The following is a 57671-nucleotide window of genomic DNA, read 5'->3' on the forward strand; positions in this document are numbered from 1 at the left end:
TCAAGCGGGCGCTGCGGATTCTGCCGGCCTACTGGCTGGTGGTGGCGGTGTCCATGCCGCTGTGGTCCCGCGATCACCTGGGCGACCTCAGGACCTGGCTGCAACTGGTCTTCCTCGCGCAGAACTACGAACCGCACCCGTGGTGGTTCGGGCTCGGCCCGAAGGGGCTCGGGCAGATGTGGAGCCTGTGCGTGGAGGCCGCCTTCTACCTGGTGCTGCCGCTGCTGGCCGGGCTGCTGGCGTGGTTCGCCCGCCGGGGCGGGGCGGACCTGGCGACGCGGGCGCGACGGCTGCTGGCCGGGCTCGTCGTGCTGTCGGCCTGCTCCTACCTGTGGACCGTACTGGGCTACTACCCCGAGTACCGGCCCTACCTGCACACCTGGCTGCCGCGCTCCCTGGCGTTCTTCACACCCGGCATGGCACTGGCCGTGGTGTCGGTGTGGGCGCGGCACGACAAGGACGGTCCGGCCGCGCGCTTCGTCCGCGCCGTCAACGCCTCCCCCGGCTCACTGTGGCTGGTGGCCGCGCTCGCCTACGCGGTCGCCGCCTCGCCGGTCACCGGCATCCGGTTCTACGGCATCGACGGGGTCTGGAGCGGCCTGTTCGAGCTGGCGCTCTACGGCAGCATCGCCGCCTGTCTCGTGGCGCCGTGCGCGCTGCTCGAACGCGGGGACGGCCCGATCGGCCGGCTGCTCGGCAACCGGGTGATGCGGTTCTTCGGGCGCATCTCCTATGGGGTGTTCCTCTGGCAGTTCTTCGCCCTCTTCCTCTGGTACGAATTCACCGGGCAGCAGCCGTTCACGGGCAACTTCCTGGTGAATCTGGTCATGGTCGGGGCGCTGACCGTCGCCCTGGCCACGCTGAGCCACCGGTACGTCGAGGAGCCGGCCCGCGGTCTCCTTCGCTTCCTGCGCCCGGCGGCCACGTCGGAGCCGGCCCGGAAGTCCGCTTGACGCGGGGTGCCGATGGGATGGCCCGTTCGCCGCACATATCGGGCGCGACGTGGTGTTATGCTCCCGGGCACCCGGCCCGACTCGTGTGAGGACACAGCAGACGTGGAGCTCCCGCACCCGCCGTTCCGTGCCACTTCGCGGCGGTCGGTCCGGCTGTTCGCCGCGTTCCGCAAGGAGCAGACCGACCCCGACTTCTTCTACGGGCTGCTCGCCCGGGACACCGCCGCCCAGCTCGCCGGGTACGCCGACCTGCCCGGCGCGCTCGTGGCCGACGTCGGCGGCGGGCCCGGCTACTTCACCGAGGCGCTGCGGGCATACGGCGCGCGGACCTTGTGCGTGGACTGCGACGCCGGGGAGATGATGGCGCGCGACGGCGCGGTCCCCGAGGGGGCGATCCTCGGCAGCGCCCTGGACATTCCGCTGCGCGACGGCTCGGTGGACGTCTGCTTCTCCTCCAACGTGCTGGAGCACGTCCCCGACCCGTGGCGGATGGCCGGCGAGATGCTGCGGGTGACCCGGCCGGGCGGCGTGGTGTACCTGTCCTTCACCAACTGGCTGTCCCCGTGGGGCGGGCACGAGACCTCGCCCTGGCACTACCTGGGCGGGCACCGCGCCGCGCGCCGGTACGAGCGGCGGTACGGGCGGCGGCCGAAGAACGTGTACGGCGAGAGCCTCTATCCGGTCTCGGTGGCAGGCGCGCTGCGCTGGGCGCGCTCGCGTACGGACGCCGCGGTGCTGGCCGCCCGGCCCCGCTACCACCCGGAGTGGGCCACGGGCGTGGTCCGGCTACCCGGCGTCCGCGAGATCGTGACCTGGAACCTGCTGATCGTCCTGCGCCGCCGCTGACCTCTCCGTCGCGGGCGGGCGATCGGCCTGGTCCGTGACCGTGGAAACCTCGTCCGGACGCGGATTCCGGTCTGCGCCAGGAGCCTGACCTGAGCCCGGTTTCTCGTCCGAGCTCAGGTTCTGCCTTGAGCCCGGTTTTTCGACTGAGCTTGGGTTCTGGTCTGGGCGCGGGGTCTGGTCGGAGTGCGGGTCGTGGCCTGTGGGCGGGGTCTTGCGGCGGCGGCCCGCGCCCAGGGCGACCGCCAGGGACACCAGGGCCAGGACGAGGAAGACGGCCGGGAGGACGTCTCTGACCAGGACGGCCCACCGGCGGAACGCGCCTGCCACCGCGGCCTGGTCCTCAACGTCTCCGGCGGCGGTGACCAGGTCGGCCCGGAAAGCGACGGCGCGGTCCACCTGGTCGGGCGTGCGCAGCGTGTCCGCGCGCTGCTCGCGCACCCGGACCGGGAGCCCGCTCTCCGGTTCGACCCAGAACGTACGGGTGATCCGCACGTACCGGGCCACGTCCACCGGACGCGTCCCGGGCAGCCCGAGTACCCTCGCGGGGACCTGGCCGGGCAGGTCCTGCACCTTCGCCGGGCCGATCGAATAGGAGTAGCGGCGGACCGGCAGGCCCGCGACCTCCTCCTCGCCCTCGTACCGCAGGGCGACCTCGCGCTTGAGCACCGGGTCGAACATGGGGTACCCGCGCGGCTCGGCGCGGTGCGGCAACCGGAAGGCCAGTCCGGTCTGCCGGACGGCGCTGTCGTCGTCGATGTACGCGCCGCAGCAGTTCACCGCCAGGCCGGTGCGCCGGTCGAAGGCCGTCCGCCGCTCGTGGTAGTCGATCCGCGGCCCGGAGCCGGCCTCCAGCGAGGAGAACTCCACCCACACCGCCGTACGGTCGTCTCCGGCCGGCGGGTCGCCGTACAGCGAGACGGTCTCGGTGACCGGCACGCCGGTGCGGGTCTGGAACGTCGCGGTGTCCAGGTAGGTGGCGGTGTCGTCGACCAGCCGGTAGACCGTGCGCTGCTCCGAAGGCAGGGTGAGGCCGCCGGGGTAGACGTACCAGCGCCACAGAACGGCCATGGTGACCAGGAACGCCACCAGGACCGCGCAGGCCGTCCGGACGAGCTGAACCCGCGTCGATCCTGGTCCTCTCGCCTGGTGGTTCCCGGGCACGACGGTGGCGGCCTCGGCGCGGCGGATCATCCGGACACCGCCGCCGGGCGGTCCACGACCGGGGCCGTGGTATGCCGGGACGGCGGTGCGCCGGGGCCGGGGCGGTCGCGCGGGCGCTCTGGTACGGCGGCGAGCAGTCGTGCGACGACCAGCAGGCAGCAGAGCTGGGGCACCAGCCGGACGAGGGTGTCGATACCGAGGTTCGTTCCGGCCGCCGCGCTCAGCCCGGCCAGGGCGAGCGCCGCCCCGGCTACCCAGGGGGACAGGAACGCCCGCGCCGCCTGCCGCACCGGCCCGCGTACGGCGTGCTGGGCGAGCAGCACCCGCGGCAGCCAGAGCCAGGCGGCCACCAGCACCGTGACCAGGGCGGCACCGGTGAAGCCGCCGGTCCACAGGCCGACCAGCGGTGCGGCGCCGAGCGCCCAATGCCCTGGCACCCCGCTGGGCCCGGCCGGCGGGTGACGCCGTCCCTGCGGGAAGTGACGCTCACCCTCGACCTGAGGGTGCCGCCTGGCGCTGGTGGGAGGGAGGTGTCGCCCATCATCGGCCAGACGACCGGTTCCGGACGCAGAGCCGCGTCGTCCTGGTCTGCGCCAGGGCCAGGCCAGGAGGAGGACCACGGCGGCGAGGCCGGCCCCGGCCGCCAGCGACCATCGGTAGCCGGCGTCCGGCTCGTACCGGAGCACGACGGTGCCCGCGCCGGGCGGCAGGATCCACGCCTGGCGCCAGCCGTCCAGCCGGACGGGGGTGAGGCGGGATCCGCCCAGGTAGGCATGCCAGCCCGCGTTGTAGTTCTCGTTCACGGTCAGGTACGAGCGCTCGGTGGCCGACACCGCGAGCCGCCGCTCCTCCGGCCCCCACGCCTCGACGCGCGCCGGGACGACGCGGATGCCCGGGTTCGTCCCGTCACGTGACGCCTCGCCACCGGACGCGCCTGCCCCGCTTTCCGTACGCGTGCCGGTGCCGGGCCGGTCGCGCAGGACGACCGACCGGACGCGGAAGGCATCGGTGGCGGCGACGGAGAGATAGGACATGCCGGGGATGAGCCGCACCGGCGCGCAGCCGGCGAACGACAGCGGGCGCCCGTTCAGCACGTCGCCCAGCGTCCCGCCGACGACCCGGGTCGGCACGATGGTGCCGTCGACGGTCAGGGTGGGGCCGTAGCCGCAGGGCAGCCGCAGCGGGAAGCCGTCGAGGCGGCCGAGCGGATCGGCACCCGGGATGGTCAGCTCGGTGACCTCGATGGGCCGGGAGGCGGGGGCGGTGAACTCCACCTGCAGCCGCCGCGTGGTGAGCGCCGGGAACGCGACCCGCCCGTCGCGGCCGACCCACGCCTGCACGGTGCGCGTACCGGTCCTGATGGTCACCCTGACCGGCGGCTCACCGAGATGGGAGTCGGGGAACAGCACCTTGACCTCGGCGAACGTGCGCGGCCGGCCGAGATCGATGGTCAGCGTGGGCCGCCGATCCAACGGCTGGGCGTACCAGACGGTGGACGGGTCGCCGTCCATGGCGGCGCGGCCGAGCACGGCGGGATGGTCGGTGACGGTCGAGGACGCCGTGACCTGCGGGTACACGTCCGGCAGGGTGGTGAGCAGTGTGGCCTGCCTGGGGTCGGTGAGCACCGCGGTGCCGGTGGCCGTGCGCGTCCGCGGGGCGGTCACCTCGAACAGCCGCTGGAAGGCGTAGCCGTCCTCGCCGAGGATCGGCAGCCGGCGCGAGCAGGTCCAGGTGGACGACCCCCGCATGCAGGCGGGGGCGCTGCCCTGGGAGGTCAGCAGCACGGTGCCCGCGTCGGCGCCGCCGGGCGGCGGCGGCACGGCGATGGCGCGGGCGGGGGTGACGCCGGGGATGGCGACCTCGGTGATGCCGACCCGGTCGCCGAAGGGGTCGGCGGACCGGTAGGCCAGCCCGGTGACCCGGATGCGCAGCCAGGTGGTCCGGCCGCGCGGCGGGGCGACGAGCTGCGGGTCGGCGGTCTGCCGGACGGCGACCCGCCGGGCGCCGGTCGCGGTGGACAGCTCGACCTCGCTGACCGGCGGGCCGATGGCGCCCTGCTCGAAGGCGAGGGTGATGTCCCCGATGTCCACCGGCTCGACGAACCGCACCTCCAGCCACTCGCCGAGGGCGCCGCGCCACCCGTCCGACCGCCAGCCGGTGCGCGCGTCGCCGTCGAACGCGGCGTAGGGCAGCCGTCCCGGGTCGCGCCCGCCCGGCGCGGCGGTGACGTCGGCGTCGGAGGACGAGGCGCGTACGTCGGCCACGCCGAGGTAGCGGGCGAAGGAGGTGGCCGAGGTCCAGGCCGGGTCGAGCAGGTCGGTCACCGGCTCCTGCCGCGCGGCTTCGGGCAGGGTCGGGCCGGTGCTCCTGCGCACGTCGCGGAAGGCCGTCTGCCGGTGGCGCAGCGTGTCGGTGACCACCGTACGGCCGGCGGGCACGGCCGACGCGCCGGGCTCGTCGCCGACCAGTACGGGTGTGTCGTCCGCCAGCACGCCCTGCTCGGCCATCGCGAGCACCCCCTCGGGCGCGCCGGCCATGCGCACCGTCCCGGAGGCGGGGACGACGCCGGCGATCGGCGCGGGGTCCGGCACCGCCCACACCTCCAGCGCCGGATACGGCTGGTCGAACCAGCCGGCGGCCGTGCTGATGGAGGCCTGCCCGACCTGCGGGCCGAACTGCGCGACGCGCACCAGGCCGGTGGAGTCCTCCAAGGTCTGGTGCACCCTGGCCGGCCACGCCGAGCCGATGGTCTCGCGAGCCAGGTCGTTACGGACGAGCAGGTACTTCACCCCGATGCGGCGCAGGGTGGCGGTCAGCCCGGCCGAGCCCTCTCCGTTGGAGAACCGCTCGTCGATCGCCTGGAGCAGGCGGGCCAGCCCGGCCGAGCCCCATGGGACGTTGGAGTGGGTGGCCCAGCGCACGGTGAGCAGCGATTGCATGGGTTCGTCCAGCGGACGGCCCCACAGGTACTCGCCGCGCTTGGAGCCGGGGACGGCGAGCACCATGCCGTGGCCGGTGTCGCCGTTCAGCCAGGTGGCGGCGTCCCGCCAGTACGAGGGCAGGTCCGCGAACGCGCCGGCGGGAGTGATGCCGGCCGTGGCGACCGGCACGACCGACAGCCCGACCAGCCCGGCGGCGGCCACCGGCAGCACGGCGAGCCGGGCGACCACCGGCGGCAGTACAAGCCCTCCAGGTCGGGCCGCGACCAGGGATGGGCGCCGCACCGGCAGGGCGGCCAGGCCCAGGGCGAGAGGGAGCCGCAGCAGGGCGTCGAACTTGTGCAGGTTGCGGAACGGCGCGAGCGGGCCGTCCAGCAGGCTCCTGACCTGCCCGGCCCATGGGAAGGCCAGCGCGTCGGCGTGCCCGGCGGTCACGATGACCACCCCGGCGAGCACCGACAGGACCAGGAACGTCCGCTCCGGCGTGCCGCGGCGCAGCAGCCCGGCCAGGCCCGCGGCGGCGACGGCGGCGGTGACCGCGATCAGCCACGGCCGGGTGGCCTGGTCGTAGGAGGCCGGCAGCCACGGCCCGCCGTCCACCGGCAGGAAGGAGATCCAGCTGGAGGTGCCGCGCAGGGTGTTGAACAGGGAGGTGACGCCGGTGGTGGCGTCCGCCGTCTCGATGAACGGCAGGAAGGAGAAGATGTAGCGGCCGAGGACGACCAGCGGCACGAGCCACCACATCGACACCGCGGCCACGCAGGACAGCCACCAGGCCAGCAGCCGCCGCTTGCGGGGGCCGTTACGCCTGGTCAGCAGGTACAGCAGCGGCACCACCAGGACGGCAAGCTCGGCGGCGGCGTTGATGCCGCCCGCGAACAGGAACGCGACGGCGGACGCCGCCGCGGCCGTACGGGGGCGCGAGGCCCCCTGCGCGCCGCGTACCAGCGGCAGCACGATCCAGGGCAGCACGGCGCTCGGCTGGAACTCCGAGGAGTTGACCCCGACGAGGGCGAGCGCGTGCGGCGCGAGCGCGTACGCCAGCCCGGCGAGCAGGCGGGTGTCCGGTGAGCCGGCGCGCAGGGCACGGGCCAGCCGCTCGGCGCCGAGGAACGCCGCGCACAGCACCAGGGTCATCCACAGCCGCTGGATGTTCCACGCGGGCATGTCCAGCCAGCGGAACAGCGCGTAGAACGGCCCCATCGGGAACAGGTAACCGTACGCCTGGTTCTGCAGGTGGCCGAAGAACGCGTCGTCCCACAGATGCGCCGCCCGCTCCAGGAACCCGACCGGGTTCACCGCCATGTCGAGCTTGGTCTCGGAGATCACCTGGCCCGGCGAGGTGTTGAACGTGATCGCCCCGAGCAGCAGGCACCCGGCCAGCAACCGAAGCCCTCGTCGCAACCGCGCGCCGGGCTGGTCGCGGTCAGGGAGTATGGCTCTCACCTGCGGCGAGCCGGAAGGCGAGCGGCCGGACATGCCCCTTTTGCTCCAGTTCGGCGGTGATGAGTCCGGTCATCCTAGCGCCCGTCCTCCCCCAGGAGAATTCCGCCGCCCAGCTCCGGCAGGCCCGCTGGACCTCGGCGCGGCGCACCGGGTCGGACAGCTCCTCAAGTGCGCGGTCCACCACCTCGGCCAGCGACTCGCCCTCCCGGACCAGCCAGCCCGTGACACCCTCCCGCACCGAGTCGCGCAGCCCCGCCACGTCGTAGGCCACGGTGGGTACGCCGAGCGCGGCGGCCTCGATCACCGTCAGCCCCCAGCCCTCGAACTCCGAGGCCGTCACGGCCAGCCGGGCCGCGCTGAGGACGGCGTTCTTCTCCGCCTCGGCCAGGAAACCGTGCAAGGTCACCCGCCCGGCCCCGCCCCGCTCGCGGAACTCGTGGACGCGGCGCGCCAGCGGCTCGTACTCCGGCCCCCGGCCCACCACGTGGACGTGCAGGCCGGGACGGTTGTCCCGCAGCTCAGGGACCAGGTCCACCACGCGTTCCACGCGCTTGTGACCGACGAGCCGGCCGAGGTAGGCCACCACGGGGTCGCCTTCGACCGCGGCTCCGCCGACCGGCGTCGCGACCGGGCGCACGGCCGGGCCGCCGTTCGGGATGACCTCGATCGGAGCGAGCCAGCCGAGCCGTTCCCGCAGTTCCGCGCGGGAGGACTCCGAGACCGTCACCGTCGTGCGGCGGCGGTAGAGCAGCCGGGCGACCGGCCCCTCGATGAAGCAGCCCAGGCGCGCCAGCGCGCGGGGGAAGAAGGCGTGGAACTGCCGGTCGTGCACGTGGTGCACGAGACAGATCACCGTCGTACGCCGCGACACCACGAGGGGCGCGAAGAACGGGATGCCGTTCATGCAGTCGATGACGACGTCGAAGCGGCGCCGGCGCAGCAGCAGCCACAGCGCGACCAGCGGATAGACCAGGTAGCGGTTGCCCATCCGCCGCAACTCGATGCCGTCGCGCCGTTCGCGGCCCGCCTGGCCCGGCTCGCGGCCGGTCAGGAAGTGGACGGACGCGCCCTGGGCGAGCAGGTGGCGGCCGACCTGCCAGGCGTACTCCTCGGCCCCGCCCGCGACCGACTGCGCGGGCTCCCGGAAGTTGCACACGGCGACCCGTACGCCCGTCAACCGCCGGTCGGCCGCCTCCTGCCCACCGGCCACCTGTGGCACCGGCCGGGGCGGGAAGTGGCCCACCTGCTGTGCGACCACGGACACTCCTTCGTGTGCGTTCGAGCCCTCCCTGGCCGGTGCCGCCCGCCGTACGCCCGCCGCCGCGGCGTACCCCTCACGGTCGTCCAATGTGCTCCGCCGCGTCGCATCCGGCTCGGAGCGGTGCTCCGCCTGGTCGCGGGCACGGCGAAAGCACACCCTCGTGCTCATGGATCGGAAGTTCGGAATGCGGCGGCCCGGCTCAGCCGTCGCGCCGTCCACCGGACCCGGGGAAGGTCACCGGTTGCCGTAGTTGTACAGCGGCTTGTTCGGCGGTTCAGGGCTGGGGGCGACCACGTTGACCACGCTGACGGACGCGCCGATCGCCAGAACCACCCCAACGAGGAGAGCGGCGAGCACTCGCAGCATTGGGCTTCTCCTTTTCGAAGTCCGGAGTCGCGGGGGACCCCACCGAGACTAGAACGTGATTCACCCGACAGGCGAGCCAATTGGTCAAAACGTGATAATCAGACTTACCGTCCAGTATGCGGCAGCCCTCCACCGTATCCGCCGCTCACCCCGCCAGCCCCCTGCGCCCCGTCGACCTCGGCCGAGGTCACCCACGCACCAGCGCCACCACGCGTTCTGCCTCACAACCGCAGAAGGACCAGTTCTCCCCCCTGATAGACGAGGACGGCGCCGTCCAACCGCGATCGAAACGTGTTCTCGTTCTCCCCCGCGATGAGCACGTACCGGATCCCCACCCCCCGCAACGCGGCCCGCAACGAGCTTTCCGCATCCAATGCGGCCCCGACTCGGCGGCCCAACGGGTCCTCTCCCGCGATACGGAGGAGCCGGCCGTTCTCGAGCCCCACGGCGAGACCGTCGTTCCACACCACCCGCCGGGCGAAGCCCTTGGTCGCCGGGTCCAGGACCACTCTGCCGCCGTTCCACACGAAGGCCCGCTGCGCGCTCCACGGCAGCGAAAGCAGTGCCCCGGGCCGCGGATCACCGTTGACGATCGCCCGCACTCTCTGCCAGTCCGCCGGGTACCGCACCGCCGCCAGCCGTCCCACCGCCCCCCACGCGAATGACGGCAACACCAGCACCGGCAGGCATACCGCCACCACCCCCGGCAGAAGCACCCCGACCCCCCGCCCCGCCGCGCCCGGCTCCCCCCGCCCCCGGCCTCCCCCCAAACGGCGCCGCGACGGCAAGACGACAGACGGCGAAACCACACGGCGAGACACCACCAAGCCCACCGCCCGCACCACCACCAACACCCGCGCCCCGAACCCCCGCCCCGCCGCGCCTGGCCCTTCCTCCCGCCCCTGGCCTCCCCCAAGAAGGCGCCGCGACGGCGAGACGGTGGTCGGCGAAACCGGCGCCGCCGTACGGCGGGACAGCACCCCGAAACCCACGGCCTGGACCAAGGCCAGGGGGGCGATGTAGAGCTGGCCGTCGCGGAGAGGGCCGAAGCCGGGCCACCAGGTGATGAGCTCCTTGAGTACGCCGGGCACGTACGCGCCGGTCAGGGCGATGACGAGCCCGGCCGTGGCCGCGACCAGCAGGCCGGCCCGGTAGGGGACGGTCTCGCGGAGCCGGGCGAAGGCGATGACGGCGAACACGCCCACGACCAGGCGGGCGGTGGCGAGCCACCAGGCCGACTGGCCGGGAACGTCCGCCTCGGCGTTCCAGATGCCGCCGAGGGCGAGCAGGCTGCCGGCGGTGCCGAACGGTCCGTCGGCCCGGGCCGCGAACGCCTCCACCCCGCGAGGGTCGGTCACCGCGTCGCTGAGCAGCGCGGGCACCGCCCACGGCAGGCTGAGCACGGCCAAGGTGGCCAGGGACCGGACCAGGACGCGCGGCTGCCCTCGCGCGGCAACAGCAGCCACGGGAAGGACGGTCAGCGCGGTCACGAGCATGGCCTGGAAGCCGCCGGCCGCCGCGGGGAGCAGCGCCGGGATCAGTCGTCGCCAACCACCGAGCATGGCCGCGCGGACGGCCCACGGCAGCCCGGCGTAACCGAGCAGGAGCGCCCATTGGCCGAGCAGCAGCCGCTGTGCCAGGTAGGCGTTCCACACGTAGAAGACGGCCGCCGCCACCCGCGCCACCAGCAGAGCGGTGTCCGCCGCCTGACCAGAAGTCTGGAGATCTTCGCCTGCGGAGCCGGTCGGCGCCGCTGGAGCGTTGCTCGGCTCCGAGCCGTGTCCCGGCCGAAGACCATCCCGGGGGATCGGTTCCAGGCGCTCCCGGGAGATCAGGGCGGCGGCGCCGGTGCCGGCCAGCAGGAAGATGCCGAGCAGGATGGCCTTCTGCAGGACGGCGGCCGGGACGACGTGCGCCAGCAGGGCGACGACCTGGTCGCTCGGCACCGCACGGGGGAAGCCCCCCTCGGGCCAGGTGAGCGGAGGGCCGGGGACGAACACCATGTCGTACCGCAGCACGAACCCCGGCCCCAGCGCCGACCCGAGAGCCAGCACTCCGGCCAGCAGCGCGGCCAGCGCCGGCACGACCTCGACCGGGCGCACGGCGCGGTGGAATCGCATGGGTTCGCACCACTCCCGGACGCCGACAGCCAGCAGACCTGGCAAAACTACCCGAAGCCGACGCCACCCCCGAGCCCTGACAGAGAACGCATGGTGTACCTACTGACCTGGCCACGAGGGTTCGCCGGGGCCGCGCCGTAAGGTGGCGCCGGCATTCGCCATACACCGTCCCGCCGACGCGGCGCCGATGAGAGTGTCCAGCGGACGGGCCGGAAGGTCGTCCGGCCGGGCACTACCTGCCGGGTTCGGGGTCGCGGGGGAGGCCGAGCATGCGTTCGGCGACGATGTTGAGCTGGACCTCGGTGGTGCCGCCGTAGATGGTCATGGCACGGGTGGCGAGCACGGCGCGGTTCCAGTAGCCGGGGTCGCCGAGCTTCATGTCGGCGGCCGTCGCCGCCGCCGCGCCGAGCAGGTTCACCGCGCACTCGGACACGTGCTGGGCGTGCGAGGTGGACAGCAGCTTGCGTACCGAGGCGTCGGCGCCCGGCTCGGAGCCGGCGAGTTGCTTCAGCGTGACCCGCAGGCTGAGCGCGTTGATCGAGTGGCCCTCGCAGACCACGTGCGCCAGCTCCTGCCGTTCGGCCTCGGTGAGCTCGCGGCCGAGGCGGGCGGCCAGGCCGAGCAGGTCGGGGACCGAGGCGCCGGTGCCGCCGGACCCGGAGGACAGGGACACACGCTCGTTGGACAGGGTGTTGCGCGCGACCCGCCAGCCCTCGTTGATCTCCCCCACGACCATCTCGTCCGGGACGAAGACGTCGTCCATGAAGACCTCGTTGAACAGGTTCTCGCCGGTCATCTCGGTGAGCGGGCGGACGGTGACCCCGGGGGCCTTCATGTCGACCAGGAAGTAGGTGATGCCGTCGTGCTTGGGCTTGCCCGGGTCGGTGCGGGCGATGCAGATGCCCCATTCGGCGACGTGCGCGATCGAGGTCCAGATCTTCTGCCCGTTGAGCTTCCAGCCGCCCTCGGTCTTCTCGGCCTTCATCTGGAGCGAGGCGAGGTCGGACCCGGCGCCGGGCTCGCTGAAGAGCTGGCACCAGATCGTCTCGCCGGACAGGGTCGCCGGCAGGAACCGCTCCTGCTGCGCGGGGGTGCCGTAGGCGACCAGGGACGGCACGACCCAGGCACCGATGATCATCTGCGGCAGCCGTACCCGGGCGGCCTTCAGCTCCTGGTAGATGAGCACCTGCTCCAGCGGCGAGGCGCCGCGTCCCCAGGGCCCCGGCAGGTGCGGCATCACGAAGCCCGCGGCGGCCAGGGCGCGCTTCTGCTCCTTGCCGTCCTCCAGCCGGGCGATCTCGGCGATCTCCTGCCGGATGGCCGAGCGCAGCGCCTCGGCGTCCTCGGGCAGCTCGATCTCCATCTCGCGGGAGATGCCGGCCAGGGCGAGCGCGGCGACCTCGCCGGCCCACTCGGCCGAGGCGCCGAGCAGCGCGCGGAGGGTCAGCGCGCGGCGATAGTACAGGTGGGCGTCGTGCTCGAAGGTGTAGCCGATGCCGCCGAAGATCTGGATGGCGTCCTTGGCGCACTGCACGGCCGCGTCGGGGGCCATGACCCCGGCGATCGCGGCGGCGTAACGCAGCTCGTCTCCGCTCGCGCGGGTGGCGTCCCAGACGGTGGCACGGGCCTGCTCCAGCGCGACCAGCATGCGGGACGCCTTGTGCTTGACCCCCTGGAACTGGCCGATCGGCCGGCCGAACTGCACCCGCACCTTGGCGTACTCGGCGGCGGCGCGTACGCACCAGGCGGCGACGCCGACGGCCTCGGCGCCGAGCAGGACGGCGGCCAGGTCGCGTACGTGTGCCCGGTTCAGGCCGGGAAGGACGCGCTCGCCCGGCACCGCGACCCCGCCGGCCTCGATCTTGGCCACCGCCCGGGTCAGGTCGAGGCTGGCGATCGAGGTGACGGTGACGTCGGAGGCGGACAGGACGACCCATTCCTCGCCCTGGTCGGTGGCGACCGGCAGGACGAGCACGTCGGCGAGCGCGCCGCCGAGCACGGGCTCGGCCGTGCCGGTGACGGTCAGGACGCCGTGGTCGTCCCGGGTCGCGGTGAGCGTTCCGGTGAGGCCGACCGCGCCGGTCAGCGTGCCGTCGGCCAGCCCGGGCAGCAGTTCGGCGCGCGCCTTGCCGTCGGAGGCGAGGATGACGGCGGAGGCGAGCACGGTCGGCACGTACGGGCCGGGGGCGACGCGCTCGCCGAGCGCCTCGACGGCCACCGCGGTCTCCAGCAGGCCGAAGCCGCTGCCGCCGTACTCCTCGGGCAGGTGCAGGCCGAGCAGTCCCTGGCCGGCGAGGCCGGACCAGAAGGCGGGGCGCGTCTCGTCCGGCGCGCCGACCGCCGCGCGTACGACCTCGGCGGCGATGTTGCGCTCCGCCCAGCCGCTCACGGACTCGCGCAGTGCCTCGTGCTCCTCGCTCAACCCGATCGCCATGACACCCTCCGTGCCGCTCGGCCTCCAGATGCCCCAGAATCATATTCTAGAAGATGCTTCCAAGGCCACGCCGTCCACGAACCCGCTGCGCCCTCGGACCGGCCCGCGGCGAGCGTCAGAGAGCGCGGGCCGTCCAGAAGAGCATGTTGAGATCGTGGTAGAGCGCGGGACGGGCGTCGGTCACGTTCGCGAACAGCATCGCCGGCTTCTTCGCCGAAGGCGCGGCGATCACCATGACGTACGCCTGCGAGGTGTGCCGCTTGCCGCCCTGCAGATAGCTGACCTTGTAGCCGAGCACCCAGCCCAGGTTGTACCTGGCCCGCTGCGAAACCGTCCAGGCGAACTTCGACCCGGCCGGCTGGTAGCGCAGCGTCCACCTGACCGCCTTGGCGGCGAGCGTCCGGTAGCCGCCATAGGTGACCGGCGCCTTGCCCACGGCGACCGGCACCGGCCCGGAGGCGATCAGCGCCTGGGGACGACCGGCCGGGCCGACCTTCTGCGCCGCCGAGAACGGCTGTCTGGCGGTCTTGGCCCACGGCGCCGCGTACTGCGCGTAGCTGATGCCCGCGGTCCGGTCCACCACGTACGCGGCGACCGTGGTGCCCGCGCCGCGGAACACCGTCATCGGTTTGGCCGCGGGGACCTTCGGCACGGCGATCGGGGACGGAACGGGCCGTACGGGCGCACCGGACGCCCCCTGTGCCTGGTCCACGCGGACGGGCTCGGCGGGCCGGTCCTCGGCGAACAGCGTGAAGATCAGGATGACGATGACCACGGTGACGATCAGCGCGCCGACGCCGTAGACCGCCCTGATCGGGATGTCGCCCACCCGCCGCAACACCGCGCCGAGCGGCCCGGACCGCTCGTTCGCCGGACGGGCCGGCGGGTCGGGAAGGGGCGGGGCCGGCGAAGCGGTCTCGGACTCGTCGGGGAACGGTCCAGGCAACCTGCGAACGTAGGCGGTGACCTCCTGCGACACGCCCCCGCCGGAGTCGATCGCGTCCCATCCGGCCACCGCGTCCCACCCGGTGGCCGCGCGGCCCGTCCCGACGCCGAGCACCTCGGCGTACGGGCGCCTGCCCCGGATGCGCACTTCCACGGTGTCCGAGGCCGACCTGCCCTCGGCCGCCTCTGTCTCCACGTCCTCAGCCGCGTCCACCGATCCGTCGTCCGAGGTCGGCGCCACGTCTTCCGAAGCCTCCCCCGAGGTGCGCGCCGCGTTCTCCGGAGCGCGGCTCGATGTCGGTGCCGGGTCCGCCGTCGCCGGAGCCTTCTCGGGCGCGGGCGCGACCTTCACCGGCACGGTGTCCGACGCCCCCACGGGCACGGCGCCTGCCGTGCCGGAGGCGGGCGCGGTCTCCTGCGACGGCGGCGTGACGTCAGAGGACCGCCGGGCCTTGGCCGCCGCCTGCGCCGCCCGCGCCATCGCGCGGGCCTGCTCGGGGCTCACCTTGGGCATCGGGGTGGTCGGCGCCTCATAGGAGGGAACGAAATTCGGAGGCCGCCCAGACCCAGGGCGGCTTGGTGGGGTGCCAGCGCCGTCCGCCATGTCGGCAGACTACGTCACAAATCGTGATCCGCGCTGCAGCACATTCCCGTCCCGGTCGTCCGGCTCCACGTTCCCACAGGTCAGCGCCTTGCAGGCGCGTACCCGGAAATCCGTCCGGAACGAGACATCGATCACGTCCGGCCGACCGTTAGATCAAGACATTGGTGATTAATAGCGAGTATCTTCCGCCCGGTCGGGAATGACGTGTTCCATGGCGACTACACCAGGTAACCGGAAGGCGGGACGCGCCGTGCGGCGGGTCCTGGCCGCCGGGGTCGCCGGTGCTCTGGTGACACTGGGCGGGTGCGCGCTCACCGGCACACCGGCCGCGACGAGCACGGCCTCCCAGCAGGGCGGACCGACCACCTCGCCTCCCGGCACCCCGGCCGTCAACGAGGAGCAGGCCTACGAACGGGTCATCGCCCAGGTGCTGCCGTCCATCGTCCAGATCAACACCTCCGGCGGCCTCGGCTCGGGCGTCGTCTACGACACCCAGGGGCACATCATCACGAACGCCCACGTGGTCGGCAAAGCCAAGACCTTCGACGTCACGCTCCCGACCGGCGGCAAGCCACGCAAGGCCGATCTGGTCTCCTCCTATCCGCTCGGCGACCTCGCCGTCATCCGGGTCGCCGACCGCACCGGCCTGACCCCGGCCACGTTCGGCGACTCCTCCAAGCTCAAAGTGGGCCAGATCGTCCTGGCCATGGGCAACCCGCTCGGCCTGTCCGGCAGCGTGACCAACGGCATCATCTCCGCCCTGGGCCGCACCGTCACCGAGCCCCGGGGCGAGGGATCACCCGGAGCGACGATCACCAACGCCATCCAGACCTCGGCCTCGATCAACCCCGGCAACAGCGGCGGCGCGCTCACCAATCTCCGGGGCGAGGTGATCGGCGTCCCCACGCTGGCCGCCATCAACCCCGACCTGGGCGGCGGCGCGGCTCCGGGCATCGGGTTCGCCATCCCCAGCAGCACCGCCAAGGACGTCGCCGACCAGATCATCAGGTACGGCCGGGTCACCAACACCCGCCGCGCCGCGCTGGGCGTCCGGGTCAACACCGTCGTGGACCCCGAGGGCCGTCCGGTCGGCGTGGGCGTCGCGCTGGTGGACGCGGGCAGCGGCGCCGCCAAGGCCGGTATCAAGGCCGGTGACGTCATCACCAGCGTCAACGGCAAGGAGACCCCGACTGCGGCGGCGCTGTCGGAGGTGCTCGCGGGCCTGCGGCCCGGAATGCGGGCGAGTGTCGGGATCCTGCACCCGAACGGCCGGAGCGAGACGGTCACCGTCACCCTCGGCACCCTCTCCGGCAGCTGACCCTCTCCGGCCTCGGCCGGGAACCCACCGGCTCCCGGCGGACGGCTCCTCGTGCCCACGCCTCGCGCAGTTCGCGCACGTCCCGCCCGTGCCATGCGACCGTCCACGGCCGGCCCGCCAACGCACGATGCGCCCTGATCGCCTCGCACTCCCGGAGTGCCGGTAGCGCCACCGTCCGGTGGTCTCCCTCTCTCATGCTCTCCAGCGGCAGGCCGCACCGGGGTCGGGTTCGGATCGTTTTTGCCGATCCGGCAAAGGCGTTTGGCGAACCGGCGAACATGGCGCGAGCATTTCGTACGTTCCCCGGCGGCCCGCCCGAGCGGGACGGCGCAAGACGACGGAAGGGAGACCGCGATGAGCGGCGACATCCACGTTAAGGACGACGAGGGAGAGGTCGAGCGCTTCTGGGAGGCGCACTACGGCGCGCGCGACCAGGTGTGGAGCGGACGGCCGAACGCCGTCCTGGTCGATGTCGCCGGGCCGCTGCCGCCGGGCAGGGCGCTGGACCTCGGCTGCGGCGAAGGAGGCGACGCGGTCTGGCTGGCCGGGCACGGCTGGCGGGTGACCGCCACCGACATCTCCGCCATCGCCCTGTCGCGGGCCGCGGCCCGCGCGCAAGAGGCCGGCGTGCTGGACCGCATCGACTTCCAGCGGCACGACTTCAACCGCTGGCTCCCCGAAGGGTCCTTCGATCTGGTCTCCGCCCAGTTCATGCAGTCGCCCGTGAAGCTCTCCGACGCAGAGGTGCTGTCGGCGGCGGCGCGCACCGTGGTGCCCGGCGGCCTCCTGCTCATCGTCAACCACGGCTCGGTCCCGCCTTGGGCAGGGGATCACCACGACCACCGCTTCCCTACGCCGGAGGAGACGTTCGCCCCGCTCCGACTCGAGCCCGGGTTGTGGGACGTGGAGATCCTGGAGCGCAGGGAACGGCTCGCCATCGGCCCGGACGGCACCTCGGCCCCGATCCTCGACAACGTCATCGCCGTACGGCGCCGCCCGTCCTGACCGGCTCCCGCCCGGCCGGCCGCCCCGTACCCTGGAGTGGATCATGAGGGACTAGAGTCCTAGAGTCACAGGCGAGACGATGAGGGACTCCAGCCGATGACCACCACCGAGAGCGCCTCCGCCCGCCACCTGATCGAGCGGGCGGCGCGCGGGCACTACCGCACCGTTTACACCCCCTCGGCGCTGGACGCCGCGGCGCAACTGCTGGCCGATCTGCACGCCACCGGCGCGCGGCACGGCATCGCGCCCGGCGACTGGGCCGGTGAGCACGGCGGCGACCAGCGCCTCGCGGAAGCCGTGCTGCTCGCCCAGGTGACGGCGTACCGGAACGCCTCCCTGGCCGACCTGCCCGACCCGTACGCCCTGCTCTCCGAAGCCGCGGCCCGCGCCGGTCTCGCCGTGCTCGACCGGGCGGGCGAGGACGACACCGAGCGCCCGCCGCCGCGCGTCCCGCCCGCCCGGGCCTTCGTCCGCCTCGCACGGCTGCCGCGGACGCCGCACTGGGGGTGGGACGGCACGGCGCCGCTCGTGGTCAGCCTCGAACGCTTCGACAGCCTGACGAGCCCCGCGTGGAAGTGGGAGCTGTTCCCCGACCTCGGCGAGCCGAGCACGCAGATGGTGCAGGTCGTCGCGCCGCCGCCGTCCCCCGCCGTCGCCGACGAGGTCTTCGCGGTCGCCCAGCGGGTGCTCACCGGCGCCCTTCCCCTCTACCGCTGACGCGTGCCCGCGCCCGCTTCCAGGCCGGCACTGGTCGCGTTCAGGAGGCGAGGAAGGCGGAGACCGCGGCCGAATGGGCATCGGCCGGATCGGTCCGGACATGACGAACGGCCCGCAGCGGCGAGGGATGCTCGCCGCCACGGGCCGTTCCAGGGAGTGGAGGTGGCGGGAATCGAACCCGCGTCCTTCAACACCGCGTCAGGGCTTCTCCGGGTGCAGCCTGCAGCGCTTTTCTCGGCCCCGGCGATCTCGCAGGCGAGTCGCCGACGGGCTCAGTCACTGTTAGGTTTCCCTATCGCCCCCGTGACCGGGGCGAGCGGTTGAGCCTCCTAGCGATGCCAGATCCGGGCCGGAGGCGATCCCGGGCTGACAAGGGCCTAGACCTCGCTCAGGCGGCGAGGGCCATGTGGCCCTGAGTGCGCGTGTTATTGGCACTTATTGTTTTGCGGTCACAGGATTAACGAGGTTATGTCCGCAGTCCTCGACCCGCTTCCCCTGGCACGACATGCCGAAGTCGAAACCGGTCACCCCCTGTGGAGTTGTCAACACGACCCCGGGGGGTCGCGCGCCTTCCGACGATACTTTACACAACACCCGTGCTGTCCACATGATTCCGGCCGCCCGACGGCCCCGATGAGCGAGCCTCAGCACGGACAGGGCGGGAGACGCATCGCTCCGTCCGCTGCAGGGGACTGCGCGAGCCGCCGCACTCGGCCCCTCCGCGCCGTGCCCGGGCCGGTGGGGCCGACGCCGCGTGGTCTGTGGCTGCCGGCGTCCTCGGGTCCTGTCGGTGGTCCGGGCGCGACGACATGCCGAAACCCCCGGAGGCATGGCACATGGCGCATACCCCCGGGGGCCGACCGGCAGGGTCGAGCCGGTCCGGACGGCAGGGCTTCCCCCGAGATGAAGCCCTGGTCTCATCACGGCGACCAGGCCCGCAACCCCCAAGCGGTGCCCGGTCACCGAGAAAGACGCCAGACGGCCGCCCGATGGTTGCTCGGCCGGGGAAGTATTTTCCGCAGGTCAGCGACGCTCCTCCGACCCCGCACGCCCTGGCATCCGACAGCGGGCCCATAGGCGGTGCCGCGAGCGCCCCGGGCGCCGCACCGCCGGTCACGCCGGAGCCCGGCGGTGACCGGCAGGGCGGTGTCAGGCGGGGCGGTGTCAGGCGGCCGTACGGGCGTTGCGGAAGAACTGGCCGGCGATCTGCGGGGCGACGGTCGCGTCGCCGGTCTCGGCGAGCACGGCCACGGCCATGTCGCCCTGCCAGCCCACGAACCAGTTGAGGTGCCGCTGGCGCTTCTTCCCGCTGTCGGTTTCGGTGAAGGTGACCGCCGAGGACACCCCGTAGACCTTCTCGCCGGGCGCCGCGGCCGCCGTGGCCGACCCCGAGGTGACGCCCGCGCGCATCAGGGCGCGCAGCTTGGTCAGGCTCTCGGCGGCGAGGGTGACCGGACGCGGGGCAGGGGCGGGGGCGACCTCGGAGTCGGTGTCCGGCGTGGCGGGCGAGGTGACCAGCGTGGGCGGGCGCCAGGTGCCGGAGGCGAGCGCGCCTGCGACCAGGGCCATCGACAGCGGGCTCACCCGGACGCTCTGCCCAGCGATGATCTTCGCCTTGGCGGCGTCGCCGGCCGCGGCGGGCACGCTGCCGCTGAACGTCCGCAGCGGTAGCCGCCAGTCCTGCCCGATGCCGAAGCGGGCGGCCGACTGGGTGAGCGCCGTGGCGTTGACGCGGCGGGCCAGGGACGCCAGCGCGGTGACGCACCCCTGGGCGAAGCCCGCGGTGACGGTCGGCGTGTCACCGGCCGGCGGCTCGGCCTGCGGCTGGCCGGTCGGCTGAGGCTGGCCGGTGGTCTGCGGCTGCGGGGTCGACTGGGCCTGCGCCTGCTGGAATCGGGCGCCGCCGACCGTGCGGTCGGCCGGGCAGGGGAGCTTCTGGCCCGGGTCCAGCCCGGCGGCGAGCAGGCCGTCCGCCGCGACGATCGAGAAGGTCGTGCCCGGCGGGAAACGGCCGTTCAACCCGTCACTGAGCTGGTCGAAGCCCTTGGAGGCCACGGCCCTGATCTGCCCGGTCGGCGCGTCCACGGCCAGCAGCAGGGCGGCGGACTGACCGCTGACGGCCAGGTCGGCCGAGCGCTGCACGCCCTTGTCGATGGTGGTGCGCACCGAGGTGGTGTCGGTGCGGCCCGGCCAGCGCGCCAGCTCGGCCACCTGCTCGCCGGTCTTGAGGTCGTAGGTGATCACCTCGGTGCCGGTGGAGCCGGTGAGCTGCTCCTGGTAGGCCTTCTGCAGACCGCCCTGGCCGATGGTGTCGCCGGCGCGCTGCGGGCCGCCGAGCTGCTGCATGGTCTCGGCGGTGATGGCGCCGACCCGGCCGATGATGTCGGCCGGCTGCGCGGGCGCCACCGGCTGCGCCTGCTTCTCGATCACCAGGTCGGGGCCGATCTCCTCCAGCCGGTCGAGGAGCTGGGCGTACTTCTTGGCGCCGAAGGTCACCAGCGGCACGAAGTCCTGCGGCGGGGCCGAGCGGATGCGGGCGAGCAGGCGGTCCTGCGCGAAGCCGGTGAGCTGGAACAGCCGCTCGCACACGCCCACGGGGTCCTTCACCCGGTCGGGGTAGACGCCCGCGAGGTAGAGGGTGGCGTCCTGCTGCAGCGCGTCGCCGTTGCGGTCCTCGATCGGCTGGCGGATCGGCTGGTCGCCCTCGGGGGACACCTTGACCGCGAAGCGCTGCCCCTCGCCGAGCTGCGGGTGGATGACCTTGGACGACCAGCGGACCTTCCAGCTCCCGTCGACCACGTGCAGGGGCAGGTCGTTGTCGTAACTCCAGATCGGGTTGTTGTCGCCGAGGTCGACCTGGACGCGGAACTTCGCGTCGGCGTTGTCGCCGTCGGAGGTGAGCCCCTTGATCGAGAAGCGGATGGAGGCGGCGTCCAGCTGCAGCGAGGCGTCCTCCAGGGCCTTGCGCACGGCCTTGGGGTCGCCGTCGGTGCGCTCGGCCGCCGCGGCGTAGTCGCCGGACTGCCAGCCCACCAGGAACTGGCTGACGGCCTCGTGCGGCGTCGGCTCGGCGAAACAGGCCGACAGCAGGGGCGCGGCCAGGGCGAGCGCCAGCCCGGCCGGCAGGGCCCTGGCCTTTCTGAGACGTACGGCTAGCACCACGGGTGGTCGGCCCTCATCGGTTGCGGTGGCGGAGCGCGCGGGCCATCTCCCGGGTCGCCTGCTTCTCGGCGAGATCGTGCCGCTTGTCCCAGGTCTTCTTACCGCGGGCGACGCCGATCTCGATCTTGGCCCGGCCGTCCCGGAAGTACAGGGAGAGCGGGACGAGCGTCAGGCCGGACTCCTTGGTCTTGCCGATGATCTTCCCGATCTCCTTGCGGTGGAGCAGGAGCTTACGAGGGCGCCGCGCCGCGTGGTTGGTCCACGTGCCCATGTGGTACTCGGGGATGTGGACGTTCATCAGCCACACCTCGTCGTCCTTCACCTGGGCGTACCCGTCAGAGAGGCTGGCCCGGCCGGCACGGAGGGACTTCACCTCCGTGCCCATCAGGACGAGCCCGGCCTCGTAGGTTTCCTCGATGTGATAGTCGTGCCGGGCACGCTTGTTCTGGGCGATCAGCTTACGCCCGGTCTCACGTGGCATACAGCGAGCCTACCGGGGAGCGTCACACCCGGAGGTACCGGCGGAGCGTCACGAACGAGGCGAGGATACAGATCAGCACGCCCACCACGGTGGTCAGTGTGATCACCTGTGCGACGTCGCTCCAGGTGAGCTGGGTCGCCAGCGCGAAGAACTTCTGCATGCTGTCGAAGATCACGATTTTGGCGAACATCAGCAGGACCGCCGAGATCACTCCGCCGACCAGGCCGGCGATCGTGCCCTCCATGACGAACGGGAGCTGGATGTACAGGTTGGACGCGCCGACCAGCCGCATGATGCCGGTCTCGCGCCTGCGGTTGTACGCCGACAGCCGCACCGTGTTGCCGATCAGCAGGATCGCGGCGAACACCTGGATCAGCGCCACGACCAGCGCCGCGCTGCGCAGGCGGTTCATCAGGCCGAAGAACCGGTCGAGCAACTGCTGGTCGTTGACCACGTTGGCGACCCCGGCGGCCCCGCTGAGCGCGTCGAACACCGCCTTGTAGTCGTCGGGGTTCTTCAGCTTCACCCGGAACGACTCGGGCATGTCCTCGACCTTGACGGCGCTCAGGAACACGCTGTTGCTGCTGTAGGCCGCCTTGAAGTTCTCGTAGGCCTTCTCCTGGTTCTCGAAGGTGACCCGGTCGACCTGGGGCATGGCCTCGATCTGCTTCTGCAGCGCGACCTTCTCCTGCTGGCTCACCCCACCACGGCCCTTGCAGGCGTCGAACGGGCTGTTCTTCGCGCATAGGAAGGCCGACAACTGCACCTTGTCGGACCAGTAGCTGCTCATGCTGCCGACCTGGGCGTTGATCATGAGTCCGATGCCGAGCAGGGCCATGCCGATGGCGACGGTCACGATGACGGCGATGGTCATCGTGAGGTTACGGCGAAGCCCGATCCAGACCTCGGAGAAGATGAAGTTTGCCCGCATGCTTTGGGTGTCCCCTGTCGCTCTCTCGCTTGGTGATCAGTACGCCTGGCCGTAGACGCCGCGCGACTGATCCCGGACGATCTTGCCGTCCTCCAGCTCGACCACGCGTTTGCGCATGGAGTCGACGATGGCGGCGTCATGGGTGGCCATGACGACGGTGGTACCGGTCCGGTTGATCCGGTCGAGCACCTTCATGATCCCGATGCTGGTCGCCGGGTCGATGTTGCCGGTGGGCTCGTCCGCGAGCAGGATCATCGGCCGGTTGACGAACGCGCGGGCCATGGCGACCCGCTGCTGCTCACCGCCGGACAGCTCGTCGGGCATGCGGTGGGCCTTGCCCTCGAGGCCGACCAGCTCGACCACCTCGGGCACCACCTTGCGGATGAACCGCCGGGGCTTGCCGATGACCTCCAGCGCGAACGCCACGTTCTCGTAGACGTTCTTGTTGGGCAGCAGCCGGAAGTCCTGGAACACGCAGCCGATGCGGCGGCGCAGGTGCGGCACCTTGAAGTTCGACAGGCGCGCCAGATCCTTACCGGCGACGTGGATGGCGCCCGAGTTCGGGCGCTCTTCCTTCAGGACCAGCCGGAGAAAGGTCGACTTCCCCGACCCCGAAGGACCGACCAGGAACACGAACTCGCCCTTGTCGACATCCACGCTGACGTGGTCGAGGGCGGGGCGGTTCTGGTTAGCGTAGACCTTGGTGACATTATCGAAATGGATCACAGGCGCATCACGGCATGCCAGTCTAGGGGGTAGGACGGTCGCGGAGGTGGCGAGAGAGCCACATCGCATTGCTCGCCGGCCGGGGGGCGCCGCTCTTTACCGACGATCGACGTTCCGGTTGGCCGAGGCTCAGTCTAGGGGTAACACTGGCATGGAACGTCCATAACGGAAACAAAACGATTCCACACTCGGCATCGGGGTGGTACAGCGATCATCGCGGAGAGGAAGATACCCCGTGAGCTGCGAACATTTGATCTGCGCCAACTGCGCCGGCCCGGTCGTCGAGGGGCGGTGCCCCGCCTGCCGTGCCAGCAGGGCCAGAGTGCACCACCATGGGCTGGGCGGGCTGTCTCCGCTGCTCATCGCGGCGGTGCTGCTCATCGTGCTCGGCTGCACGCTGGCGCTGAGCCACCTGTACGGCGCCTGATCGGCGCCGTCTAGGGGTGGCACGGGCATGTCAGGGGCGACGCCGGGGCCGGCGCCGCCCAGGGCGCCCGTGGCCCGCTAGCTCGCCGTGCCGGCCTCCTGCCGGCGCGTCCAGCGGATCTCGCCCTCGATGAACTCGTCCAGATCACCGTCGAGGACGGCGGCCGGGTTGCCGGCCTCCACCGAGGTGCGCAGGTCCTTCACGATCTGGTACGGGTGCAGGACGTAGTTGCGGATCTGCGTGCCCCACGAGGTGGTGGACTCGCCGCGCAGCTCCGACATCTTCTCGGCCTCCTCCTGCCGCTTGCGCTCGAGCAGCTTGGCCTGCAGCACCGTCATCGCCGAGGCGCGGTTCTGCAGCTGCGAGCGCTCGTTCTGGCAGGAGACCACGATGCCGGTGGGCAGGTGGGTGATGCGCACCGCGGAGTCGGTGGTGTTGACGCCCTGGCCGCCGGGGCCGGAGGAGCGGTACACGTCGATGCGCAGGTCGTCCTCGTTGATGTCGATGTGGTCGGTCTGCTCGACGACCGGCACCACGTCGACACCGGCGAAGGAGGTCTGCCGGCGGCCCTGGTTGTCGAACGGGCTGATGCGGACGAGCCGGTGGGTGCCGTGCTCGCCCCTCAGCGTGCCGTAGGCGTACGGCGCCTTGACCACGAAGGTGGCCGACTTGATGCCGGCCTCCTCGGCGTAGGAGGTGTCGTAGATCTCGGTGGAGTAGCCCTTGCGCTCGGCCCACCGGAGGTACATGCGAAGGAGCATCTGCGCCCAGTCGGCGGCGTCCACGCCTCCGGCCTGGGAGTTGATCGTGACGAGCGCCTCACGGGCGTCGTAGGGCCCCGACAGCAGGGTGCGCACCTCAAGGGCGTTGACGTCGGTGCGCAGGGAGGCGAGCTCGCGGTCGGCCTCCTCGCGGGTGTCCGCGTCGTCCTCGGCCTCGGCCAGCTCGTACAGCACGGAGATGTCGTCCAGGCGGCGGACCAGGCTCTCGACGCGGTTGAGCTCGCCCTGCATGTGCGAGAGCCGGCTGGTGACCTTCTGCGCCTGCTCCGGGTCGTTCCACAGGTCAGGCGCGGCAGCCTGCTCCTCCAACTCGGCGATCTGCTTGCGCATGGCGTCGAGATCCAGCACGTCCTGAATGCCCTTCAGTGTGCCGGTAAGCTCGCTGATCTCTTCTGCGGGGTCGATGGCTGCCACAACTGCCAAGAGTACGCGAAGGCGGAGGCACCTCGCGCGTGGCTAGCATTGCGTCCTGCGGGGGACTCATCGGGAGGCGAGCGTGACCACGACCATGCGGGTGGCCCTCGCGCTGTTCCTGCTGGCCGGCTCCCTGATGGCGTGCTCGTCGCCGCCGGCGCCGCGCTCCGGCGCCTCCTCCGCCACGCCGTCGGCCTCCCCCACCGAGGCGGCGCCCCGGGAGGCGCCCGCGGTCGGCCTGGCCGAGGCGGGCCGGGTGCTGCGCGAGATCCTGGCCGCCGACGACGCCGCCCGCGCCTCGGGCGCCGAGTCCTACGCGCTGGAGCAGACCAGGGACGCCCAGCGTGATCTCACCAGGGTCGCGTTCACCTCGACCGGCCTGCGCCCGCCCCGCTATACCTGGGGGAAGCCCGAGCTGCTGGTGCCGCGCCTGAAGGCCGACCGCTATCCGTACTGGTTCGCCGCCGTGGCCGAGCGGCGCGATGGGCATGGCAGGCGGCGCACCGCGGTGCTGGCCTTCATGAAGCAGTACGAGACCTCGATGTGGCAGCTCAGCTTCGCCTCGCTGCTCTACCCCGGCACGAGCCCGCCCGCCGTCCTGCTCGACGATGAGGGGTACGCCACGGCGCTGGCCACCAGGGACGACTCGATCGCGATCAGCCCGCACCTGATGGCCCCGCTGCACGCGACCATCGCCGAGGAGGGCCCCAGGGGCTTCGCCGCGAGCCTGATCGCCCCGGGGCCGCAGACCACGGGGTACTTCGACGAGGTCGAGAAGATCCAGCCGGACTACCGCACGCGCGGGCTGCTGTACGACTCGCTGTTCGCCGCCACCGCCTTCCCGATCTTCGCGTTGCGCACTACCGACGGCGGGGCCGTCATCCTGTACTCGCTGAGGCGCACGACGCTCCGCCAGGCGAAGATCAAGTCGGCCGAGGGCCTGGTCCCGGTGCCCAAGGCTGTCCGCTGGGCCGTCCCGAGCCAGGTGGTGCCGTCCATGCTGCGCATGATCGAGACCCAGCAGGACGTCAGCCAGGTCGCCCGCAAGGGCGCCGCCGAGCGCGCGCGCATCATCGGCTTCGACGGCGCCGCCACCGAGGTGACCGGCAGGTGACCGGCCGGCCGGCGCGTGCGGCCGGCCGGTCTTGACTCAGCGTTCGTCGTGCGGCAGGTTGCTGGTGGCCACCAGGGTGCGCACGGCGCGCAGCGCCACCGACAGCGTCGCCAGGTCGAAGTGGTCGCTCTCCCAGATCTCCGACAGCGTCTGGCGTGCCCGCCCGACGGCCGCCGAGTTGGCCTCCGACCAGCGGGCCAGCCGCTCCTCTGGAGCAAGGCCCGGCTCGCTGTGCACGAGTACGTCCCGGGTGAGGGTGGCGTGCGCGGCGTACAGGTCGTCGCGCAGCGCGGCCCTGGCCATGGAGTTCCACCGGTTGTCACGCGGCAGCGCGATGACCCGTTCGCGCAGCCGGGCGAGCTGGAGCCGGTCGGCCAGGTCGAAGTAGACCTCCGCCACGTCGTGCACCGGCCTGCCGGTGCGGGAGGCGATCTCCACCAGGTCGAACGTGGAGTACGCCGGCACCATCACCGCCGCCCGCTCGGCCAGGTCGGCGGGGACGCCGCGGGCCAGGAAACCGTCGCGGCGCTCCTCGAAGGCCGCGAGGTCGGGGCCGGCCAGCAGCTTCGGCAGGTGCGGCAGCAGCCCTTCGGCGCCCTCCACGAAGAACCGCGCCGCGCCGGCCAGGTCGAGCGGCGGCCTGCGGTTGCCGAGCAGCCAGCGCGCGCCCCGCTCGGCGAGCTTGCGGCCCTCCAGCAGCATGGCGAGCTGGGTGGCGGTGTCCACCTTGTTGTCCAGCTCCTCGACCGCCCGCCAGAAGCCCGGCAGGCCGAAGACCTCGCGGGAGACCAGGTAGGCGCGGGCGATGTCGGGGGTGGAGGCGCCGGTCTCCTCGCCGAAGCGGAACATGAACGTCGTCCCGCCGGCGTTGACCAGGTCGTTCACCACGCAGGTGGTGATGATCTCGCGGCGCAGCGGGTGGGAGTCCATGGCCTGCCGGAACCGCTCGCGCAGCGCCGAGGGGAAGTAGGACACCAGCCACGAGGTCAGGTACGGGTCGTCGGGCAGGTCGGAGGCGAGCAGCTCGTGGTCGGCGACCAGCTTGGTGTAGGCGAGCAGCACCGAGAACTCCGGCGCGGTGAACCCGAGGTGGGCCTGGCGCCGCTCGGCCAGCGTCTTGTCGGAGGGCAGGGCCTCCAGCTCGCGGTTGACCAGCCCGTCGCGCTCCAGTCTGCGCAGGTAGCGGGCGTGGATGTGCAGCATCTCTGGCGCCTGGGCGCGGGCGGCGGCCAGCACGATGTTCTGCGCCTTGTTGTCCCGCAGGACCAGTCCGGCGACCTCGTCGGTCATGTCGAGGAAGAGCTGGTCGCGCTCGCCCTCGCTCAGCTCGCCGTCCCGCACCAGGCCGTCCAGCAGGATCTTGATGTTCACCTCGTGGTCGGAGGTGTCCACCCCGGCGGAGTTGTCGATGAAGTCGGTGTTGACGTAGCCGCCGCCGAGCGCGAACTCGATGCGGGCGAGCTGGGTGAGGCCGAGGTTGCCGCCCTCACCGATGACCTTGCATCGCAGGTCGGAGGCGTTGACCCGCAGCGCGTCGTTGGCCTTGTCACCGGCGTCGGCGTGGCTCTCGGCCGAGGACTTGACGTAGGTGCCGATGCCGCCGTTCCACAGCAGGTCGACCGGCGCCCGCAGGATGGCGCTGATCAGCTCGTTCGGCGGCAGCGCCGAGACGCCCTCGGGGATGCCGAGTGCGGCGCGCGTCTGCGGGGACACCGGCACCGACTTGGCCGTACGCGGCCAGACGCCGCCACCCGCCGAGATCGCGGCGGGGTCGTAGTCGGCCCAGGAGCTGCGCGGCAGCCGGAACAGGCGGGACCGCTCGGCGAAGCCGCGGGCGGCGTCGGGGGCCGGGTCGACGAAGATGTGCCGGTGGTCGAAGGCCGCGACCAGCCTGATGTGCTCCGACAGGAGCATGCCGTTGCCGAACACGTCGCCGGACATGTCGCCGACGCCGGCCACGGTGAAGTCGGTGGTCTGCACGTCGACGCCCATGGAGCGGAAGTGGTAGGCGACCGACTCCCAGGCGCCGCGCGCGGTGATGCCCATGGCCTTGTGGTCGTAGCCGACCGAGCCGCCGGAGGCGAAGGCGTCGCCGAGCCAGAAGTCGTACTCCTTGGCCACGCCGTTGGCGATGTCGGAGAAGGTCGCGGTGCCCTTGTCCGCCGCCACGACCAGGTAGGTGTCGTCGCCGTCGTGCCGGACGACGGCGTGCGGCGGGACCACCTTGCCGTCGACCAGGTTGTCGGTGATGTCCAGCAGGCCGGAGATGAACTGCCGGTAGCAGGCCACGCCCTCGGCCATCAGCTCGTCGCGGCCACCGCCGGCCGGGGGCCGCTTGACGACGAAGCCGCCCTTGGACCCGGTGGGCACGATGACGGTGTTCTTCACCATCTGCGCCTTGACCAGCCCGAGCACCTCGGTGCGGAAGTCCTCCATGCGGTCCGACCAGCGCAGGCCGCCGCGGGCGACCTTGCCGAAGCGCAGGTGGACGCCCTCGACCCGCGGCGAGTACACGAAGATCTCGTACTTGGGCCGGGGCAGCGGCAGCACGCCGATGGCCTGGGGGTCGAACTTCACCGAGACGTACGGTTTGCGGTGCCCCTTGTCGCGCTGGAAGAAATTGGTACGCAGGGTCGCCGAGATCATCTCCAGGTAGGCCCGCAGGATGCGGTCCTCGTCCAGGGAGGCGACCTCGTCCAGGGCGGCGATGATCTCCTCGTCCAGCGCGTCGGCGATGTCCTCGCGGCTCTCCTGTGACAGCCGCGGGTCCAGCCTGGCCTCGAACAGCCGCACCAGCAGCTTGGCCAGGCGGATGTTGCCGAGCAGCACCTTCTCGATGTAGCGCTGGCTGAAGGCGGTGCCGGCCTGGCGCAGATACTTGGCGTACACGCGCAGGACGAGCGCCTGCTCCCAGGTCAGGCCGGCGGCGACCACCAGCCCGTTGAAGCCGTCGCTCTCGATCTCGCCGCGCCACAGGGCCCCGGCGGCGTCCTGGAACAGCTTGATGAACCGCTCGTCGTCGATGGTGACGCCGGGCGGGCAGCGCAGGCCGAAGTCGTAGATCCACGCGGCCTGCCCGTCCTGCCACCTGATGTGGTACGGCCGCTCGTCCACCACCTCGACGCCCATGCGCGACAGCAGCGGGAGCACGTCCGACAGGGAGACCGGGGCGCCGATCCGGAACAGCTTGAACCGCCACTCGCACTGCGCGCGGTCCTGCGGCCGGTACAGCTCCATGTCGACCTCGCCCGGCCGGCCGGCGAGGCGCTGCAGGCGGTACAGGTCCTCGACCGCGGCGCGGGGGTCGAAGTCCTCCTTGTACGCCTCCGGGAACGCCTCGGCGTACGCGGCGACGAGCGTGCGGTCCTCGCCGGGAAGCTCGGCGCGCCGCTCGTCGGGCAGCTCGGCGATGGCGTCCTGGAGGTCGTCCTCCCAGGTGCGGGTGGTGGCCGCGATGCGGGCCTCCAGCTCGGGCGCGTTCACCCGGCGCGGGCCGAGGGCCTTGCCGCGCTCGCCGCGGACCACGATGTGCAGGCGGGCCAGCGGCGACTCGCCGAGCATGGTGCTGTACTCGAAGGTCGAGCCCTGCAGCGCGTCCATCAGGATCTGCTGCATACGGATGCGGACGTCGGTGTTGTAGCGGTCGCGCGGCAGGTAGATCAGGCAGGAGATGTACCGGTTGTAGTCGTCGCTGCGCAGGAAGAGCTTGACGCGCTTGCGCTCGCGCAGCCGCAGCACCTCCAGGGCCATCGGCGCCAGCTCGTCGGCGGGCACCTGGAACAGCTCGGCGCGGGGGTAGGTCTCCAGGATCTCGATGAGATCGGTGCCGTCGTGGCTGTCGGGGGACAGGCCCGTCCTGTCGAGCACCTCCTCGAGGCGGCGGCGCAGCACCGGGATGTGCGAGATCGACTCGCTGTAGGCGACGTGGGAGAACAGGCCGAGGAAGCGGCGCTCGCCGATGACCTCGCCCTCAGGGGAGAAGACCTTGACGCCGATGTAGTCGAGGTAGGCCGAGCGGTGCACGGTGGCGCGGCTGTTGGCCTTGGTGACGACCAGCAACTGCCGCTCGCGGGCCTTGGCGCGCAGCTCGGGGGACATGGCGGCGAAGCTCGCCGAGCCCGCCTTGTCGGCGCGCAGGATGCCGAGGCCGGTGCCGGGGATGGCGCGCAGGCCGTCGCCGTCGGGCGCCTGCTCCAGGCGGTACTCGCGGTAGCCGAGGAAGGTGAAGTGGCCGTCCGCCAGCCAGCGCAGCAGCTCGACGCTGTCCTCGATGTGCCCGGCCGGCAGGTCGGGCGGGACGTTCTCCAGCTCGGTGGCGATCTGGACGGCGAGCGCCCGCATCTTCGGGGTGTCCTCGTCGGTGACCCGGACGTCCTGCAGCACCCGCTGGAGGTCGCGCTCGATCTCGGTGAGCGTGTCGGGGCCGGGGTTGCGGTCGATCTCGATGTGCATCCAGGACTCGACCAGGAACTGGCCGGTGAGGTCGGCCTGGCCGGCGCCGAGCATCCGGCCGGTCATGTCGCGCCGCACCTTGATCTGGGGGTGGACGACGAGCTGGACGGCCATGCCGTGGCGCTCCAGCTCCATCGTCACCGAGTCGACCAGGTAGGGCATGTCGTCGGTGACCACCTCGACGAGCGCGCCCGGGCCGAAGTGGCCACCGGCGTGCCCGGCGGGCACGTGGGCGCGCACCAGCGCGCGTCCTTGCGGACGGTCGGCGGCGAACCGGCGGTGCTCCAGGGCGGTGGCCGCGACCTGGCGAGGGTCGCGGTCGATCAGGTCTTCGGGGGCGACATGCCGGTAGTACAGCCGGAGGAAGGCCAGGATGTCCTCGCCGCCGAGGTCCTCGGCCTCCTGACTATCGGCACACAGGTCAGCAGCGGACCGGAGCAACCGGTCTTTTGCCTCGTCGAGCGACATGTCGCTTCTCACTCCTTTGTGAGGGTTCGCGGTCTTCGCGAGCATCTCGGCCGGGATCACGTGATGACAGGGGAAATGCCACGTTCCCGGGCACGTGACACCTCCATCGGCGGGCCGGACATCCTGATCGCCGTTGACCAAGTCCCCCCCGCCGTACCCGATACCAGCCCATCACACTCGATACGTCAACTTGTCCGATATCGTGCGCAATTCCGCAGACAGGGCGAGTCTCCCAGCTCAGAGCACAGTCCGTGACCGACTCGTGATAAACCATGGACCTCCACGGGACGTCTCATGAGATGGGCGTTACCTTTCGCCACCGGTGACCGTTCCTGGGGGATCTGTGATCATGCGGCCAGCGCTCGACCGGCGCTCCTTCCTGCGCGTCTCCGCCGCCGCGGCGGCGGCCGCCGCGACCGGCTGCGCCACCGGCGATCCCGGCGGCACCATCACGCGCGCCACGACCAGCACCCCCTCCGGCGGCACCGCCGCAGCGGGGGCGGCGGCGACCGGGGCGCGCACCGGCCCCTCCCCCGCCGACTGGTCCGCGCTCGGCCGGGGCCTTTCCGGACGCCTGATCCGGCCCGGCGACGCCGCCTACGACACCGCCCGCCGGCTGTACAACCCCGGCTTCGACGGCATCCGGCCGAGCGGGGTGGCGTACTGCGCCGAACCGGGCGACGTGGCCGAGTGCCTGACCTTCGCCCGGCGCTTCGGAGTGCCGGTGACCTCCCGGTCCGGCGGCCACAGCTACGCGGGGTGGTCCACCGGCACCGGCCTGGTGCTCGACGTCTCGCCGATGAACACCGTCCAGGCCTCCTCCGGGCGGGCGGTCGTGGGCGCGGGGGCCAAGCTCGTCGACGTGTACGACCGGCTCGCCGCCCGTGGTGTGGGCATCCCGGCCGGCTCGTGCCCCACCGTCGGCATCGCCGGGCTCACCCTGGGCGGCGGCATCGGCGTCCTGTCCCGCAAGTACGGCCTCACCTGCGACGTGCTGGAGTCGCTGCGCGTCGTCACCGCCGACGGGAAGGTGCGCACCTGCGACGCCCACCACGAGCCCGACCTGTACTGGGCGTCGCGCGGCGGCGGGGGCGGCAACTTCGGCGTCGCGGTGTCCTTCACCTTCCGCACCTTCAAGGCCGGGGACCTCGTCCTGTTCTTCCTGCACTGGCCCTGGTCGCGGGCGCGCAAGGCCATCGCCGCCTGGCAGGCGTGGGCGCCGTCCGCGCCGGACGCGCTGTGGAGCAACCTGCACCTGTCCCAGGACCCCGGCCGGGAGCTGCAGATCGGCGGCACCTACACCGGGTCGCGCGCCGAGTGCGAGCGGCTGCTGGAACCGCTGATCGCGAAGATCGGGTCGGCGCCGTCCAGCCGGTACATCACCCGCACCTCCTACCAGCACGCCATGATGGTCGAGGCGGGCTGCTCGGGGCGCACCGTGTCCCAGTGCCACCTGCCGGGAAGCCTGCCAGGGCAGACCCGCGACGGGACCTTCCCGCGCGACTCGTTCTCCGCCAAGTCGCACATGGCCTACCGCCCGCTGTCCGCCTCGGGCATCGCCACCCTGGTCGACCAGGTCGGCCGCCCGGGCCGGCACGCCGTGCTGCTCGACGCCCTCGGCGGCGCGGTGGGCCGGGTCCGGCCGGACGCCACGGCCTTCCCGCACCGGGGGGCGCTGTTCAGTGTGCAGTACTACGCGCACCGGTCGGGGGCGGCGGCCTGGCTGCGCGGGGCGCACGGCGCGATGGCGCCGCACTTCGGCGACCATGCCTACGTCAACTACATCGACCCGGCGCTTTCGGGCTGGCGCCAGGCGTACTACGGCGGCAACGCGGCGCGCCTGGCCAAGGTCAAGGCCGCCTACGACCCCGGCCGCCTCTTCCGCTTCCCGCAGGCGGTCTGACGGGGGCCAAGGCTCGCGGTCTCTCCTGCCGGTGGGCGCGGGGGCGGGACGGTCCCACCGTACGCGCGTGCCAGAAGATGGGGGTGGCCGGTGCCCCGGCGCCGGCGTCAGCGCAAGCCGAGTCACGAGGAGAGAGCGATGTCCGCGCCCGCACCGTCCATCCCCCGATTCCACCTGGCCGTTCCGGTCGACGACCTCGCGGCCGCCCGGGCCTTCTACGGTGGCGTGCTCGGATGCGAGCAGGGCCGCAGCTCCGAGCGCTGGATCGACTGGAACCTGCACGGGCACCAGTTCGTCACCCACCTGGCCCACCGTCCCGCGGCTCCCGCGCACAACCCGGTGGACGGCCACGAGGTCCCGGTGCCGCACTTCGGGCTGATCCTGCCGATCCCCGAGTTCCACCGGCTGGCCGGGCGCCTGCGCGACGCGGGCACCCGGTTCGTGATCGAGCCGTACCTGCGTTTCGCCGGGGAGCCGGGAGAGCAGTGGACGATGTTCCTGCTCGACCCGGCGGGCAACGCCCTGGAGTTCAAGGCGTTCGCCGACGACGCCCAGGTCTTCGCCACCTGAGTGGTTGCGAGGGAGTGTTACGGCTGTGAACGAAATGGTCTTTAAGGAACCTACTATCGGGTAGCCCGCTACGCTTGCCCGACGTGATCAATCAGCAGATTCCGGCGGAAACCACCCCTAACGGGATAAATCTCAATAGCAGCGAGCCGGCCACCGAGGCGGCGGACGAGAAGCCGAGCGCCTTGGCCCTGCTCGAACGCATCGCATCGGTGGTCCTGCCGATCGGCGTCGGGCTGTACGCGGTGCTCTACCTCGGTGTCGAGGCGATCTACGGCATCTTCGGCGTCACCCCCCAGCAGGCGGGCATCGACCAGGCGGTCCTGTTCGGCCGGCTCTCCGGCACGCTGATCCTGCTGCTGCTCATCGCCCTGCCCGTGCTGGGACTCCTGGTCGCCCTGTACTGGGTGCTGGACAAGGTGACCTTCGGCCGGCTGTCCCGGCTGGTGCGATTCTTCCGGGAGCACCCCTGGATGGCCGCGACGCTCGCCGCGCTGTGGAGCGGCGCCACGTACTGGGGCGCCTTCAGCGTCCTCGGGGAGGTCAAGGCCGCGACCATCGTGCCCATCGCGGTGGGCCTCGGGGTGCTGACCTTCCTGGTGCCCTTCCGGCTGATGCGCCGCAGGCCGGTCGGCCGCGCCGGCATGCGGCTGGTCGTCGGCGCCCTGACCGGCATCGGCCTGGGCTGGCTGCTCATCTACGAGATGGTCCTCGGGGCGGCGGACGTGTACACGAAGGGCACGACCTCGGACCTGCCGGGTCTGGAGGGCACGACCCTGCTGGACCTCGTGGGCTTCCAGAGCCAGTGGGCCGTGCTCATGGACGGCGACGACAAGCCGCTGTACGACAGCCGATCGATGCTGCTGCTCGGCGAGTCCAACGGCGTCTACGCCTTCTACGACTGCGACAAGATGGTCACGATCCGCCGGGCCGCCGACCACACGAACCTCGGCGAGATGACCATGTACCCCGAACTGCCCAAGGACCACACCTGCGGCAGCCAGGTGGAGCAGGACGGCCAGCAGGACGCCGCCACCACCCAGTAGCCGCCCCGGGGCCGCCCGGCCGCCCCGGGTGGCCCTGAACGGCTCACACGATCGCCCCGGAGGGGGTCGCCGTCCGCCCCGGCGGCCCCCGACCGGCTTCTCCCAGGCCGCCGTCCCCCCGGCGGCCCCGATCACACCTCAACAGCACCTGTCACAGCCGATCCCCGGCCCGCGCGGATCACGGGACGAAGTGCTTCAGCACCTCCGGGTTCGCCATCGCGCCGGTGTTGGCGGCCTGCTCGACCGGCGTGCCGAGCAGGATCTTGCGGACCGGCACCTCCAGCTTCTTGCCGCTCAGCGTGCGCGGGATGCCCGGCACCTCGATGATCTCGTTGGGCACGTGGCGCGGGGACAGCTCGCCGCGCAGCGCGGCCTTCAGCCCGGCGACCAGCTCGCCGGTCAGCTTCTCGCCCTCGGCCATCGTCACGTACAGCAGCAGCCGGCCCTCCTGCCCGAGCCGGCCGGTGTCGATGACCAGGCTGTCCTCGATGGCGGGGAACCGCTCGACGACCCGGTAGAACTCGCTGGTGCCCATGCGCACCCCGCCCCGGTTGAGCGTCGAGTCCGACCGGCCGTAGATCACGCACCCGCCGTCCGGCAGGATCTTGATCCAGTCGCCGTGCCGCCACACGCCGGGGTACTCGGCGAAATAGCTCTCCTGGTACCGCGAACCGTCCGGGTCGTTCCAGAACATGACCGGCATGGACGGCATCGGGCGGGTCACCACCAGCTCGCCGACCTCCCCGACCAGCGGCCTGCCCTCAGGGTCGTAGGACTCCACCAGCGCGCCCAGGCACCGGCAGGAGATCACCCCGGCCCGGACCGGCAGCAGCGGGACTCCGCCCACGAAGCCGGTGCACACGTCCGTGCCGCCGGAGAACGACCCGAGCTGGACGTCCGGCAGCACCTCATGCAGCCAGCCGAACCCCTCGGGGGGCAGCGGCGAGCCGGTCGAACCGACCCCGCGCAGCCGGTCCAGGCCGGTCGGGGCGAGCCCCGCCCGCATCGAGGCGACGATGTACGGCGCGCCGGTGCCGAAGTAGGTGACCCCCTCCTCGGCGGCCAGCTCCCACAGCACGCCGGTCTCCGGGTGGGTCGCCGCGCCGTCGTACAGCACCACCGTCGCGCCAACCAGCAGGCCGCCGATCAGGAAGTTCCACATCATCCAGCCGGTGGTGGTGTACCAGAGGAACACATCGCCCGCGCCGATGTCCTGGTGGAAGCTCAGCGCCTTCAGGTGCTCCAGCACGATGCCGCCGTGCCCGTGCACGATCGGCTTGGGCAGCCCGGTGGTCCCCGAGGAGTACACCACCCAGAGCGGGTGGTCGAACGGCACCCGCTCGAACTCCAGCGGCCCCGGCTCGGACCGCAGCGCCGCCCAGGAGGGCTCGCCGACGATCACGGTGGCCGCCAGGCTCGGCAGCCGGGCGGCGATGTCGGCGACGACCTGCGAGCGGTCGAAGTCGCGCCCGTTGTAGCGGTAGCCGTCCACCGCGATCAGCACCTTGGGGGTGATCTGTACGAAGCGGTCGACCACGCTGGAGGCCCCGAAGTCGGGCGAGCAGGACGACCAGATCGCTCCCAGGCTCGCCGTGGCCAGGAAGGCGATCAACGCCTCGGGGGTGTTGGGCAGATAGGCCGCCACCCGGTCACCACGGGTCACCCCGTGCCGCACGAGCCCGGCCCTGACCCGGGCGACCTCCTCGGCCAGTTCCCCGTACGTCAGCGTGCGCCGGCCGCCCGTCTCGTCGCGCGCGACGACCGCGACCCGCCCCGGATCGCCGCGCAGGGCGTTCTCCGCGTAGTTCAGCGTGGCCCCGGTGAACCATTTCGCGTCCGGCATCGTCCCACTGACGACGGGCCCGTCACCACGGTCGCCGACGACCGCGAAATAGTCCCATATCGCCGGCCAGAACTCCTCGGGGGAATCGACCGACCACCGCCACAGAGTGTCGTAGTCATGCTCGGAACGCCCCAGCCACGCGGCGAACCGGGTGATGTTTGCGTTCCGGACAACCTCCGGGGACGGCTCCCAGAGCAGCGCACCTTCCTCAACCATGGCCCCCATCCTGCCGCTGCCCCGGCGCGCAGACCATCCCGCCTACCCACACAGCCGCCCGGCCGCCATCCGGGAGCCGGCCACACCGGCCGGCGTGGCCGGGCCCCGCGGCGGGACGGGGTCAGCCCTCGATGCGATAGGGGCGCATCATTTCGTTGTCCTCGTGCTCCAGGATGTGGCAGTGCCAGACGTACAGGCCCGGCCGCTCGAACAGCGCCTTGATCCGGGTGACCTGGTTCGGATAGGCGATCACCGTGTCCTTGTAGCCCGTCTCACCGGGCGCCGGCCCGTGGGAGCCGCCGGAGAAGGGCCGGCGGTCGAGCACGTAGAACGGCACCTCGTGGACATGGATGGGGTGGGCGTCCATGGTGAAGTTGTGGATCTCCCACACCTCGGTGGCGCCGACCACGGGGTTCTCGGTGATCGGATCGCTCCACATCAGCGCCCTGCCCACCTCGCCGCCCTCCGGCGTCACCGCGTGCGGCATCCCGCCATGCGGCCCGCCTTCGCCCGGCCGCTCCGCACCGCCCTTCTCCACGAGCCCGAGCAGGGCCGCGGCCGGACCGCCACCCGGGATCGCCGTCGAGGTGCTTTCGAGCAGCGCGACCCGGCGTGTCAGGGACTCGGTGCCGAGCCGCGGCAGGTCGGGCAGCGTGAGCCGGTCGGGTGGGACCGAGGTGTCCCGCCCGGTCTTCGGCAGCACCATGAACTTCAGGACCTGGCCGGTCGTCGCCGGATCGGCGGGCCTGGCGTGCGGGTCGCCCCGGAACGGCCCGTCGGGCCCCTCGTTCACCAAGTACAGCGCCGTACCGGCCGGGATGCCGGTGAAGTCGACGATCACGTCCGCGCGTTCGGCCGGCGCGAGCAGGAGGTGACCGAGCCGCTGCGGCGCGGGCAGGAAGCCCGCGTCCGCGCCGATCTGCCAGAACGGCAGCGCCGCCGGCACCGGCCGCCGGGCCGTGGGACTGGTCACGATCTTCAGATCCAGGGTGCGGGCGTTGCACCCGTTGAGGAAGCGGAAGCGGAAGCGGCGCGGCCGTACGTCCAGATAGGGCCAGGTGCGGCCGTTCACCATCATCGCGGTGCCGAAGAACTCCGGCTGCCAGATGGGCGGCACGTCGCTGTGCGGGATGTACGGGCCGGGGAACCGGTCGAAGTCCCTACGGCTGAGGGGGTAGTGCAACGACCCGTCCGGCGCGAAGGACCGGTCCTGGACGACGATGGGGATCTCGTACGGCCCTCCCCCGTCCTCGCCGGCCCCCGGCCCGGGGAGCACGCCGGTCGGCAGGTCGCCGGGGCCGCCGCGCAGCAGGTAGAAGCCCGCCAGGCCCGCGTAGACGTTGAGCCGGGTCATGCCGAGCACGTGGTCGTGGTACCAGAGCGTGGCGGCCCGCTGGTCGTTGGGATAGCGGAACACCGCCGCTCCCGGGCCCCAGGGACGCCCGTCCCGGTCCTCGGCCAGTGCCGCGTAGTCGGCGTACTTGGTGCCGTACTTCGCGTACCCGGCCGGGAGGTTCCGTGCGTCGGGGAGGTACCACGCCTCGGGGTACCCGTCGCTGTCGGCCGGATTGCGGCCGCCGTGCAGGTGGGTCACGATCGGCACCGGCCCGTGGTACGGCCCGGGCGTCGTGGTGAAGTGCGGGCGCGAGTCCCGCCCGGCGGTGCCGCCGCCCGGGTTGGCCCAGTGGAGGGTCTGGTCCACCGGCAGCGGATGCGGCAGGAAGCCGCCGTCCCGGCCGACGAGTTCGTTCACCCAGCGGACCTCGACCGGGCGACCGGCCCGGGCCTCGACGGTCCAGCCCGGCGAGGAGAAGGTCTCCGGGTGCCGGGACGAGCCGTACCCGAACACCATGGTCGGCGGGTGGCCGGGCGGCAGGATCTGCTGCCGGAACCGCCGGACGCCGATCTCGTACCGGTCGGCGGGACCGCCCAGCGGCCCGAGGGCCGGCATCACCGGCGGCACCGGCAGCGGCGTGACGTACTTCGGGATCGCCGCCGGGTCCAGCAGTCCGGCGGCCACGGCGTCCCCGCTCCACGGCCTGGCGGCCGTGCGGGCGCGCACGCCGGCGAGCAGGACCGCCCCTCCCATACCGGAGAGGAATTGGCGCCGTGTGACCATCGCGACTCCCCACCCGCGGAGACCCGAAAGGCGCCTGCCAGGCGGCCGGTGGCCGCCGGCGTGACGCCGCACCTTCCATCACACGGCCGGCCGCAGGTGCGAGAAAAGGGCCGTAAGTCCTTGCGGCCCCCTTCCCCACTGGTCCTTTACGTCACTAATTGTCGGCTTTTGCCCAGGTCGAGGCTCTTCCCCGGCTCAGCGCCTGCGGACGATCGTCACCCCGTCGCGCACGGGGAGCATCACCGACTCCACCCGCTCGTCGGCGACGATCGCGTCGTTCAGCGCCCGCATCACCCGGTGGTGCTCCTCGTCGTGGGCGGGGTCCAGGACCCGGCCGCCGAGGAACACGTTGTCCAGCACGACGAGCCCGCCCGGACGCAGCCGCCGGACGATCTCCTCGTAGTAGACCGGGTAGCCGACCTTGTCGGCGTCGATGAAGGCGAAGTCGAGGACCGGCTCGTCGGGCAGCGCGCGCAACGTGTCCGCCGCCGGAGCGATCTTCAGGTCGATGCGGTCGGCGACGCCCGCCCGCTCCCAGTACGACCGGGCGACCGAGGTCCACTCCTCGCTCACGTCGCAGGCCAGCAGCCGGCCGCCCTCGGCCAGGCCGCGCGCGATGCAGATCGAGGAGTACCCGGTGAACACGCCGACCTCGACGGCCCGCCGCGCGCCGGTCATCCGCACCAGCATGGTGAGCAGCGCGCCCTCGTCGGGCGTGATCTGCATGGTCCAGGAGCCACCGGTCGTCTCGCGGGTCTGCACCGCCAGCTCCTGCAGCACCTCGTCGGGCGGGGTGCACTGCGTGAGCAGGTAGTCGTTGACGAGCGGGTCGACGATGCGCATCTGTTCGGCCGTCACCGGGGACGACCAGTCGACGTCCAGCTCCTCCTGGGTGGCGAAGCGCAGCAGGTGGCGGGTCACCACGTCCTGCACCTGCTTGAGCGACTCCTCGTCCGCCGCCGTGGCGAACATCTCGATCGCCCGCCCGGTGGGCGCGAGCACGCACCGTCCCCGGGACAGGGTGATCACTCCACGGCCGTCACCGGAGATCTCCGTGGTCGTCTTGTGCCCCATGTGGGAGATCAGTTGCTTGATGTACCGGCCGGGACGGTCGGTCGTGACGTGTGCCGTCGAGTAGGGCATGGAGTTCCTTCACGCTAGATGGGCGGGCCGGCCGGTGCGGCGCGGGTCACCCGGCCTTGCGGTTCACCGGACTGGTCAGCCGGGCCACCGCCGCGACGACCTCCGATGCGTTGGACAGGTCGGGCAGGACGATGTCGGCGCCGGCCTCGCGCAGCTCACCCGGGGTCGAGCGGCCCGAGGCGACCGCGATGATCGGGACCCCGGCGATGCGGGCCGTCTGGACGTCCCTGGTGGAGTCCCCGATCAGCACCGTGTTGGACCCGTCGCACCGGAAGCCGTACGCCTGCTTGACCCTGCCCTGCGCCACCTGCAGGAGGGTCGCCTTGGGGTACACCTCCTCACCGTAGCCGCCGGCCTCCAGGTCCACGTACTTGTCCAGGCCGAAGGCGTTCAGCTTGAGCGCGGCGTTGCTCTTGATCGTGCCGGTGAGCACGGACTGCACCACGCCGTCGAGCCGGGCCACGGCCTTGAGCGCCTCCTTGGCACCCGCCATGACCCGCCCGTCCTTGTTGAGGCGCTTGCGCCGGGCGGCGAAGGCGTGCGCGAGCGCGTCGATGAACCGCGGCAGATGCTCGTCCCCGGTCACAATGCCGTTGATGGCCAGCGTCTCGAAGATGATCTCGGAGTCGGGACGGCCCATAGCGGGGGCCAGCTTCACGAGCGGACGCCCGGTGACCTGCCGGAACGCCTCGGCGTAGGCGTCACGGGTGACGATCGCCACATCGACCAGGGTCAGGTCGATGTTCCAGAGCACGAGACGATTAATTGGGTGCCTCCGAACGCGCGCGAAACCAACGCGCTCAGAGTACGACGACCACGCCCGAGCAGCGGAACGTAATGCCCAACTCATCACCTCGCTAGCGAGATGTCCGCTTCTCCGAACCAGATCCCACCCCGGCCGGCGAACCCGCCCCTCAGCGGCAGCCTGACGGCCCGCGCGGACGCCCTCGCCCAAGAGGACGCCCTCCCTCGCGCCAGCGCGTCACCACCCGGCACGAACAAAGCGGTCACCGCGGCGGCCGCCCTCCGACACGGACCCCAAGCCCGCCGCTACATCGCCCGGCAGGGAACAGGCGATCTCCTCGGCGGCTGTCGCCCTCCTCCGCGGCGCCCAAGCCCTCGGTACGTCCCCCGGCATCGGCCGGGCTCGCCCCGGTGGCCGCCGGGCCCCGGCCCGGTTTCGCTCGGCCGTGCTCAGGTGGCGAAGGAGAAGGCGTCGGCGAGGTCGTCGACGACGGGGAAGCCCGAGGCGGCCAGATCGGCGCGGCTGGTCATCCCCCCGGTGTACAGCACCGCCATGGCGCCGACATGCTGGGCGGCGTGCGCGTCGTCGATGCTGTCACCGATCACCAGGACCTGCGAGGGCCGCACGTCCAGCGACTCGATGTGCGCCACCATGTGCTCGGCCTTGCTCCCGCCGGGCGCGCCGTTGCTCAGCCCGTCGATGCGGGCGAAGTAGCGGTCGATGCTCAGCTCCGCCGCCTTGCGGACCAGCCGGTCGTGCGCCCACATCGACAGCAGCGACTGGGTCCGCCCGGACTCCCCCCAGGTGCGCAGGCAGTCGAGCGCCCCCTCGGCGAGCGCGCAGGCGTGCATCAGCTCGTGGTAGTGATCGTGGAACGCCTGGTCCAGATCCTCCCACTCCCCTTCGCGCAGCGGCCGGCCGAGCATCCGCTCGTAGGCGACCCAGATGGGGCGGGTGTAGGCGGCACGGAAGCCCTCGTTGTCGAGCGCGGCCAGTCCGTACGGCTTGAAGATGGCGTTGGTCGCCCCCACGACGGCGTCGATGTCGTGGAACAGCGTGCCGTTCCAGTCCCAGATGATGTGCTTCATGGTGCCTCCAGCCTAGTAGCCGCCCTCGGCCGCCTCACCGGATTTTCAGAGCAGGTCGGGGATCTCCTGGGTGGCGTACCACAACAGCTCGTGGTCCTCGACCCCGTCCACCACGAATCGCGCGTCGTCGTCGCCGGCGTCGGCGGCGGACACGGCGGCCACGGCCGCCTCCACGTCCGGCACGGCCTGCAGGTCGTCGACGTGGACGGCCGCGATCTGCTTCATCCGCACCTCGACGGGCAAGCGCACCCGGGCGCGCTCCTCGATGTCCGGGCCGGCGACCACGACGTCGTCCGGGACCTCCGCGGCGATGACCACCCGCCGGGCGGGCACGGCCACCCCGTCGGCGCGGTCGGCCGCGAGCATCCGCAGGGACGCGCGCGCCGCGTCGGTCAGCGCGACGTACTCGAGCTCCTCGGTGTCACCCGAGACGTACCACTCGACCAGCGCGGGCGTCACCGCGTAGCCGGTCAGCGGGGCCGGGCCGACCTCGCCCGCATCCGCCACCCGGGCCAGCGTGGGAAGGGTGCTCGGCAGGTAGACGCGCATGCGTTCGTTCCTCAATCGCGATATCGGTGGGCATCGGGGCCGGCACGGCTCCGATCACCTACACGAGTGTGCCAGCCACGGCGCCCCGCACCGTACACCCGCACACCCCGACCTCCACCACGTCACCAGCACGCCCCCCGGCGATGACCCCCAGAACACCCACTCACCGGACAAGGCACCCCCTGCGCACCGGCCTGCGCCACGTCAACGGACACGCCGTCTCCCGCGGTAACGCCCAGAACATCCACTCACCGGACATGGGACCTCCTGCGCCGGACGGGCCACGAAACGGCGTCGCGGTGCACGCGGGGGTCGGCGCGGCCCGCCGCCCCCCTTCACGCGTCAGGTGAGGGTGGTCAGGCCGGGCGTGGCGGGTGGGACGGGCAGGCGGAGGGGGAGATCGCAGAGGGCTTCGAGAGCGGTGATGGTGGTGTCGGCGTCCAGGTGATGGAGTCCCACCAGGCCGAGACCGCGGGCGGCCACGATGTTGGCCTCGATGTCGTCGATGAAGACGCACTCGCCCGCCTCCAGCCCGACCAGGCCGAGGGCGTGGTGGAAGATGCGCGGCTCGGGCTTGCGCATGCCGACCTCGCCGGAGATGACGACCCCGTCGAAGTACTCCTCCCAGCCGTCCCGGCTGTAGTGGTCGCCCCAGGAGTTGGACAGCAGGCAGGTGGCCAGGCCGGCCGCGCGGGCGGCGCGCAGCATCTCGTACATCGGCGGCACCGGGCGGAACCCGGCGAACATCCGGGTGAGCAGGCCCTCGGCGACCGCCGGACCGCCGTGCAGGGTGACCAGCCGCGCCGCCAGATCACGTTCGAAGGCCACCACGTCGACCTCACCGCGCTCCAGCGCGTGGATCGGATTGACACCGGCGCCGTCGCCGTCCTCGTAGGCGTGCCGGATCAGCTCGCGCATCAGGTCGCGGTAGTGCTCGGCGTCGATGCCGTCCGCGACCAGCCACTCGGTGATGGCCTCGTGCAAGCTGGTGGTGAGCACGCCACCCCAGTCGATAAGAAGACCTTTGACCATGATCGCTCCCTATCTCCCGCCGGGCCTTACAGATTAAGCCGCCCCTGCCCTCTTCCTCACTCCCACCCCCACCCACCACGCCCGGCCTGCCCGCCATCACCTGACGGGTGAAGGGGGTGGGCGGTGGGCGCTCACCGAACCAGCCGCCGGTCGAGATCGCCCGGCCGGCTGAGCACCGTTGGCCGAACCACCGCCTCAAGGCGGGACCACCACGCCGCCGCATCCGCCATGGGGGATGCTGGGCCGCCGGTGGGCTTATCGCTTGAGGTCCACGGGGAGGGTGCCTTTGGGGGTGAGGGTGCCGGTGAGGGCCTTGGCCGCGGCGCGTAACGAGGTGGCGCCGTCGGAGTAGACGGCCAGCGCGGTGTCGTAGCCGCGCAGGCGCTCCAGCTCGTAGGGGGCGCCCATGGACACGATGACGACCTTCTTGCCGGTGCCGGCCATGGCGTCCACCAGCCGCGTCTGGGCGGGGCCGGCGTCCTTGGTGGTGACGACGACGGTGTCGGCCCCGGCGGCGGCCGAGCGAGCGCTCGCGATCTGCGCGGCCGTGGGGGTGTCCCCGGTGCCGGAGGCGGTGGCACCGTCCAGCATGTCGGCGAGGCGGCGGCCCGCCGGGCCGGTGACCAGCACTTTTCCCTTCACGGGCAGGCTCTTGGCACCCTTGACCGCCGTCACGGACCGGTCGGCGATGCCCTGTGCGATCTTGCGATGCTCGCTGGAGCGCACCACGCCGGCCGCCTCGCCGGCGTCCACCGGGTCGCCGTCCAGGATGCCCCGCTCGGCCTTGAGCGTGAGCAGCCGGGTGACCGACCGGTCGAGCCGGTCGCGGGAGATGCGCCCGGACTTCACCGCGTCGAGCACCGCGGTGTACGCCTTGCGGAAGTCGGGCGGCATGAGCAGCAGATCGACGCCCGCCAGGATGGCGCGCACGGCGACCTCCGCGTCGCCGTACTTCTCCCGGACCCCGCGCATGTCGAGCGCGTCGGTGGTGACCACCCCGTCGTACCCCAGCTCGTCGCGCAGCAGCCCGGTCAGGATGGGCTTGGACAGAGTGGCGGGATCGCCGGACGGGTCGAGCTTCGGCATCACCACATGGGCCGACATGATGACGTCGACCCCGCGCTTGATCGCCTGCCGGAACGGCGGCGCGTCGAGCCTGTCCCACTGGGAGCGGGTGTGCCGGATGACGGGCAGGCCGGTGTGGCTGTCGGTGGTGGTGTCGCCATGGCCGGGGAAGTGCTTGGCGGCACTGCCCACGCCGGCTTCGTGGAACCCCTCGACGGCCGCGCCCACCATCGCACCGACCCTTGAAGGGTCGGAGCCGTAGGACCGCGAGCCGATCACGGGATTGGCGGGGTTGACGTTGACGTCGGCCACCGGGGCGAAGTCGAGGTTGATGCCGAGGGCCCGCAGCTCCGCGCCGGTCACCTGGGCGGCGGCGCGGGCGTCGTCCGGCTCGCCGGTCGCACCGACCGCCATGGCGCCCGGCACATCGGTGACGATGGAGCCGAGCCGTGAGACGACGCCGTTCTCCTGGTCGGCCCCGATGAGCAGGGGGATCTCGGCGGCCTTCTGCAGGCCCCGGGTGAGGGCGGCCACCTGGCCGGCGTTCGCCACGTTGCCCGCCCAGGGGAAGAGGATGACGCCACCGGGATGGTATTTCGCGACGACCGCGGCGGGGCTCGCCACGCCGAACCTCGCCTGGTTCTCCCCGTGCGCGCCATCGGCGCGCGGACCGTACACCACCGGCATGAAGAGCTGGCCGACCTTCTCCGCAAGGCTCATCTTCGCGAGCCGCGCGGCGACCACGGCCGCGGCGGAGGCACCGGGCGACGAGGTCGCGGAGGACGCCGGCGTCGGGGTGGGGCTTGACGCGCCGGACGGGGTGGCCGGAGGGGGGACGCTCCTGGTCGGGGGCGCCTGGGTGGCCGGGGAGGCGGCACCGGCGCACCCCGCTGCCAGGATCGCGAGCAGCACGAGCACCACCGTGGGGGAAGGTCGAGCCATGCCCCAACCGTATCCACGTCCCCGACCTGACGATTCCGGCCTGTGGATAACTTCCCGCGAGCGGCACCCCGGGCGACCGCACATCCGCGAGGTTCGGTACACCCGTCCACCGGCGGACCGCCGGAGGGCTTAGAGGCCGAGGTCGGCGAGGGCGGGGAGGTGGGTGCGGGCGGCGGCTCTGGCGGCCTCCGGGCCGGTCTGGGCGCGTGCGGCGACTGCGGCGGCGCGGCACTGGGCGAGGGTGTGCCGGGCCAGGGCGGCGCGCACACCGGGGATCGCCGGGGCGGCCATCGACAGCGCGGTCACGCCGAGGCCGGCGAGCACGCAGGACAGCGCGGGGTCGCTGCAGGCCTCTCCGCAGACGGCGGTGGGAACGCCCGCCGAGGCCGTCATGGCGACCAGGTCCAGCAGGACGGGCTGCCAGGGGTCCTGGAAGGCGGTCAGCGCGCCCACCTCGCGGTCCGCGGCGAAGGTGTACTGGGCGAGGTCGTTGGTGCCGATGGAGAAGAAGTCGACGGCGGGCGCCAGGTCGGTGGCCCGCAGCGCCGCGGCCGGGACCTCGATCATGATGCCCGCCGAGCGCAGCCCCGCCGCCCGGCACGCGGCCACGAACCACGCGGCGTCCTCCGGTGTCGCGACCATCGGGGCCATGACCCGCACCTCGGCGGACCCCGCCTCGGCCGCGCGGGCGAGCGCGCGCAGTTGCCCGGTCAGCACATCGGTGAAGATGCGCAGGATGCGGACCCCGCGCTGCCCCAGGGCCGGGTTGGGCTCCTTCTCGGTGGGCGGGAGGAACCCCAGCGGCTTGTCACCGCCCGCGTCCAGCACGCGCACGGTCACCGGGCGGCCGGGGAAGGCGGAGACGACCTCGCGGTAGGCGGCCTCCTGCTCCTCCTCCGAAGGCGCCTGGTCCCGGTCGAGGAACAGGAACTCGGTGCGGTACAGCCCGACCCCCTCGGCCCCGTGCTCCAGCGCCGCGGCGAGGTCGCGCGGGCCGCCGATGTTGGCGAGCAGGGCCACCGGGCGGCCGTCGGCGGTCGCGCCGGGGCCGGTGACCTCGGCCAGGGCGGCGTCCCGGGTGCGCGCGGCCTTGATCGTCGCCCGCACCTCGTCCTCGGAGGGCATCAGGCCGACCAGGCCGGTGGTGCCGTCCACCAGGACCGGCACCCCGTTGGCGATGGAGGTCGCGCCCGCGCAGGCGACGACGGCGGGGACGCCGAGAGCGCGGGCGAGGATGGCGGTGTGGCTGGTGGGCCCGCCCTCCTCGGTGACGAAGGCGGCGACGATGTCCTTGGAGAGCAGCGCGGTGTCGGCGGGCGCGAGGTCACGGGCGACCAGCACGTACGGTTTGTCCCCGGCCGCGGGCAGGCCCGGCATCGGCACGCCGGTCAGCTCGGCGATGACCCGGTCGCGGACGTCCGCCAGGTCGGCCACGCGCTGACCGAGGTATCCGCCGACCTGGGTGAGGATGTCGTTGTACCTCATGAACGCCTCGTAGACCGCGCGTTCGGCGGCCGTGCCGGCGTCGATCAGGTCGCCGATCTCGGCGGCGAGTGCGGGGTCGCGCGCGATCAGCGCCTGCGCGGCGAGCACGTCCCGGGCGTCGCCGCCCACGGCCTCGCCGCGCGCCTGCAGTTCGGCGGCCACCCGTTCGACGGCGGCCTCCACCCGGGCGACCTCGGCCACCACGTCACCGTCGTGCCGCGCCCCGGCGGGCGGCTCGGGGACGGCCGCGCCCATGAGGTATGCAGGGCCGTAGCCGGCGCCCGGGCTGACCCCGGTCCCCGTCAGACTCTCCGTGGCCACCGGTGACCGTCCCTTCTCAGGGCACCGAGACGATGGCGGCCAGCTCGTCCAGCACCTGGTCGGCGCCGTCGCCGTCGGCATTGAGGACGATCACCTCGCCGGACCTGACGTCGAGCGCGAGGATGGACAGGATGCTCTTGGCACTGACGGGCGTGCCGCCCGGCTTGGCCACGGTGACGTCGACGGGCGCCTTGGCGGCGGTCTGCACGAACGTCGCCGCGGGGCGGGCGTGCAGACCTGCTGATGACTCGACAATGACCTTGCGTACGGCCACGATTCCTCCTTGAATCCGGGGCGGTACGGACCACCCGCTGAAAGTTCCCCGGCGAGCACGTTATTCCGATATGGAACCCTTTACAGGGAACATTCGGCTAACGCCCGGCAGATCGGATGTGGCTGGTTCGGCACCGTCATGTCACCATTCGGAGGGGCGTCGCCATCCCGCCCTAGTCATACCCTCCGCCCCACCGGAACAGCTCCTCCCCCGCCCGCACGGGACCCGCGGCGAGGAGCGTGGTCAGCGTACCTGGTCGGGCATCGAGCGCGACCACCGGGCATATGGGCGACTTTCCGGCGGAGGCCACCGCCACCGGATCCCAGGCGACGACCGGAGCCCCCGCGCGTACCCGCGCGCCCTCGCAGGCCAGCGGCCGGAACCCCTCCCCTTTGAGCAGCACCGTGTCGATGCCCAGGTGGACCAGCACGGCGCGGCCGTCCTCACCCGCGATCACGTAGGCGTGCGGGTGCAGCTTGAGGATCAGCCCGTCGATCGGGGCCAGCGCCTCCCCGGCCCGCCTGGCCGGGTCGATCGCCGTCCCCGGGCCCACCAGGCCGCCGGAGAACACCGGGTCGGGCACGCCGGCGAGTCCGACGACGTGCCCCGCCACCGGGGCGAGAACGGTCGTCATGGCATCCCCACCGGCCGCCCGGCTCACTCGATGAGGTCGTCGATGTCGGAGGCGAGCGTGTCGGCGTCGGGGCCCACCACGACCTGGACGACGTTGCCCGCCGCCATGACACCGTGGGCGCCGGCGGCCCGCAGCGCCACCTGGTCCACCTTGGAGGCGTCGCGCACCTCGGTGCGGAGACGGGTGATGCACGGCTCGATGTCGATGATGTTCTCCGCACCACCGAGCCCGGCGATGATCGCGTGGGCGTCTGCCGCCATGTCCGTCCTCCTCGTTGCGCCTGCGCGCAAAGCTAGCGGCGCTATTCGGTCTGCGTCACCTTGTTCAGACCGCGAGGAGAGTCGGGGTCGATGCCGCGCCGCCGGGCGAGCGACTCGGTCAGGATCTGCCCCGGGACGATGAGCCCCATCGGCGCCACCCACTCGGGCAGGTCGGGGCCGTTGAGCGCCGCCGTGGCCGCCGTGGCCAGCTCGGCGCCGCCCCCGATGCCGTACGCCGAGGCGCCGGCGCCGGTGACCCGCCGGGCCAGCGCGATGGTGCCGGGGAGCGTGGGCCCCTCGCCGGCCGCCACCAGCAGCGCCGGCGTCCGCTCGTCCACGACCGCGATGGGGCCGTGCAGCAGGTCGGCGTACGACAGGCCCATGGCGTGCAGGTAGCAGGCCTCCTTGAGCTTGAGCGCGGTCTCCAGGGCGGTGGAGAAGGCCATGCCGCGCCCGGACACCACGACGCCGGACACCTCGGCCAGCCCTTCGACCACGGCCTCGACGTCGCCCGGCTCGGCGATCAGCCGCTCGACGGCGTCCGGGACCCGGTCGAGGTCGGCGGCGTCCACCTCGGCGCCGAGGCCGAGCGCGAGCACGGCGAGGGCCGCGAGCTGGGTGGTGTAGGTCTTGGTGGCCGGGACGGCCTTCTCCTCACCGGCCTGGGTGCACAGCGCGAGGTGGGCGGCCTGGGCGAGCGGCGAGTGCTCGCCGCCGTTGGTGATCGCGACGGTCGCGGCGCCGCAGTCCTTGGCCCAGGTGAGGGTCTCGACGATCTCCTCGGTCTTGCCCGACTGGGAGAGCGCGACGGCAAGCACGCCGGTCAGGTCCAGCTTGCGCTTGTAGGTGGTGGCGATCGACGGGGCGGCGAGCGAGGACATCCGGCCCGCGCGGGCCTCGATGAGGTAGCGCCCGTAGACGGCGGCGTTGTCGGAGGTGCCCCTGGCGATGAAGACGAGCTGCCTGGCCTGCCCGGCCAGGGCCTTCACCTCGTCGATCCTCGGCAGCAGGGCGTCGAGAGTGGCCCGCAGCGCGGCCGGCTGCTCGGCGATCTCGCGGCGCATCATCGTGGTCATCGGTGCCCGTCCTTCGGCTCTGGAGGGCGAGATCGGGCCGTTATCGATCCGTCGCCGGTCCGTACGTTGACACTCATTTCTGGCATGTGGTCTAGTCCGGACTAGACCAGCACAAACATTAACTCAAACCTGCTGAGAGATCGAGAGGAGGAGAGCAGTGGCCACGATCGACCCCGACAGCCCCGTGCCGAAGTACTTCCAGCTTCGCGAGATCCTCCTCGACCTCATCGAGAGCAACGAACTCTCCATCGGAGCGGCGATCCCCTCCGAACGGGAGCTCTGCCAGCGTTTCGGCCTGTCACGCATGACTGTACGCCAGGCGGTGGACGCGCTGGTCAGCGAGGGGCGGCTGCACCGGGTGGCCGGCAAGGGCACCTTCGTGGCCCGCCCCAAGATCGAGATGGCGCTGCGGCTCACCTCCTTCAGCGACGACATGCGCGCCCGGGGCATGGAGCCCGGCTCACGCGACCTGGACCGCCGTGTGGTCCGGGCCAGCGCCCACCTGGCGCGGGAGCTCGGCATCCAGCCCGGGGAGGCCGTCCACTTCATCGAACGGCTCCGCACGGCGGACGGAGAGCCGCTGTGCATCGAACGGGCGCACATCCCGGTGTCCTTCGCGCCCGACCTGGAGTCCTTCGACCTGTCCGGCCGATCGCTCTACGCACTGCTGGAGTCGCGGCACGGGGTCGTGCTGGACGCGGGAGAGCTGACCATCGACGGCGGCATCGCCGACCCCGGAGACGCCGACCTGCTCAAGATGCCGCGCGGCGGCGCCGTGCTGCTGCTCCAGCGCCGGTCGTTCTCCGGTGGCGTCTGCGTCGAGTTCGGGGTCTCGACCTACCGTGCCGACCGGTACCAGCTCCGTACGGTGCTGGAGATACCGGCGCGGCGAGGCTGAGCCTCCCCTCTCTTTCCTGGAGGAAAGCCGATGTGCCCCCCTTCGGCCGACGCCACCCCGCCCGCCCCCCACGGCCCGCAGGAGGCACGGGCTTCCGCCGCTCCCCGCGACCCCGCACCTACATCCAGCGCCCCCGCCGCTCCCGGCAACCCCGCCGCTCCCGGCGATTCCGTACCCGGGTCCAGCGACCTCGACGACCCCGCGACCGGATCCGGCGACCCCGCCGGGCCGGGCGGCCGGACGGGCACCTCCGGCGAGCTCACCGCCGGTGCCGGCCATCCACCGGCCGGCGGTGCCGCTTCGCCGGGAGCGGCCACCGGCGGGGCCTCCCCCCAGGCACCCGGCGTCTCCTCCGGCCAGGCCGGCCCGGCCGCCGCACGCGGGGCGGCGATCATGGGCGTCCTGTCGCGCATCGGGCGCTCGCTGATGCTGCCCATCGCCGCTCTCCCCGCCGCGGGCCTGCTGCTGCGCCTGGGCCAGGACGACCTGCTGGGACGCACCGGCAACGCCGCGCTCGACAAGATCGCTGAAGTGGTGGGCGGCGCGGGCGGCGTCCTGTTCGACAACCTCCCGCTGCTCTTCGCCATCGGCGTGGCCGTCGGGTTCGCCCGCCGCTCGGACGGCTCCACGGCGCTCGCCGCGCTCGTCGGCTACCTCGTCTTCGACCGGGTGTCCCGGCTGCTGTTCTTCGACGCCGCCGGCTTCGCGGTCCACGACCGCGTCGCCCAGACGGTCGTCCGGCCGGACGGGCGCACCGCCGAGGTGATCGACCTGGCGGCCGGCAACCCCACCGGCGTGCTCGGCGGCATCGTCATCGGCCTCACCGCCGCCCTGCTCTACCAGCGCTACCACCGGGTCAAGCTGCCGACCTGGCTGGCGTTCTTCGGCGGCCGCAGGTTCGTGCCCATCGTCACGGCCTTCGCGGCGCTGGTGCTGGGCGTGGTGTTCGGCCTGGCCTGGCAGCCGGTCGGCGAGTGGATCACCCGGTTCGGCGCGTGGCTCGCCGACCACTCCACCGCCGGGGCCGGCATCTACGGCGTGGCGAACCGGCTGCTCATCCCGTTCGGGCTGCACCACTTCCTGAACTCGATCATGTGGTTCCAGGTGCCCGACTGCACGGTGGCGGGCAGGCGGTTCGCCGGAGACCTGACCTGCTACCTGCAGGGGCATCCGGGGTCGGGCGAGTTCATGGCCGGGTTCTTCCCGGTCATCATGTTCGGCCTGCCCGCCGCCGCCGTGGCGATCTGGCGCGCCGCGCCCCCGCAGCGCAGGCGGGCCGTCGGCGGCATCATGATCTCGGCGGCCCTGGTGGCGTTCGTCACCGGCATCACCGAGCCGATCGAGTTCGCGTTCATCTTCGTCGCGCCGCTGCTCTTCATGATCCACGCGCTGCTCACCGGGCTGTCGATGGCGCTGGTGGCGGCGCTGGACGGCCATCTGGGCTTCACCTTCTCGGCCGGCGCCATCGACGCCGCGCTCAACGCCACCAAGTCCAACACCGACGGGTTCTGGCAGATCATGGCCCTCGGCCTGGTCTACGCCGTGGTCTACTACACGGTGTTCGCCTTCCTGATCAGGCGGCTGAACATCATGACGCCGGGCAGGGAGCCCGAGCCCGATCTCGACGCCGGAGAGACAGGAGGGCCGCCAGGCGCGCGCCCCGCGACCGAACCGGTTTCGGACGGCGGGCGCACGACCGGCGACCGAGCCGAATAGCGCCCCGGCGGGACACGGGCGAGGCGACCGGTCCGGTCATTTCCCGCCAATCCCGGCGAAGCGCGAGGCGAGATCAGCAAGTTGGCCGCCCAACCCGCCGCCGCGGTATCAGGCGGCCCGGCCGAAAACTCCTTACTGCGTCAATCTCCGACGAGGCATGGAGTCCCGATGTCCCCCTCATCCTCCCTGTCCGGGAAGCCGTCCACGGCCAAGCCGTCCCGCCCCGCCCGGCCGTCCCGGCCCTCCGCCCCCACCCGCCGGCCGCTCCCCACCGGGCCGTCCCGCCCGGCGGCCCCGCTGCCCCGGCTGCGCCCGGTGCCACAGACCGACCCGCCGTACGACGACGAGCGCGGCCCCGGGTTCGTGCCGCCGCCGGCTCAGGGCACGCTGGCGCTGACCTTCGACGAGGTGACCGTCAGGCCGGCCGGAGCCCCGGCACCGGACCAGCCGGCGGCGGACGTCGCGCCGGCCCGGCCGCGGGACACCTCGCCACCGGCGCGGCAGGGGGACCACGGCCCGGCGGCGCTGCCGGTGCGGCGCCGGGCCGCCGGACCGCCGCCGGACGAGCGGGCGCTGCGCGTCCTCGGCCAGGCGCTCGCCGAGATCCTCGCCGGACGGCGCCCGCCCGGCACCGTCGCCGACCGGCTGACCGACGCGGCCTACACCGACCTGGTGCGGGCCGGGAAGATGATCCACACCACGCGGCCGCCGCGCGTCGCGCTGCCGCACGTGAACCGGCCGCACGACGGCGCGGTCGAGGTGTGCGTGCTGGTCCACTGTGGTGAGCGCAGCCACGTGCTCGCGCTCCGCATGGAACGGCGCGGCGTGCAGTGGCTGGTCACCGACTTCGAGACCGCCTGATCACCCGAGCCCGCCGATCGCGCGGGAGGGCCGGGCCGCCCGGCCCTCCCGCCACGTCACCGGGCACGCGGGCCCGTGCGGTGCGCCGGGCGAGCGATCGCCTGTGCACAGCCGGACGAGCGACCCTCCGTGCACAGGCCGACGGCCCCGCGACCGGTGGTCACGGGGCCGTCATTGGCGGTGGTGCGGTGCGCCGGTCAGGCGCTCGCGTTCTTCGGGTCGCCGTGGCAGCGCTTGTACTTCTTGCCCGAGCCACAGGGGCAGGGGGCGTTGCGCTCGACGTTGCCGTACGCGGCGCGCTCCTCGGCCGTGGTGCGGACCCGGGTCTGCTCCACGTCGCCGGACTCGGTCGGCGCGCTGTAGATCATCTCGGTGGGCCGCTGCGGACGGCGCAGCGCCTTGGAGATGATCGCCTGCGTCTCGGAGACACCGGCGTCCTGCGGCGCGGACTCCTCGACGATCGGGTTGTCCTGCACCTCGATCTCGAGGTTGAACAGGTAACCGACCGACTCCTCCTTGATGCCGTCCAGCATCGCGGCGAACATGTCGAAGCCCTCGCGCTGGTACTCGATGACCGGGTCGCGCTGGGCGTAGGCCCGCAGCGCGATGCCGTCACGCAGGTAGTCCATCTCGTACAGGTGCTCGCGCCACTTGCGGTCGAGGACCGACAGGATGACCCGCCGCTCCACCTCGCGCATGGTCTCGGCGCCGAGCTCCTCCTCGCGCCGGTCGTAGGCGGCGAGGGCGTCGGCCTTGACCCGCTCGCTGATGATCTGGGCGGTGAGGCCCTCGCGCTCGCCGCCGGCCTCCTCGACCAGCTCGTCGGCGGTCACCGAGATCGGGTAGAGCTGCTGGAACGCCTTCCACAGCTTGTCCAGGTCCCACTCTTCGGCGAAGCCCTCGGCGGTGGCCGCCTGGACGTACTCGTCGACGACCTCGGTGATGAACTGGCGCACCTGCTCGTGCAGGTCGGCGCCCTCCAGCACCCGGTGGCGCTCGGCGTAGATCACCTTGCGCTGGCGGTTCATGACCTCGTCGTACTTCAGAACGTCCTTGCGGATCTCGAAGTTCTGCTGCTCGACCTGGTGCTGGGCGGAGGCGATGGCCTTGGAGACGATGCCGGACTCGATCGGCACGTCCTCAGGGATGTTCAGCCGCGTCATGATCATCTCGACCCGGGCGGAGTTGAACAGCCGCATGAGGTCGTCCTCCAGCGACAGGTAGAACCGGGACTCGCCCGGGTCGCCCTGACGGCCGGAACGGCCGCGGAGCTGGTTGTCGATGCGGCGCGACTCGTGGCGCTCGGTGCCGAGGACGTACAGGCCACCGAGCTCGGTGACCTCCTCGTGCTCGGCCTTGACGGCCTCCTTGGCCTTCTCCAGCGCCTCGGGCCAGGCCTTCTCGTACTCCTCCGGCGTCTCGGAGGGCGACAGGCCGCGCTGCTGCAGCTCGATGTCGGCACGGAACTCGGGGTTGCCGCCCAGCATGATGTCGGTGCCGCGGCCGGCCATGTTCGTCGCGACGGTGACCGCGTGCTTACGGCCGGCCTCGGCGATGATCGTGGCCTCACGCGCGTGGTTCTTGGCGTTCAGCACCTCGTGCTGGACGCCCGCCCGCTTGAGCGCCTTCGACAGCTTCTCGGACTTCTCGACCGAGGTGGTGCCGACCAGGACCGGCTGGCCCTTCTCGTAGCGCTCCTTGATGTCCTGCACGCAGGCGTTGAACTTGGCGTCCTCGGTCTTGTAGACCACGTCCGCCTGGTCCTTGCGGACCATCGGCCGGTTGGTCGGGATCGGGAGGACGCCGAGCTTGTAGGTCTGGTGGAACTCGTTGGCCTCGGTGGCGGCCGTACCGGTCATGCCGGCGAGCTTTCCGTAGAGGCGGAAGTAGTTCTGCAGGGTGACGGTGGCGAGGGTCTGGTTCTCGTCCTTGACCTTCACGCCTTCCTTCGCCTCGATCGCCTGGTGCATGCCCTCGTTGTAGCGGCGGCCGTGCAGGACGCGACCGGTGAACTCGTCGACGATGAGGACCTCGCCGTCGACGACGATGTAGTCCTTGTCCTTCTTGTAGAGCTCTTTGGCCTTGATCGCGTTGTTGAGGAAGCCGACCAGGTGGGTGTGCTCCGGCTTGTACAGGTTGTCGATGCCGAGCCAGTCTTCGACCCGCTCGACACCGGCCTCGAGCACGCCGACCGTGCGCTTCTTCTCGTCGACGATGTAGTCGCCGGTGCTCTCCTCGCCGTCCTTGCCCTCGACGCCGCGGCGGAGGCGGGGGACGATCTTGGCGAACTCGGCGTACCACTTGCCGGACTGCTCGCCGGGGCCGGAGATGATCAGCGGGGTGCGGGCCTCGTCGATGAGGATGGAGTCGACCTCGTCCACGATGGCGAAGTTGTGGCCACGCTGGACGCACTCCTCCAGCGACCAGGCCATGTTGTCGCGCAGGTAGTCGAAGCCGAACTCGTTGTTGGTGCCGTAGGTGATGTCGGCGTTGTACTGCCGGCGGCGCTCCTCGGGCTGCATGTTGGCGAGGATGACCCCGACCTCCAGGCCGAGGAAGCGGTGGACGCGTCCCATGTTGTCGGCGTCACGCTTGGCCAGGTAGTCGTTGACGGTGACGACGTGGACGCCCTTGCCGGAGATCGCGTTGAGGTAGGACGGCAGCGTACAGGTCAGGGTCTTGCCCTCACCGGTGCGCATCTCGGCGATGTTGCCCAGGTGCAACGCGGCGCCGCCCATGATCTGCACGTCGAAGTGCCGCTGGCCCAGCACGCGGCGGGCCGCCTCGCGCACGGTGGCGAACGCCTCGGGAAGCAGGTCGTCCAGGGACTCTCCGTCGGCGTGGCGCTGCTTGAACTCGTCGGTCAGCGCGCGGAGCTCGGCGTCGCTCAGGCTCGTGAAGTCGGACTCGATGGAGTTGACCTGCTCGGAGATCCGCTTCAGCTTACGCAGGACCTTGCCCTCGCCGGCGCGAAGAATCTTGTCGAGAATGGCTGGCACTTTGGTAAAGCTCCTCGCAGGTCGTACCGCGGCCCGACGGCTGCGGACATGAGGACGAGACATGGTTCCCCACAGCCATGGTAGGCGGTTTCACCACCGGACACAGCCATCGTCAAAGACGCTGTCGGGCGCGGCGGAGTTCCCGGGCGCCCGGCCCGCGGGCGTCATGATGGGGTACGGCATGCGGCACGGCCGGTGACGTTGTATATCGTGCGATGGTACGGGCAGGGAATCTTTGCCCGGCGCACGCGTCGCCGGGGCGGCCCTCTCACCACGAGCATGAATCCAAGTGGAACTACCAGCACAACGAGAACGAGGAGTCGGGATGGCCGAGAGCGCACCGGCGAAGTCACACAGCGGTCAGTCGCACGCCGGGCGGGCTTCGTCCTGGCTGGCGGTGACGGTGATCCTGCTGGGCTTCACGATCGGCGGGGTCGCGCTGGTGATGGGCCCCAACTGGCTGCTGTTCTGGATCGGCGGCGCGGTGATCGTGATCGGTGGTGTCCTCGCCCTCATCTTCGACATCTTCTCCGACGTGATCGAGGACGCTCCGCGCGAGATCGCCGTCCAGGAGCACCACTCCCCCTTCGAGCACCACGGCAAGACCGCCTGACGGCGACCGGGTCGCGCGACACCTGCGAACCGTTTTCGTCGGTGCCGCGCCCTACCATCGACTCATGCCGAACGGTGTCCCCGCCCCCGTGCTCGACCTGTCCGCCGACGAGGCCCGCCGCGCCATCCTGCGCGCCCAGGGGTTCCTCGGAGCCGACTCCCGCAGGGGCGGGGCCGCCGCCATGCTGCGGCGGCTGTCGGCCGTCCAGCTCGACACCATCTCGGTGCTGGCCCGTTCCCACGAGCTCGTCGCCTACGCCCGGCTCGGCCCGGTCGGCAGGGCCAAGGTCGAGCGGGCCTACTGGCACGACCCCGCCACCGCCTTCGAGTACTGGTGCCATGCCGCCTGCATCGTCCCCATGGCCGACTGGCCGCTGTACGCCTTCCGGCGGCGCGCCTACCGCGAGCGGCGCTACCGCTGGCACGAGGTCCCGCCGACCATCGACAAGGTGCTCGAGCAGGTCAGGAACGACGGGCCGGTGACCACCACCGACCTCGGCGGCGCCAAGAACGGCGGCCCCTGGTGGGACTGGTCGGACGTCAAGATCGCCGTGGAGTTCCTGCTCGACATCGGCGAGGTCGTCTGCGCGCGGCGGGTCGGCTGGCGCCGGGTCTACGACGTGGCCGAGCGGGTGGTCCCGTCCGATCTGCTCGGCCGGGAGCTCAGTGACGCCGAGTGCATCAGCGGGCTCGCGGGCATCGCCGGCCGCGCCCTCGGCATCGCGACCCGTGCCGACCTCGCCGACTTCATCCGGGTGCGCGGGCCGCACGCCACCCTGCTCGACGAGGCCCTGAAGGACGGCTCCGCCGGGCTGGTGCCGGTGCACGTCGAGGGCTGGGGCAACGGCCGCGTCCGGGCGAGCGCCGCCGGCCCGCGGCAGGCGGCCGCGGGTCCGGCGCGCCGGGCGGCCAACGCCTGGGCCGATCCCGCCGCGCTGGCCGGCGCGCCGCGCGGCCGGCATCGCACCACCCCGCTCTCCCCCTTCGACTCCCTCGTCTGGGACCGCGCCCGCACCGAGCGGGTCTTCGGCTTCACCCATCGCCTGGAGGCGTACGTGCCGAAGGACAAGCGCGTGCACGGCTACTTCACGATGCCGGTGCTGGCCGGTGGCAAGCTGATCGGCCGGGTGGACCCCGCACGCGAGGGGACGACCTTCGTGGCCCGGCAGGTCGGCTTCGAGCCGGCGGCCGGCCGCGGCAGGGCG

Annotated in this window: 42 protein-coding genes and 1 other RNA gene (1 of these 43 cut by a window edge); 15 read left to right on the forward strand and 28 right to left on the reverse strand. The window is 72.1% G+C overall.

What is annotated here, in order from left to right:
- On the forward strand, window positions 1-953 hold a 953-nt coding region (locus IEY93_RS02105), incomplete at its 5' end, for an acyltransferase family protein (protein ID WP_229690782.1).
- A 57-nt stretch (window positions 954-1010) separates the two neighbouring features.
- On the forward strand, window positions 1011-1799 hold the full coding sequence (locus tag IEY93_RS02110; RefSeq protein WP_189161218.1) for a class I SAM-dependent methyltransferase: 789 nt from the start codon (window positions 1011-1013) through the stop codon (window positions 1797-1799).
- Here IEY93_RS02110 and pgfA read toward each other — a convergent pair.
- From pgfA to IEY93_RS02140, 7 genes are all read right to left on the reverse strand, one after another.
- On the reverse strand, window positions 1740-2990 hold the full coding sequence (pgfA, locus tag IEY93_RS02115) for a cell envelope lipid trafficking protein PgfA (protein WP_189161219.1): 1251 nt from the start codon (window positions 2988-2990) through the stop codon (window positions 1740-1742). The genes IEY93_RS02110 and pgfA overlap by 60 nt on opposite strands.
- Entirely contained in the window at window positions 2987-7345 is a 4359-nt protein-coding gene (locus IEY93_RS02120) for an alpha-(1->3)-arabinofuranosyltransferase domain-containing protein (RefSeq protein ID WP_203968338.1), read from the reverse strand. Before IEY93_RS02120 ends, pgfA begins: the two co-directional genes overlap by 4 nt.
- Complete coding sequence (locus IEY93_RS02125; protein WP_372444465.1) at window positions 7326-8603, reverse strand: glycosyltransferase family 4 protein; 1278 nt, start codon at window positions 8601-8603, stop codon at window positions 7326-7328. Before IEY93_RS02125 ends, IEY93_RS02120 begins: the two co-directional genes overlap by 20 nt.
- A gap of 237 nt (window positions 8604-8840) precedes the next feature.
- Window positions 8841-8972, reverse strand: a complete 132-nt coding sequence (locus tag IEY93_RS39240) for a hypothetical protein (RefSeq protein ID WP_268241515.1) — start codon at window positions 8970-8972, stop codon at window positions 8841-8843.
- A gap of 221 nt (window positions 8973-9193) precedes the next feature.
- Complete coding sequence (locus IEY93_RS02130) at window positions 9194-11092, reverse strand: hypothetical protein (protein WP_189161222.1); 1899 nt, start codon at window positions 11090-11092, stop codon at window positions 9194-9196.
- Window positions 11093-11324: 232 nt separating this feature from the next.
- On the reverse strand, window positions 11325-13526 hold the full coding sequence (locus IEY93_RS02135) for an acyl-CoA dehydrogenase family protein (protein ID WP_189161223.1): 2202 nt from the start codon (window positions 13524-13526) through the stop codon (window positions 11325-11327).
- Between the two features lie 115 nt (window positions 13527-13641).
- Window positions 13642-14985 carry a hypothetical protein gene (locus tag IEY93_RS02140; protein WP_189161224.1) on the reverse strand — a complete coding sequence of 448 codons (1344 nt, stop codon included), beginning with the start codon at window positions 14983-14985 and terminating at the stop codon, window positions 13642-13644.
- A gap of 301 nt (window positions 14986-15286) precedes the next feature.
- Here IEY93_RS02140 and IEY93_RS02145 point away from each other — a divergent pair, with 301 nt between their 5' ends.
- The 3 genes from IEY93_RS02145 to IEY93_RS02155 all read left to right on the forward strand — a co-directional run bounded on the left by IEY93_RS02145 (window position 15287) and on the right by IEY93_RS02155 (window position 18115).
- Window positions 15287-16393 (forward strand): S1C family serine protease, encoded by a 1107-nt coding sequence (locus IEY93_RS02145; RefSeq protein WP_189161225.1) that lies wholly within the window; start codon window positions 15287-15289, stop codon window positions 16391-16393.
- A 354-nt stretch (window positions 16394-16747) separates the two neighbouring features.
- Window positions 16748-17398 (forward strand): SAM-dependent methyltransferase, encoded by a 651-nt coding sequence (locus IEY93_RS02150; protein ID WP_189161226.1) that lies wholly within the window; start codon window positions 16748-16750, stop codon window positions 17396-17398.
- Between the two features lie 96 nt (window positions 17399-17494).
- The gene (locus tag IEY93_RS02155) at window positions 17495-18115 is read left to right on the forward strand and encodes a hypothetical protein (protein ID WP_189161227.1); all 621 of its coding nucleotides are present in this window, start codon (window positions 17495-17497) and stop codon (window positions 18113-18115) included.
- Between the two features lie 154 nt (window positions 18116-18269).
- Here IEY93_RS02155 and ssrA read toward each other — a convergent pair.
- The 5 genes from ssrA to ftsE all read right to left on the reverse strand — a co-directional run bounded on the left by ssrA (window position 18270) and on the right by ftsE (window position 23415).
- Window positions 18270-18647: a transfer-messenger RNA gene (gene ssrA, locus IEY93_RS02160) on the reverse strand.
- Window positions 18648-19279: 632 nt separating this feature from the next.
- The gene (locus IEY93_RS02165) at window positions 19280-21277 is read right to left on the reverse strand and encodes a penicillin-binding transpeptidase domain-containing protein (RefSeq protein ID WP_229690784.1); all 1998 of its coding nucleotides are present in this window, start codon (window positions 21275-21277) and stop codon (window positions 19280-19282) included.
- A gap of 13 nt (window positions 21278-21290) precedes the next feature.
- Window positions 21291-21758 (reverse strand): SsrA-binding protein SmpB, encoded by a 468-nt coding sequence (smpB, locus tag IEY93_RS02170; protein ID WP_189161228.1) that lies wholly within the window; start codon window positions 21756-21758, stop codon window positions 21291-21293.
- Between the two features lie 22 nt (window positions 21759-21780).
- A complete protein-coding gene (gene ftsX / locus IEY93_RS02175; protein ID WP_189161229.1) occupies window positions 21781-22689 on the reverse strand; it encodes a permease-like cell division protein FtsX in 909 nt (302 codons plus the stop codon).
- Between the two features lie 36 nt (window positions 22690-22725).
- Window positions 22726-23415 carry a cell division ATP-binding protein FtsE gene (gene ftsE, locus IEY93_RS02180; RefSeq protein WP_184939289.1) on the reverse strand — a complete coding sequence of 230 codons (690 nt, stop codon included), beginning with the start codon at window positions 23413-23415 and terminating at the stop codon, window positions 22726-22728.
- Window positions 23416-23650: 235 nt separating this feature from the next.
- Between ftsE and IEY93_RS02185 the strand changes: the two genes are divergently transcribed.
- Complete coding sequence (locus tag IEY93_RS02185; RefSeq protein WP_189161230.1) at window positions 23651-23842, forward strand: hypothetical protein; 192 nt, start codon at window positions 23651-23653, stop codon at window positions 23840-23842.
- 77 nt (window positions 23843-23919) lie between these two features.
- Here the strand turns inward: IEY93_RS02185 and prfB are convergent, their stop codons facing one another.
- Window positions 23920-25038 carry a peptide chain release factor 2 gene (prfB, locus tag IEY93_RS02190; RefSeq protein WP_189161231.1) on the reverse strand — a complete coding sequence of 373 codons (1119 nt, stop codon included), beginning with the start codon at window positions 25036-25038 and terminating at the stop codon, window positions 23920-23922.
- An 82-nt stretch (window positions 25039-25120) separates the two neighbouring features.
- Between prfB and IEY93_RS02195 the strand changes: the two genes are divergently transcribed.
- A complete protein-coding gene (locus IEY93_RS02195) occupies window positions 25121-26152 on the forward strand; it encodes a DUF8094 domain-containing protein (RefSeq protein ID WP_189161232.1) in 1032 nt (343 codons plus the stop codon).
- A 36-nt stretch (window positions 26153-26188) separates the two neighbouring features.
- Here the strand turns inward: IEY93_RS02195 and IEY93_RS02200 are convergent, their stop codons facing one another.
- Window positions 26189-31072 carry an NAD-glutamate dehydrogenase gene (locus tag IEY93_RS02200; RefSeq protein ID WP_189161233.1) on the reverse strand — a complete coding sequence of 1628 codons (4884 nt, stop codon included), beginning with the start codon at window positions 31070-31072 and terminating at the stop codon, window positions 26189-26191.
- A gap of 349 nt (window positions 31073-31421) precedes the next feature.
- Between IEY93_RS02200 and IEY93_RS02205 the strand changes: the two genes are divergently transcribed.
- From IEY93_RS02205 to IEY93_RS02215, 3 genes are all read left to right on the forward strand, one after another.
- Window positions 31422-32975, forward strand: coding sequence for an FAD-binding oxidoreductase (locus tag IEY93_RS02205; RefSeq protein ID WP_189161234.1), 1554 nt, complete (start codon window positions 31422-31424; stop codon window positions 32973-32975).
- 138 nt (window positions 32976-33113) lie between these two features.
- Window positions 33114-33545 (forward strand): VOC family protein, encoded by a 432-nt coding sequence (locus tag IEY93_RS02210; RefSeq protein ID WP_189161235.1) that lies wholly within the window; start codon window positions 33114-33116, stop codon window positions 33543-33545.
- A gap of 83 nt (window positions 33546-33628) precedes the next feature.
- Entirely contained in the window at window positions 33629-34588 is a 960-nt protein-coding gene (locus tag IEY93_RS02215; protein ID WP_189161236.1) for a hypothetical protein, read from the forward strand.
- A 178-nt stretch (window positions 34589-34766) separates the two neighbouring features.
- Here the strand turns inward: IEY93_RS02215 and IEY93_RS02220 are convergent, their stop codons facing one another.
- The 13 genes from IEY93_RS02220 to IEY93_RS02280 all read right to left on the reverse strand — a co-directional run bounded on the left by IEY93_RS02220 (window position 34767) and on the right by IEY93_RS02280 (window position 49380).
- Window positions 34767-36647, reverse strand: coding sequence for an acetoacetate--CoA ligase (locus tag IEY93_RS02220; RefSeq protein WP_189161237.1), 1881 nt, complete (start codon window positions 36645-36647; stop codon window positions 34767-34769).
- 121 nt (window positions 36648-36768) lie between these two features.
- Window positions 36769-38736, reverse strand: coding sequence for a multicopper oxidase family protein (locus tag IEY93_RS02225; RefSeq protein WP_229690785.1), 1968 nt, complete (start codon window positions 38734-38736; stop codon window positions 36769-36771).
- Window positions 38737-38961: 225 nt separating this feature from the next.
- On the reverse strand, window positions 38962-39909 hold the full coding sequence (locus IEY93_RS02230) for a DUF2218 domain-containing protein (protein ID WP_189161239.1): 948 nt from the start codon (window positions 39907-39909) through the stop codon (window positions 38962-38964).
- Window positions 39910-39955: 46 nt separating this feature from the next.
- Window positions 39956-40663, reverse strand: coding sequence for an HAD family hydrolase (locus IEY93_RS02235; RefSeq protein ID WP_229690786.1), 708 nt, complete (start codon window positions 40661-40663; stop codon window positions 39956-39958).
- A gap of 440 nt (window positions 40664-41103) precedes the next feature.
- Window positions 41104-41742 carry an HAD family hydrolase gene (locus IEY93_RS02240; protein ID WP_189161241.1) on the reverse strand — a complete coding sequence of 213 codons (639 nt, stop codon included), beginning with the start codon at window positions 41740-41742 and terminating at the stop codon, window positions 41104-41106.
- A 45-nt stretch (window positions 41743-41787) separates the two neighbouring features.
- Window positions 41788-42291: a DUF6912 family protein gene (locus IEY93_RS02245; protein WP_189161242.1), complete on the reverse strand. Its 504-nt coding sequence runs from the start codon at window positions 42289-42291 to the stop codon at window positions 41788-41790.
- 342 nt (window positions 42292-42633) lie between these two features.
- A complete protein-coding gene (locus tag IEY93_RS02250; protein ID WP_189161243.1) occupies window positions 42634-43323 on the reverse strand; it encodes an HAD family hydrolase in 690 nt (229 codons plus the stop codon).
- A 255-nt stretch (window positions 43324-43578) separates the two neighbouring features.
- Window positions 43579-45330, reverse strand: a complete 1752-nt coding sequence (locus tag IEY93_RS02255) for a glycoside hydrolase family 3 protein (protein ID WP_189161244.1) — start codon at window positions 45328-45330, stop codon at window positions 43579-43581.
- A gap of 129 nt (window positions 45331-45459) precedes the next feature.
- Window positions 45460-47217 (reverse strand): phosphoenolpyruvate--protein phosphotransferase, encoded by a 1758-nt coding sequence (ptsP, locus tag IEY93_RS02260; RefSeq protein ID WP_189161245.1) that lies wholly within the window; start codon window positions 47215-47217, stop codon window positions 45460-45462.
- Window positions 47153-47410, reverse strand: a complete 258-nt coding sequence (locus tag IEY93_RS02265; protein WP_189161246.1) for an HPr family phosphocarrier protein — start codon at window positions 47408-47410, stop codon at window positions 47153-47155. Before IEY93_RS02265 ends, ptsP begins: the two co-directional genes overlap by 65 nt.
- Window positions 47411-47582: 172 nt before the next feature.
- Window positions 47583-48044, reverse strand: coding sequence for a PTS sugar transporter subunit IIA (locus IEY93_RS02270; RefSeq protein ID WP_189161247.1), 462 nt, complete (start codon window positions 48042-48044; stop codon window positions 47583-47585).
- Between the two features lie 23 nt (window positions 48045-48067).
- Window positions 48068-48304, reverse strand: a complete 237-nt coding sequence (locus tag IEY93_RS02275; protein WP_189161248.1) for a PTS sugar transporter subunit IIB — start codon at window positions 48302-48304, stop codon at window positions 48068-48070.
- 41 nt (window positions 48305-48345) lie between these two features.
- Window positions 48346-49380: an SIS domain-containing protein gene (locus tag IEY93_RS02280; protein WP_189161249.1), complete on the reverse strand. Its 1035-nt coding sequence runs from the start codon at window positions 49378-49380 to the stop codon at window positions 48346-48348.
- Between the two features lie 157 nt (window positions 49381-49537).
- Here IEY93_RS02280 and IEY93_RS02285 point away from each other — a divergent pair, with 157 nt between their 5' ends.
- From IEY93_RS02285 to IEY93_RS02295, 3 genes are all read left to right on the forward strand, one after another.
- Entirely contained in the window at window positions 49538-50278 is a 741-nt protein-coding gene (locus IEY93_RS02285; RefSeq protein ID WP_189161250.1) for a GntR family transcriptional regulator, read from the forward strand.
- 393 nt (window positions 50279-50671) lie between these two features.
- Window positions 50672-51994, forward strand: a complete 1323-nt coding sequence (locus tag IEY93_RS02290; RefSeq protein WP_189161379.1) for a PTS transporter subunit EIIC — start codon at window positions 50672-50674, stop codon at window positions 51992-51994.
- Between the two features lie 168 nt (window positions 51995-52162).
- Window positions 52163-52855: an Rv3235 family protein gene (locus IEY93_RS02295; protein ID WP_229690787.1), complete on the forward strand. Its 693-nt coding sequence runs from the start codon at window positions 52163-52165 to the stop codon at window positions 52853-52855.
- Between the two features lie 197 nt (window positions 52856-53052).
- Here IEY93_RS02295 and secA read toward each other — a convergent pair whose 3' ends face one another.
- Window positions 53053-55854 (reverse strand): preprotein translocase subunit SecA, encoded by a 2802-nt coding sequence (gene secA, locus IEY93_RS02300; RefSeq protein ID WP_189161251.1) that lies wholly within the window; start codon window positions 55852-55854, stop codon window positions 53053-53055.
- Between the two features lie 325 nt (window positions 55855-56179).
- Between secA and IEY93_RS02305 the strand changes: the two genes are divergently transcribed.
- Together IEY93_RS02305 and IEY93_RS02310 are read left to right on the forward strand one after the other, a co-directional pair.
- A complete protein-coding gene (locus tag IEY93_RS02305) occupies window positions 56180-56467 on the forward strand; it encodes an HGxxPAAW family protein (protein ID WP_189161252.1) in 288 nt (95 codons plus the stop codon).
- Window positions 56468-56531: 64 nt separating this feature from the next.
- Window positions 56532-57671, forward strand: the 5' portion of a protein-coding gene (locus tag IEY93_RS02310) for a winged helix-turn-helix domain-containing protein (protein ID WP_189161253.1). It continues 144 nt past the right edge of the window; 1140 of the gene's 1284 nt are visible here — the first part of the coding sequence; its start codon is at window positions 56532-56534; its stop codon lies off the right edge, out of view.

The sequence above is a fragment of the Sphaerisporangium melleum genome (assembly GCF_014646695.1).
Taxonomy (GTDB): domain Bacteria; phylum Actinomycetota; class Actinomycetes; order Streptosporangiales; family Streptosporangiaceae; genus Sphaerisporangium; species Sphaerisporangium melleum.

Bases quoted from the DNA above. Each gene is read 5' to 3' on its own strand.
- IEY93_RS39240 (WP_268241515.1), bottom strand. From the start codon at position 8,972: ATGCTGCGAGTGCTCGCCGCTCTCCTCGTTGGGGTGGTTCTGGCGATC.
- IEY93_RS02275 (WP_189161248.1), bottom strand. From the start codon at position 48,304: ATGGCGGCAGACGCCCACGCGATCATCGCCGGGCTCGGTGGTGCGGAG.
- IEY93_RS02230 (WP_189161239.1), bottom strand. From the start codon at position 39,909: ATGCCCTACTCGACGGCACACGTCACGACCGACCGTCCCGGCCGGTAC.
- IEY93_RS02295 (WP_229690787.1), top strand. From the start codon at position 52,163: ATGTCCCCCTCATCCTCCCTGTCCGGGAAGCCGTCCACGGCCAAGCCG.
- IEY93_RS02155 (WP_189161227.1), top strand. From the start codon at position 17,495: ATGACCACCACCGAGAGCGCCTCCGCCCGCCACCTGATCGAGCGGGCG.
- IEY93_RS02140 (WP_189161224.1), bottom strand. From the start codon at position 14,985: ATGCCCAAGGTGAGCCCCGAGCAGGCCCGCGCGATGGCGCGGGCGGCG.
- IEY93_RS02150 (WP_189161226.1), top strand. From the start codon at position 16,748: ATGAGCGGCGACATCCACGTTAAGGACGACGAGGGAGAGGTCGAGCGC.
- IEY93_RS02200 (WP_189161233.1), bottom strand. From the start codon at position 31,072: ATGTCGCTCGACGAGGCAAAAGACCGGTTGCTCCGGTCCGCTGCTGAC.
- smpB (WP_189161228.1), bottom strand. From the start codon at position 21,758: ATGCCACGTGAGACCGGGCGTAAGCTGATCGCCCAGAACAAGCGTGCC.
- IEY93_RS02145 (WP_189161225.1), top strand. From the start codon at position 15,287: ATGGCGACTACACCAGGTAACCGGAAGGCGGGACGCGCCGTGCGGCGG.
- IEY93_RS02205 (WP_189161234.1), top strand. From the start codon at position 31,422: ATGCGGCCAGCGCTCGACCGGCGCTCCTTCCTGCGCGTCTCCGCCGCC.
- IEY93_RS02255 (WP_189161244.1), bottom strand. From the start codon at position 45,330: ATGGCTCGACCTTCCCCCACGGTGGTGCTCGTGCTGCTCGCGATCCTG.
- IEY93_RS02270 (WP_189161247.1), bottom strand. From the start codon at position 48,044: ATGACGACCGTTCTCGCCCCGGTGGCGGGGCACGTCGTCGGACTCGCC.
- IEY93_RS02220 (WP_189161237.1), bottom strand. From the start codon at position 36,647: ATGGTTGAGGAAGGTGCGCTGCTCTGGGAGCCGTCCCCGGAGGTTGTC.
- ftsX (WP_189161229.1), bottom strand. From the start codon at position 22,689: ATGCGGGCAAACTTCATCTTCTCCGAGGTCTGGATCGGGCTTCGCCGT.
- IEY93_RS02290 (WP_189161379.1), top strand. From the start codon at position 50,672: ATGGGCGTCCTGTCGCGCATCGGGCGCTCGCTGATGCTGCCCATCGCC.
- IEY93_RS02225 (WP_229690785.1), bottom strand. From the start codon at position 38,736: ATGGGAGGGGCGGTCCTGCTCGCCGGCGTGCGCGCCCGCACGGCCGCC.
- IEY93_RS02250 (WP_189161243.1), bottom strand. From the start codon at position 43,323: ATGGTCAAAGGTCTTCTTATCGACTGGGGTGGCGTGCTCACCACCAGC.
- IEY93_RS02210 (WP_189161235.1), top strand. From the start codon at position 33,114: ATGTCCGCGCCCGCACCGTCCATCCCCCGATTCCACCTGGCCGTTCCG.
- IEY93_RS02245 (WP_189161242.1), bottom strand. From the start codon at position 42,291: ATGCGCGTCTACCTGCCGAGCACCCTTCCCACGCTGGCCCGGGTGGCG.
- IEY93_RS02305 (WP_189161252.1), top strand. From the start codon at position 56,180: ATGGCCGAGAGCGCACCGGCGAAGTCACACAGCGGTCAGTCGCACGCC.
- IEY93_RS02110 (WP_189161218.1), top strand. From the start codon at position 1,011: ATGCTCCCGGGCACCCGGCCCGACTCGTGTGAGGACACAGCAGACGTG.
- IEY93_RS02280 (WP_189161249.1), bottom strand. From the start codon at position 49,380: ATGACCACGATGATGCGCCGCGAGATCGCCGAGCAGCCGGCCGCGCTG.
- IEY93_RS02240 (WP_189161241.1), bottom strand. From the start codon at position 41,742: ATGAAGCACATCATCTGGGACTGGAACGGCACGCTGTTCCACGACATC.
- pgfA (WP_189161219.1), bottom strand. From the start codon at position 2,990: ATGATCCGCCGCGCCGAGGCCGCCACCGTCGTGCCCGGGAACCACCAG.
- IEY93_RS02130 (WP_189161222.1), bottom strand. From the start codon at position 11,092: ATGCGATTCCACCGCGCCGTGCGCCCGGTCGAGGTCGTGCCGGCGCTG.
- IEY93_RS02135 (WP_189161223.1), bottom strand. From the start codon at position 13,526: ATGGCGATCGGGTTGAGCGAGGAGCACGAGGCACTGCGCGAGTCCGTG.
- ptsP (WP_189161245.1), bottom strand. From the start codon at position 47,217: ATGCCGACGGCGACGGCGCCGACCAGGTGCTGGACGAGCTGGCCGCCA.